A 57,671-nucleotide genomic window follows, 5' to 3' on the forward strand; every position below is an offset into this window, starting at 1 on the left:
CGACAAGACCGAGCCGGACATCAAGCCGGACGACAAGACCGAGCCCGACGGCAAGCCGGACGATAAGACCGAGCCGGACATCAAGCCGGACGACAAGACCGAGCCGGACAACAAGCCGGACGACAGGACCGAGCCCGACAACGAGGCTCGGACCGACGACGAGGCGAAGACCGACACGGACACGGCGCCGGGGGAGGCCACACCGACCAAGCTCGCCCAGGAGGAGGCGAGCCGCCACCTGGCTCGGAGCAGGGAAGCGGTCTTCCAGGCGGTGCTCAACGGGCATCCGAATGCCGTTCTGCTGCCTGACGGCGGCCTCATCGTGCCGCTTCATGGAGCCGACGTCGTCGTCCCGCCCGCCGCCGTGGCACGGGTCATCAACGAAGTCGGGCGGCGTTCGACGCAGGTGGAGGAGGACGAGGCGCTGCAGGCGGAGGCGGCGGCCCTGCTCAACGAGCAGCTCGCCGCCGACACCGCGCCCGAGGACACGTACGCGGCCGACCTCGCCTCCGGGCAGCCCGTCGGCCTGCGCGCGAACGCCGCGCTCGACTACGCGCTGAACCGCCTCGCGCCGGGGGCCGTCCTGCTGGCGGACGGCGGGCATCTCGTGTCCGACGGGTCCGGCCACTACGTGATCACGCCGAGGATGCTGCTCGCGGTCCGTTCGGTCCTTGAGGCCGCCGCCGTCAACGGCCAGGACGCCGCCGCGCTGCGCAGCCGCGCGCTCCTGGTCATGAGCCAGGCCATGGCCGTCAGCCAGGAGACCTCGCCGGCCCCCGAGCCGGTCACCAGCCGCCCCGGCACTGTCACGTCCCGGCCGATCGACGGCACCCGGTTCGTCCCCGACGGCCGCCCGAACCAGCGCCTCACCGCCGACGAGGTCAGCGCCGAGGTCGAGAAGCTCCTGGCGTCCAAGTTCATGATCGACGAGGTGGAGAGCTGGGCCTGGTCCCGCAGCGAGGAGACCCTGGTGGTGCATACCAGGGACCACGGCACGCAGCGCTTCCGGTTCGTGGTCGGCGGCCTCGACTCCCGTCTCATGGCGGAGACCCACGTGAACCGCGAGGGCGGCGACCAGATCATCCACCTGGCGCCGCACATGGCCCCGGACCAGATCGCTCGTGTCACGCTGCACGAGATCACCGACACCGTCCGGGACCTGAGCCGGCCCGAACCGGGTGTCATCCGCAAGACGCTCTTCCGCCGGAGCAGACGGCAGAACAAGCTCGACGGATGTGTGCCGGCCCGGCTCAACGAGCACGCCTGGCTGGTCCACGAGTGGCAGAATGCGACGTCCCCGGGCGAGCGCTTGAGCATCCAGGTCGATCTCGACGGTGTCGCCCGTGACCTCCGGGAGCACGGGCAGACGCCTCCGCCGGCGCCCTGGGGTGTGACACCTCCCGTGCGCCAAGCCCACGCGCCCGCCGTGGCGGACGCGGCGTTGGCCGCGCTGCGGGGGCTGGTCGAGGATCCCGCCGGGGTGAGGACGGAGCTTGCGAAGCTGGCCGAGCCGCACCTGGCGGAGCTGGGTCGCGTCGTCGAGGATCTGACCCGGGCCGAGGAAGAGCTCAAGAAACAGAAAGAGTCGCACGAAGACACCGCGCGCAAGGCGGAGGAGGCGGCGAACGCCGCCAAGGACAAGGCCGGCGAAATCGCCGCGATGCGCGACCGGGGCAAAGAGGCGCGCAAGGCGAATCAGGAGAAGGAGGAGGCGCAGAACCGCGCCAAGCAGGCCAGGCATCTGCGGATCGCCGAGGCGTACGCGAAGGCGAGCGAGAGAGCGGAGGCGGCGCGGAAGGCCTACGTGCAGGTGGCCGGCCTCGTAAGACTGGTCGCGACGTCGTCGAACCCCCAGGAGACGTCCCTGGCCACGTCGCGGCTGAACAGCCTGCTGGCGGACGCCAGTACGCGCCACGATGAGTACCTGAATTCGGTGAAGACGGCCCTCCCGCCGGAGGTGTCGCTGCCCTCGGCGCTGCCGACCGGCAACCTGGCGCACCTGACGCCGCTGACCGACGCGATCAACAAGGTGCTCGCCGAGAACGGCTCCCCGCGCCGGTTCACTCCCCGGAAACTGGAGCACATCCTCCGGGCCGACTTCCGGAAGGTCGTCTCCCCGGACGGCGCGATCCTCCGCATCGGCACCGGCAGGACGGCGGTGGAGCTGAAGATCCGGCTCAGCCTCTCCGACATGGTCCAGATCATCAATCCGGAGATCGTGGCCTCGGAGATCATGCTCGGTGTCATGCCGCAGGGAGGCCGGTCGACCCGGACCAGCGAGGCCGGCAGTGGCGGCCTGACGGTGCCGATCGGCCCCGGGCTGATCGCCCCCGCGCTCCCCGAGGGGAGCATCCGAGCCGCGCTCGAAGCCATGGCCGCTGCAGGGCTCGGGGGCAGCCTCTCCTTCGGGCGCTCGTGGTCGCGCGGCCCCGGTGCCGCCGACTTCGCCCTCGGGGGGGCGGTCGAGGACAACCGGGGAGAGTCTCTGCTGTTCGACGCCGCGGCCACCTGGACGGTGAGCGTGCGCACCCCCCGGCAGAACACCTGGCAGCACGTGGCGACGATCGACTCCGGGGCGCCGGGGGACGCTCCCTCACAGCGGATCTGGGTCTCGCACGCCTACACCGTCGGGCCTCCCGCGAACACGGAAACGATCCACCCGAGCAAGGCGAGCGGCCAGCTGCCCGAGCACTTCGCCAACGGCCTGACCGGGCTGGACCAGCTCGCCGACGACGTCATCGGACGCCTCCACGAGGGGCTGGGAAGGGTCCGCAGCCGGACGGGAGTGGATGCGCTCCACGAGAGGGAGACGAGGATCGGCCGGATCACCCGGCAGCAGATCCTCACGATGATCACCGACGAGCTGCCCGGCAGGCTCAGGGAGGCGACCGATCCCGACCACGGGATGACTCGTGTGATCACGGACCGGCGCGGCCGGCCGGTCGCCACCGTGACGATCAAGACAACGGTGCAAAAGGAAAGCGCCGTCCTGATCGGGCAGGCGAGTCGTGACCACTGGCAGGAACGGCTGCGGGTGGGCAACTCCAACGCCACCGGCAGCGAGTCGTTCAACGGATCCCTCTCCGCATCGCTCAACGCACTTCCCATTCCCGTCCTCAACGACATGATCGGCGGGCTCCCGGTTCCCGACGGTTACAACGATGTCGACGTATCCGCCGGGGGCGGGCGCGGAGTCTCCCGCTCGCAGTCATCGTTCGTGAACGGGAACGCCATCCATCCCAGCGTCCAGCGCTACACGGGACACACCCAGGGATACCAGCTCACGCTGAAGCACGAGGTCACCATCGTTCTGGCCGATGGCAGGGTGCTGAAAACGGAGGGCACGGGCGAGGGACTGTTCCGGATGCCGGAGACCGATGCCTACCGGTACGGCCTGCCGGTCGATGCGGAGGCGCTGCTCAAACTGCCCAACGGCAAGCCACGGCGGGATCGGCAGGGCAACCAGATACTCAGAGGGGACCCGGAAGGATCGCGGCCGCCGGGCCGGAAGAAGGAGCTGCCGACCTGGCTCCGGCCGCCGAAGCTCGGGCACCGTGGGATGGCAGCCACGAACCAGACCGCCACGGACCTGGACCTGATGCGCGGTGCGGGACCGGCGCTGGTCCAGCGGCTGTCCGGCGTGGACGAGGTCAGGAAGCAGGTCCTGGAGAAGCTCGCCGACCTCGGCCTCGTCCCGAAGTTCGAGAACGGCGTCCCGCAGTACTCCCGGCTCCCGCTACAGCGGGCCGGACAGATGGCGAACCTGCGCGAGGTGCTCGAACAGCTCTCGCCGGAGCGCCTGGAGACCGGGTACGACCAGGCGGCCCAGGACGGCATCCCCATCGCCCTGACCCGCGACGGCTTCGGCCGGTCGTCGCGGACGTACACGCTGCTCGTCCGGCTGGAGCAGGACCACGACGCGGCGACCTATCTCGGGCGCACCGACACCGAGGCCGTGGTCAACCTCGACATCGGCTCCGACACCGCCGGCCGCGGCAGCGGCCGGAACTGGTCCGGCAGTGTGGACGTGCCGTACAAGACGTCGGACGGGCCGCACAAGGGGGAGGATGGGGGGACGCGATCGCACGAGCGCGACAAGGGCGGCAACTACGGCCGCTCGACCGGTTCCAGCGTCGGCGGCACCGTCAACCGGGTGACGCTCGTGGAAAGCGGTGGAGAGGTCGCTCTCTTCGACGTGCCCCATAAGCTGGCGGTCGACATCATCGTGGGCGACAGGGTCGTGGATCAGGCGTCGGCGGACGGCAGCGCACGGCTGGTCTTCGCGACCGACCTGCTCCCCGTGGACACGCCCAAGCAGCCGCACAAGGTGGGCCGGCTGTCGGAGGAGGTGCTCAGCCGGGCGACGCTGCTGCACATGGACACGACGGGCATGCTGGAGCGGGTGCGGCAGGTGCTGCCGCGCAGCATGCGTCGCGACTCCGCCGCGTATCACCACTTCGCGGCGTTCAGCAATGTGCGCAACCTCATCGCGCATCCGGAGTGGCGCAACTCGCCGTACTTCACCGGAGTCGGCGTCCGGCCGCAGGGCGCTCTACCGACGGAGGCGTCGCTGACGATTGAGGGCAGCTTCGGTGAGGCGTCCCTGCTCGGAGTCGCCGACCTCGTCGTCGGTGACATCAACTTCACCATGGGCAGCGCCGGTGTGAACTGGGGCCAGAGCTCCGGCCGCTCCGGCGGCTCGACGAACGGTATCTCCAACACGGAGGGTCACGACACCGTCCACCATGGTGGCAGCGGTGGCCACACGGGCTCGCGCGGCCGTTCCCGATCTCACGGCCAGCTCGACATCTGGGGCCGGGAACAGCTCGTCATCGAAACCGGCAAACAGTACATATTCCGCGGCACCGTCGACTTCACCCTGGAGGGCAACGAAAGCGTCCCCGACTTCACCGAACTCGGCGGCAGCGCGAAGGCCACGCCCCACAACGCATCGTTGAACGGCCGTCCCGTCGTCTACTCGCTTCCGGAGTACGACGCGCTGACCTTCTACACCGAGGGCAAGCTCGACCTGCCGCTGAGCCAGGTGGCCGACGCGGTGGAGAGGTTCCGGAACGGCAGCCTGACCCTCGACCGGACCCTCGCGACCTCGCTGCTCCAGAAGTACCTGGTCGAGCTGAAGCAAGCCCGCGACGCGGGGCAGAACGTCTCGTTCGCCGACGAACACACCGCCGACTCCCTGCTGCCGGCGCTGATCAAGGTGAGCGGCCTGGAGCAGGTGGACATCGACCCGAAGGGCCTGGCGGAGCAGGAGCGGCTCGATCGCGCGCTGAGCGAAGCGGCCGACATCACCCGGCAACTGCGTCAGGTCAGGCTGGCCCCGGAGTACGAGGGGACCGTGGGGTTCGGCGCGGTGGAGAGCTTCGCCGTGACGGACGGCACCAAACCTGTCACCGTGCGGGACGCGGTGCACACCGCGATCGACGAGGCGGCGCCCGGCGCGATCGACAGCAGCCCCGTCATGCGCCGGAGCATCGATATCGACTTCGCCGGAGACCGGGTCCGGGGGCACGTCAACGAGATGCTCAGTCCGCGGGGCTACGTCAAGACCTACGAGGCCCTGGCCGACCCGTCGTCCGGCCGGGCCGAGCTGGTGACGGTCCGGGCCAAACTGGTTCCGGTGTCGGACAGCGCCGAACTCGTCGGCCGCACCTACGACGCCGGCCTGATCCAACAGGACTATCTCTACCGGGAGGTCTCCGACTCAGGTTCGTACAGCGGCTCGCAATCCTTCAGAGTGTCGGGCTCGGAGGACGAGTCCGGCGAGGGTGCCGACGGCGGCGTCAGCACCGACCGGGGCCGTTCGTACGAGGCCGCCAGCAAGGAGCAGGTCGCCAGGCTGCAGCGCATCGCGCAGTTCGGCGGGGTGGACCGGGTCCAGCAGCGGTACCAGCTGGTGATCGAGGTGGAACGCACGCCGGTGCGGACGGGACCGGTGCGTAGCCCGGTGCGTCGTGGCCTCGACCGGGCGCATCGCGTCCTGCACCGCATCGGAGGCGACGGCCGGTCCACGACAACGTTCGACGCCACTCTGGTCCGGCGTATACCGACCGGCATGACCAGGCCGGTCAACGACAACACGCCGGAGCCGGACCGGATCACCGACACCAGGCGGACGGAGCTGCCGCCCGCCCACTACGTCAGGTCGGTGCTGAACGCCCAGGACGGCCGCCCCAGCCTGTACGCCGCGATCGAGAAGCAGTTGTCCTCGATGCTGGGCGCCGCCGCGGCCCGGGAACAGAAGGCGCAACTGGAGGCCCGGCTCTCGCCCATGGCGGTGGCCGCCGCCTTCGGGCAGCTGGCCGCCCCCGGCGGGCACGAGCTGGTTTCGACGATCCGTAAGGGAGCCCCGACCCAGGGGGTGGACCGCACGGGGAACATGAGCCAGGGCGTGGACGTCCGCGTCGAGGCCCATCTGTCCGACCTTCAGGTGGTGTCCGGCCCCGTTGAAGCCGAGCTCGGCGTGGTCGATCGCGTCATGCGCACCTCGTCCATCTCGACCTCTCGCGGCCGGCTGGCCCCGATCAGCAGCTCAGTGGGCGGGAAGACGGAGTATGGCCACCTCTCGGCGAGTGTGGGAGACCAGGCATCGGACGGTGTCTCCGACACCAGCGGCCTGCGCAATGAAGCCAGCACGTTCGAGAAGGCGAAGACCGTCACCGTCCGGGTCCGGGTGGACTACGACCTCACGTTCCAGCACAAGATGCGGTTGGCCGACGGCACCGAGGCTCCCTTCAGGGGCCCGGTGAGGTTGCCCTCCGCCGCCTCCGGCGAGGCGTACGTGACCATGTTCGAGGCCGATTTCAAGGAGCTGCAGGCCCGGATGGAGGCCGGGGCCCAGGCGCGACCCGGATGGGATTTCACCGACGAGTCGCAGCCGAGATCCGCGCTCAAACGACCGAACGGCCCCCACCAACAACTGGATCCCACGGATCTGCTCGGGCACGCCGCCAGGGCGAGGCAGCAGGCCAGGGACGAGGGTCACGTCGTCCGGTTCACGGTACGCGACGGGCAGAATGTCAATGCCTATCTGGCGGCCCCGGACGGCTCGCTGCACAGCGTGAAGCCGGACGGCGGGTTCGCCGAGGCGGTCGGCACGCTGCCGCCCCACGTGCTGGACGCGGCCGCGGCGGCAGACCTCGACCTCCAACAGATCTTCACGGAGCCGCAGCAGTCGGGCACGGACCCGCAGAGGTCGGACGACCAGGCCCGCACCTTGACCGACAGGGTGAGGGACGCGCTGGCCGACCAGAACGTCCAGCCGGCGCCGCCGGCGCAGGTCTGGCCGGTGGCGGAGGCCGCCACGCCCGGCGCCGCGACACAGGGCGGCAGCGTAGGACAGAGCGCGGCCGGGGCGCCGTCGCCGGCGCTGCCGGGCACGCCGTTCGACACCCAGGCCCGGCCGGCCGGGGTGCCCGACCTGACCGTGACGGAGGTGGTCGGCCAGAACATCGCGGTCGCCGACTTCGGCGGCGGGGTCACCGCGCTCGACTGGACCACCGACCAGGGCGTTCCGATCGCGCCGGACGCGCCGCCCGCCAACCTGGACGGCGCGGTCGTCGCCGTCACCACGCCGGCGAACGGCGTGCAGCACGCCCGCGTCGTCGTCGGCGACCCCGGGGAGGGCCGGATCGGCTACACGTCGTACCGTTCCGGCACGCCCGAGGACCCGCACATCATCACGATCGCCCCGCGTACGCACCCGGTCGTGGTCTCCTCGGTCCTGGTGCACGAGATCTCGCACGTCGCCGACCAGCACGCGGCGGAGGAGGCGGGCGCGCCGCAGGGGGTGATCCGGCCCTCGCTGCCGGAGCACACGCACGAGGAGGGCACCGACCACTGCCTCACCCCGCGCCTCAACGAGCACGCGCATCTTTCCCGCAAGTGGAGCGAGACCACCGATCCGGCGGCCAGGGCCCGCATCGCCGAGGCGATCGAGGCCATCGCGGACGACATCACGCAGCGCGGGCACACCCCGCCTGCGCCGCCCTGGCAGGCGGCGGATACCTCGACGGAGGCGAGACCCAAGCCGTCGATCGCGGACCTGCTCAACGGTGACGCCTCACCCGTCCCCGCCGCGCCGCAGGCGGCCCAGACCCGGCCGGTCACGTTGCCGGAGCGGGCCACCGCCGACGCGGCGGAGCGGGCCGCCGCCGACATGGGCGCGAGCGTACGGCGGCTGGGCGGCGGCCTGCTGGAGGTCACCGCGCCGGGCGGGGCGACCGTCACGGTGCGGGTGGGGTCCACCCCGGATGCGGACGCGGCGGCGGACGTCGACGTCCAGGTCCGGCCCTACCTCACGATCGGGGCCAATCAGCGGGCCGCGGCGGCGGCCGTGGCCGGAGCGGTGGCCGAGGCGTCCGGCCTGCCCACCAGCCCCACGGTCCTGTCCGGCGACCCCAATGCAGACGCGCTGACCGTCGCCGACGCCCGTGTCCTCGCCGAGCTGGGCGAGGCCGTACGCCAGGTGGACACGGCGACGCCTCAGCAGCGCGCCGCGCGGCAGCGGGTGCTGAGCGAAATCGCCGGGCGGCTGGGGCTGCAAGCGGGCGGGGCCGAGCGGTTCCGGGGGCTCGCGCCCGACCCGCTCCTTGACCGGATCGCCGCCCTGGTGGACGGCCCCCAGCCCTCGCGCGTACGGGAGTTCCTGGAACGGGGACGCCGCATCAGCAACATCACCGGCTGGCAGCCGCCCGAGGAGGACGACGACGAGGACAAGTGGCTTCCGCCGGACGACGGCGAGATCTGGGATCCGCTGAAGAACGACGTCTGCCGGTGCCCGGCTGAGGGGCCCTGCGTCTGCGGCCGGCGGGACGAGGCGGTCCTGGCCGAGGCATGATGGGGATCCCAAGGAGAGGACGGCTATGACGTTCGCGGTCGCGCGGACCAGGGACGAGGCGCATCTCTACCTCGACCTGCATCCGTGCAAGCAGTGCGGTTCCGTGGAGACGACCTGGGACAGGGGCCTGTCCAGCGTGGACGGCGCGCTCGTCGACCGCTACGCCGGCGCGTGCGAGGACTGCGGCGCGGAGCGCGAGTTCCTGTTCGGGCTGCCGGAGCGGCCGGTCGCGTCGGCGGGCTACCCGACGTTCGGCGGACCGGAGCCCTCCCAGCTCCTCGACGCGGGCGAATGGATGTGGGTGGCCGACCTGACCGCCGGGAACGTGCCGGTCGGCGATCGGGCCGAGGCGCGCCGCACGCTGTCGATCGCGACGGCGGCGGTCGAGGAGATCGTCAAGTTCATCCCGCCGGGCGAGGAGGAGGTCCCGGACGACGGGTTCTGGTCCGCGCGCGGACAGCAGGTGCGCGCGGCGGAGCCGGGCCGCTTCCAGCTCGACCGGCTGCTGATCGTCCGCGACACCTACCGCGACCTGGTCGCCCAGCATGGCTGACCACGAGAGCCCCGCCGACCCGGGGGAGCAGGGCGCGGCGGCGCACCCCGACGGACCGGGGCTCCCCGGCGGCGGCCTGGCCCGCTCGCTGGTCGAGGCGTACGTCTACCTGGACCTGGGGGCCGGCCCCGGCGGCGGCCGGGCGGCCGAGCGCGCGGTGCTGTCCGAGGAGGCGGACGGCTGGCGGGTCACGCTCGACGACGCCGAGGTCGTCGTCCCGTACGTCGCGGAGGCGGAGGCGCGGCGCGAGGACCTGACGTTCGGCTCGGGTGTCTCCGAGCTGATCGACCCCGGCCAGTGGGTGCTGATCGCCACCACATACGCGCGCCGGGCGCTGGAGGCGGCGCTCTTCTTCGCCGCCGACCCCTCGTCCGACGAGCGGTACACGCAGATCGTCGCGGACTGGCGGTTCGCGGCCGACGCGGTGGCGGAGGCGCTGAAGTTCGTCCCGGACGACGCCGACGCGCTGCCCGAGGCGTCGTTCTGGACGGAGGCGGGGCGGGAGGCCCACGAGCGCGAGCCCGCCCGCTTCACCCGCATCCGGATGGAGAGCGACCTCGCCTACTATCGGGCCGCCCTCGACGACTTCGTCCGCCTGCACGCCGGGGCCGACGACCGCCCCTGATCCCCGACCTAACGGTCGAGCAGGACCGCGACGGCGGTGGCGGTCTCGGGATGCCGGGCCAGCAACGCGCCCGCCTCCCCGGGGTCGCCGCCGTCGGCGATCTCCTGCCATCCGCCGTCGCATCCGAGCAGGGCGGCGACGGCGTCGCACGCCGCCCGGTGGCCCGCCAGCAGCTCGGCCGCCGGCCCGCCGACCGGCCCGCCGACCGGCGCGGTCCCCGGCCTCGCCTTCGCCGCGCCTGACGGCCGCCCCAGCCACGGCGGCACGAACGTGTCCAGGGACGGCAGGGCCGCCGGGAACGTGCGGCCCGCCTCGCGTACGAGCACGGGCACCAGCTCGCCCGCCTGGTCCCGCAGCGTGGTGATCAGCTTGGGCAGCCACGGGAGCAGGACCGCGTCCGGCAGCCGCGCGAACGCCTTGGACAGCAGCTCGACCACGAACGGCGCCAGCGCGGGAGCGGGTTCGAGCGCCTGCACGAACCCGCTCAGGTACATCGGGAACGACGGGACCACGAGAGGGTTGGCGAGCAGCCCGTCGCACCGCTCCCGCAGCTCGGCCATCGGCAGCAGGCCGAGCTGGGACCGGGCCGCCCACAGCAGCGCCACCTTGGCGGGCGCCTCAGGGTGTGACTGCAGCACCGCGAGTTCGAGCTGGGCGCGGTCGCAGCCCAGGGCCAGCGCGAGGCTCTCCATGCTGAACAGGAAGCCGAGCATCGCGGCCACCTGGCGTACGCCGGTCTCCTCGTCCACGAAGGCGGTCGGCAGCAGGGTGCAGTAATGCGCGTACCCGGCGGTGACGAACGCCTCGCACCACTCCGGCAGCGCCGGCTCCGTGGCGCGATAGTAGGCGAGCAGGCGGCGGATCCGGCGGAGCACCTCGGGGGCGTCGTCCACCGTGCGCTCGGCGGACAGCAGCTCGACCGCACGCGCCCCCAGCTCGGCGGCGAACCGGCCGCCGCCCAGGTACAGGACGGCGTCCTCCACGGCCTCGAGCGCGACGGCCGCGGTCGCCTTGGGATCCCACACCATACGGCGGAGCCGCTGTTCGAGCGCCTGCTCGACGGTGATGGCCTCGTAGCCCAGCTCGATGATCGACCGCTGGTGGCGGCCGATCGCGAGGTCCCAGCTCTCCTGGATGGACCGCTCGCCCAGCCGTCGCTCGCCCATGATGGGACGCACCGCGTCCTCCGGCAGCAGGCGGCGCAGGATCCACAGCAGGTCCGAGCAGCCGGTGAGCTCCGGGTTCGCGGTGAGGTCGAGCAGCGCCCGCTGGATGGTGCGCTTCTCCAGGTCCACGCCGAGGGGCGCGAGGCGGTCGTACACGTCGCGGGCCAGCGGCGGCAGGGCCTCGTACCCCACCTGGCCGATCCGGTCGCCGCCGAGGAGGATCTCGCACAGGTGGCGGACGTCGCGGCGGCCGGGCACCACGTCCTTCTCGATGCAGGTGACGGCCGCGTCCTGGAAGTCGTACGGCGTGGGCCTGGCCCGGTTGCGCATCCCGGCGAGCAGGACGGACGTCTCGAAGACGGCGATGGCGTCCGCGGTGCTGGCGAGGTAGCCGTTGCGGCGGGCCAGCCGGACGATGTCCACGCACCAGCCGAGCAGCTCGGCCTCGTCGAGGCCGTCCAGTGCCGGAGGGCTCGACAGGAAGCCGGACAGCCGATCGGCGACCGGCGCCGCCGGCGTCGAGGGCGGCGGCAGCGCGGGGCGCTTGGCCCGCTTCGCGGCCCCCTTCTGGCCGTCCAGCCGGAACGGCGTGTCACGGAAGCGGGTCACCGCCTTGCTCCAGGTGGCGGCGGCGATCGACACCGAGCCGGAGGCGAGGCCGAACTGCGCCTCGATCGCGGAGTGGCTGGACGGGATCAGCCCGTACAGCCAGCGCGTCCCGGTCCGGGGGCTGATCTCGTACGGCGCGTCCGACGCCAGCCCGAACTGCTCGACCCGGCTCGCGGCGTGGTAGGCGCCGCACACGTACAGGCAGTCGGCCGGGTCGGCGCCGGACGCGGCGAGGTGCTCGCGCATCCGGGTCCACATGTAGCGCTCGCGCTCCTCGTCGCGCGACACCCGCTCGTCCTCCGACGGCCGCAGCCGCCGGAACAGGCTGCCGATCAGCACCATGACCTGGCGATAGGCGTCGTAGTCCGCGCCGGTGAGCGGCTGCTCGACGTACTGGTCCCACCACTCGGACCAGTGCCGCACCTTGCCGTGGTGCAGCAGGTGCGCCTCCAGCTCGGCGAAACGCGGGCGCAGGTCACCGATCTCGATGCCGACGGCGTCGCCGTGCAGAGCCGCCTCCTCGGCGCGTTCCGCGACGTCGGCGTCGGCGTCGCCGTCGGACGGCGCGGGCCGAGCGGACTCGGCGGGCTCGGCCGGCAGCCACTGGAAGACGTGGTCGGTCGAGCGGTCCACCAGCACCAGCTCGACGCCCGGCGTGTCCAGCGCGTACGCGATGGCCTGGTACTCGGCGGACGCCTCCGTGATGGGGGCGACGACGCTCAGCGGCCCCACGCCGGGCGGGAAGCCGTCGAGGTCGGACGCGAAGGCCTGCAACGCCACGGGCAGGCGGCAGTTGCGCAGCTCGTCGAGCAGCGGCCGCAGGTCCTCGCACAGCTCCAGGTAGACGACCTTGGGCTGCTTCTCGCGCAGGCGGCGCACCATGGCCAGGGCCGAGGCCGGCGAGTGGTGGCACACCGGGAAGATCTCCAGCTCCTCGGCCAGCGCCCGGTCGACGTCGTCCACGATGCCCGACAGGATCCCCGCCAGCGCGTCGGACGCGTCCGCGGCGGTCCCGGTTGTGGGGGCGAAGGTCCTGGCGGCGTCGAGGAGCTGCCCGCGGAGCGCGTCGAAGGTGTCCGGAGTCATGGAATCTCCTTGAGCGTGGAGCCCCCCGGCCTCGGCCGTGGGAAGGGGGTCACGAGAGCGTCGCGATGGCCTCGCGGCCGCCTTCGAGGAACTCCTGCCACTCCCCGCCGTCCTGCTTGCCGCGCGGCTCGACGACGCCGTGCCAGTACTTGTTCAGGATGGCCAGGTCCTCGGGGTTGCGGCGGGCGAGCGACCCCACGAGCGAGCCGGCGAGCGTCTGCGCCCGCAGCGTGCGGTCGCCGAAGAAGTGGCTGTGCAGGATGGCGTCCTCCAGCACGCCGATCTGCTCGGCGGTGGACAGCGCCGACTCCAGCCTCTCGTCGTCGCTGGTCGCCGAGGCGGCGGCGGCGCGCAGGTCGGCGAAGCTCTGCAGCAGGATGTCCAGCAGCGTGGGCGGCAGGTCCAGGTCGATGTGGTGCCGGCGGAGCAGCTCGGTGGTGCGGAACCGCACGATCTCCGCCTCGCTGCGCCGGCTGGTCACCACCGGGATGCGGACGAAGTTGAACCGCCGCTTCAGGGCCGAGGAGAGGTCGTTCACGCCGCGGTCCCGGCTGTTGGCCGTGGCGATGATCGAGAAGCCGGGCTTGGCGAACACGATGTTGTCGTCGTCCAGCTCGGGGATCGACACGTACTTCTCGGAGAGGATCGAGATCAGCGCGTCCTGCACGTCGCTGGTCGACCGGGTCAGCTCCTCGAAGCGCCCGACCACGCCCTGCTCCATCGCCGTCATGATCGGCGACGGGATCATCGACTCGCGGGACTGGCCCTTGGCGATCACCATCGAGACGTTCCACGAGTACTTGATGTGGTCCTCGGTGGTGCCCGCGGTGCCCTGCACGACGAGGGTCGAGTTGCGGCAGATCGCCGCGGAGAGCAGCTCGGCGAGCCAGCTCTTCCCGGTGCCCGGGTCGCCGATCAGCAGCAGCCCCCGGTCGGACGCCAGGGTCACGATGCTGCGTTCGACGAAGCTGCGGTCGCCGAACCACTTCTGGGAGATCTCACGGTCGAGCCCGTCCGAGCGCTCGGACCCGAGCACGAACAGCCGCACCATGCGCGGGCTCAGCCGCCACGAGAACGGCTTGGGGCCGTCGTCGATCGACTCCAGCCAGTCGAGCTCTTCTGCGTACTTGACCTCGGCGGGGGCACGCAACATGTCGTCGGTCATCGCGGTCTCCTAGGTGAGGAAGTTCTTGAGCTCGAACACGAGTTTGCGGATGTGGCCCGAGATCACGGGCGTGCCCAGGTCCTTGAACCGCTGGCGGAACCACGGGTCCACGCTCTGGTGGCCGGAGCTGTTCACCGAACCGACCGGGATGAACCGCACGCCCGACTGGTGCACGGCCCGGATGCCGTCGAACAGTGGCTGGGACCGGTCGAACTCGTAGAAATCGGAGATCCACACCATCGCCGTGTTGCGCGGATCGGCGATCTTCTGCCGGGCCAGGGCCATCGCGACGGGGCCGTCGTTGCCGCCGCCGAGGTTCGTCCGCAGCAGCACCTCGAACGGGTCGTGCACCCACGGGGTCAGGTCGAGCGCCCGGGTGTCGAACGCGATCAGGTGCACGTCCACCTTGGGAAGCCCGGCGAAGATGGACGCCAGGATGGTGCAGTTCACCATCGAGTCGACCATCGAGCCCGACTGGTCGACGACCACGATCAGCCGGGCCGGCGTGGTCCGCCTGGCGGTCTGCCGGTAGTACAGCCGGTCCACATAGAGCCGCTGGTCGTCCGCGTTCCAGTTGGTGAGGTTCTTCCAGATCGTGCGCTCGATGTCGAGGTTGCGGAACACCCGCTTCGGCGGCACGGACCTGTCGATGGAGCCGACGGTCGTCTTCTCGACCTGGGTGCGCAGCACCTCGGCGACCTCGTCCACGTACCTGCGGATCAACGCCTTGGCGTTGGCCAGCGCGACACCGGACAGGTTGGCCTTGTCCCGGAGGAGCTGCTCGATGAGCGACATGCTCGGCGTGAGCCGCCGCGCGAGAGCCGGGTCGGCCAGCACCTCGCGCAGCCGCATCCGGCGGACCAGGTCGCCCTCCAGGCCGGCCAGTACGCCGGCCAGCTCCTCGCCGCCCGGCCGGGAGCGCAGTTGTCCCGGCTCGCAGCCGAGCCCGCGCTGGAACCAGGCGGCGTCCTGCTGCCAGTCGGCGAGCTGGGTGGCGGTCACGCTGCCCGTCCCGGTCGAGAACACGTTGAGCAGCAGCTTCGACACCAGGGCGGCCCGGCGGACCTCGTCCGCGCCGACCCGCTCGGGGGCGGGCGCGGCGGTGTCGTCCGGCTCCGCCATCAGGTTCCGCAGCTCATCGCCCAGCTCGGGGAAGCGCTGCACGAGGTTGTCCACCGACACGGAGGGGTCGAGCAGCGCGGGCGGCAGCCCGAGATCTCCGGCGACGGCGACGCTCGCCGCCTCAAGCGCCGGCTGCTCCTCCGGGTCGAACAGCCGGGCCAGCAGCCGCCAGTAGAGCACCTGCCGCCGGTTCTCGTCGGCGTTGACCTCCGGCGAGGCGGGCGTCTGGGCCGGGGGCGTCGTCACGGGGTCGCTCATCGCCGCAGCAGCCGTCCGGCCCGCTCGCGCAGCACGGCGACCGAGTCGCCGGCCTTGGCCTCCGCCTTCATGACCTTCGGATCTGTCGGGCCGAGCGCCCAGTCTCCGTTGTGGGCGGTGACCGGCTTGCGCTTGACCATCGCCTGTACGGCGAGGGGCTGCAGCGCCCACCTGCCGCCGTCCCAGCGGACCAGGCCGACGCACGCCGTGGAGGCGGCCACCAGCTCGGGCGTGAGCGGTCCGCAGGACGGCAGCCGCTCGACGTCGACCGCCAGCGCCTGCCCGCCGAGGTCGAACGTGACCTCGCCGCCGTCGGTCGTCGCCGTGTACCCCTCCACCAGCACGGGTTCGGATATCCGTACCGGATGGCGGTCGAGGGGCGGCACCGCCGGGGCGAGCGCGCCGCCGAGCAGGACGCGTGCGGTGGTGAACGGGTCGGCGGGCTCGCCCGCCTCGGCCCGGTCGTCGTGCCACACCAGGTCGCCGCTGTCGAGGAGCGGCTGGTCCGTGATGTCCAGGCTGCGGTGCTCGGCCAGCGCGCCCAGCAGCACCGGGTGCCACTGGAGCAGCCGCCACAGGGCGGGGCCGACGATGGTGTCCACCTTCGGCGCGGCGACGCTCGCCCGCACCAGCCGGGACGTGCCGCCGCCCGCGGGCTCCAGCACGGCGTGGACCTGGATCTGCACCGCCGTGGCGTGCTCGTGGACGTCCACACCGAGGATCAGCAGCCGTCCCGACACCGTCGCCGCCGGCTGCGGGGCGCCGGCCGGGGCGCCGGGCTGCGACAGCAGCAGGGCGCGGGTCCACAGGTCCGCCCACCGCCGCGCGGGCAGCCGTTCCATCGTCGCGATAGGGCTCGATGCCCGCAGCTCGGCCGCCAGGCCGTCGAGCAGAACCGCCGTCCTGCGCAGCTCGGGTACGGCGAGCAGCGCCTCGATCGTCTGGTCGGCCGCGGAGACGAGGTCGTGGTCGACGCCGCGCCAGCCCGCGATGGCCAGCTCGTGCAGCCAGGACCGGCACCCGGCGAGCAGGTTGTCCGCGCCGGGGGAGGCCGCGGACGGCGACGCCTCCCACGGACCTCTGGCCCGTCCCAGCGCGCCGTCGAGGCGACCGAGCAGGGCGTCGTGCACCGCGCCGAACAGCGCCGCCCGGCCTCCCGCCAGCACGCTCAGGTGCTCGTCGGCGACCGAACCGGCGGCGATCTTCTCGGCCGCCTCGCCCGCCCGTACGCCGAGGGGGCCGGCCGCCAGCGCGCCGGCCAGGGCGGCCAGGGCGGCGGCGCGGTCCTCGCCCAGCCGGGAGAGTCCGTGGACGAGGGCGTCGTCGAAGCCCGCGACCAGGTCGAGGGCCTCCTCGACCCCGGGGAGGGGGCCGTCGAGCAGCTCGGAAAGGTTCACAGCGAGCATCAGCGGGTCGCCCCCAGGGCCGGGAACCAGTGCATCTCGGGGATGGGCGTGGTCGTGTCCGGGATCTCGAGGTAGTTCAGGTGGCGGAGGAACCGGCTGAACACCGTGGCCGCCGGCGCGCGTTCGACCTGGCCGTTCATGCTGTGCACGAGTTCGGCGCCCGTGGCGGCGTCGTCGTCGATGTCGACGCGGAGATAGCGGGCGACGCGGTCGATGCCGTACTGCAGTACCGCCTCGGTGGCGAGCAGGTGCAGGTGCTTGCACGGCGAGCTGCCTGACGGCAGGGCGCCGCACGGCCGGTTGTTGTTGGTGCTGCAGCTGTACGCGTGGGTGCCGGTGGTGAACGACGAGACGTACACCCGCTCGATGTCCGAGCCGCTCGACACGACGCCCTGCAGCCGCCCGTCGGCCAGCTCGACGAAGGGGACCTTCGCCAGCTTGCGCGGCCGGACGGGCGGGACGACCCGCACCGTGCTCCGCCGCTCCCATGCGGAAGTCTCCGCGTTCACGCCCTTCGACCTCCCGCTCGACGGCTCGCGGACGCCGGCCGGTACGGCGGCGCGTGCGGTGGCACGTGCGCGAACGGCCGATTCATGATCGGCCAACCTACCCCATCGTTTCGCCCTGCCTCCGGCATTCACGATATATCCGCATATGCGGCTGGAAGTGCCCCGTGCGGCGGTCTCCGACGCAGGGTCCGGATGGGCGGGGCGTGATGGCGAAAGGGTCCTTAGACGGCTCTCGCGGCCGATCCGGTGCCGCGAGTTCGGTGTGATTTGCACCACATGCTGAATGCTCCCTGACAGGTCGCCGAACGGCGGGTCCGGACAGCCGGAAACCCGCGGTGACCTGGAGGCGCTCGGCGTTCCGGGGTCGCGTCCATGCCTGGTCACGAAATGATAACGGCCATTTACCTGGGAAAACGCTGTGGATCACGACCCTTACGAACCCCCCGGACCCTCTGTAGTTTCTTGATCTGTCCTTTACTGACGGATGGGGCGCAATGACGTCCCACGACAGCGCAAGGAGCATCCCCCTTGAAGCGCACCCTCGCCATCGGCGGAACCCTCGCCGCCGCCGCCGGCCTCCTCGCTACCGCCATGGTGTCCACCCCGGCCCAGGCGGCGAACAACTACAAGGTCAAGGAGACCCTCGCCGGGACCTCCAATGTGGCCCAGCAGGTCGCGTTCTTCTGGTCGTCCAAGACGCTGGAGGAGGCGACGCCGTACAACGTCGAGCCCGTGGTCTCGGCCAAGCACGTCTCCACCGGCGGCTTCGCCGGCAACTCGAAGCCGGGCGTCGTCCCCGCCATCGGCGACGAGAAGAAGACCGTCTCGAAGTCGAAGAACGTCAACCTCCCGCTGAACATCGGCAAGGTGTTCTTCCTCGGAGCCGACGGCAAGCCGCACTGGTGCACCGGCACCTCCGTGCAGTCCAAGTACCGCAACCTGGTCGCCACCGCCGGCCACTGCGCGTACGACACGAAGAGCAGCAAGGCCACGCTCGACAAGTGGATCTTCGTCCCGGGCTACTACAAGGGCAAGGCGCCCTGGGGCATCTACGTCGGCAAGCAGGCGTTCACGCACTACGACTTCGACGTGTACGAGGACGGCGACCGCGACTACGCGTTCGTCACCGTGTACAACGGCATCAACATCGGTGGCGACAAGGCCGTCGACAAGAAGGCCTACGACGCCTACACCGGTGACAAGCAGATCATCTCCCAGGAGGTGACCGCCGCGGAGTTCGCCGAGAAGTACACCGAGGACGGTCCGTACTGGAAGGAGACCGTCCCCGGCGGCACCCAGGTGGACCCGCCGGCCGACGCCGTCGCCAAGCGCTGGGAGTACATCAAGAAGGGCATCGACGGCGTCAAGCTGACCGCCGAAGAGGTCACCGGCGCCCAGTACAAGGCCGCCCCGAACTCCTCCGCCGCCCTGAAGAACGGCGAGAAGTGGGGCTTCCGCGGCGACGACTGGGTCCGCATCTCCCTGCGTGAGTACCACGAGCTGTCCAAGGCCAAGAAGGCCGGCACGTTCAAGGGCGACCTGCAGGTCAAGCGCGGCAAGCGCGTCATGGAGGCGTTCAAGAAGCAGTACTTCGTGAAGAAGTGGGTCAAGGACGCCGCGGAGAAGTACTACAAGGACACCTACATCATCCACGAGATCACCGACGCGGGCCGCCTGGGCGACCGGGTCGGCGGCCAGGGCATGGCCTACAACCAGAAGCTCGGCAAGAACGTGTTCATGTTCGGCTACCCGAGCGGTTCGCACCCCGACGGCACCAAGCCGTTCACCGGCCAGGTGGCGAAGTGGACCTACGGCAAGACCTTCGGCGCCACCGCGCCCTCGATGAAGGCCGAGGAGCTGCAGGGCCTGAAGTCCGCCTTCACCGGTGAGGGCTCCATGGGCTCGGCCTGGCTGCTCAACTACAGCAACGCCCGTCGCCTCGGCTACCTGAACGGCGTGACCATCGCCCTCGCCGACCGCGACAACAACCAGCGCATCGACACCAGCCTCTCGCCGTACTTCGACGGTGAGACCTACGGCGTGTACGCGCAGGCCGCGAACGTCTGGTCCGGCTCGATCCTTTAGCGGGACCAGCGACCGGGGAATGAGGGACTTCGGTCTCTCTGGGGAACACCCTTGGTCGGGGCCCGGCGGTGACGCCGGGCCCCTCTCCTTTTCCCCAACGGTTTTCCCTAACCCTTTTGGCGAGGTTTGAGCCGATCGGTCTTCCGGTACGTCCAAGGAAGTATGAGAATCTGGCGAATCACGCTTCTGGCGGCACTCGTCCTGATCGTGGGTGTCACGACCATCGGCCCTGAGCCGGCAGCGCAGGCGGCGACCGCGCGGAAGAAGGTGCTGGTCCAGCTCAGCGAGCAGGGCGGCTTCGCGGGCATCGACGACCGCGTCACCGTGTACACCGACGGATGCGTGCGGCTGAGCCGCCGCACCGGAACGGTCGTGCGGAAGTGCCTCACCGACGCGGAAATGCGCGGGCTGCGCCGCGACCTCGCCGGCCTGCGGCTCGGCGGCTCCCAGGCCCAGCCGCCGGGCGCCGACTTCATCAAGTACACGCTCACCTACCGCGGCCACCGCACCGTCCGCTACACGCTCCCCTCCTCCTGGACCCCGGTGGTGCGGCGGCTGGAGAAGATCCTCCAGAACTACTGGACGCATTCCTGACGGCGATGCAACAGATCCGGACGGTCGGACGTCCCTGGGATCGTGGACGACACCTTTGACGAATTCGTCCGGGCACGGAGCGGCGCCCTGTTCCGCTACGGCGTCGCGCTGACGGGCAACGCGCACGACGCGGCCGACCTCGTGCAGGAGGCGCTGCTGCGCCTCGGCGACGCCTGGCGGCGCGTCGTCCGTAAGGACGACCCCGAAGGCTACGTCCGGACGGTGATGGCCCGCCAGCACATCAGCTGGTGGCGGCGCAGGCGGCGCGAGCACCTCGTGGCGGACACGCCCGAGGACGGCTACACCGACCCGCTGCTCGACGGCGACACCGGGCTGTGGAAGGAGGTCGCCGGGCTGCCGCCGAAACAGCGGGCGGTGCTCGTGCTGCGCTACTACGAGGACCTCCCGGACGCCGAGATCGCGCGCATCCTCGGCATCTCCCAGGGCACCGTACGCAGCCAGGCCTCGCGCGCCCTCGACAAGTTGCGGATCCAGCGCCGCGCGATCCGGATGGAGGAAGTGTGAGAACGGAACATGAACTCGCCGAGGCGCTGAAGAACGCCGCGAACGGCGTGTCCGTCCCGGCCGACCTCGAACGGGGCATCGCGGATCGCCGCAGGCGCAGGACGCGCCGCCGCCACGGGTCGCTCCTGGCCGCCGCCGCGGTCGTCGCCGTGGTCCTCGGCGGCACGGCCGTCGTACGCGGCGGCCACGTCCCGCCGAGCGCCGACCCGGTGGCCTCGGCCGCCGCCGGCGCGCCCGACGTCGACGACGTCGCCGCCGCCCGCGCGGACCAGGTGCCACGGGCTCGCGAGGTGTGGCCGGAAGCGGTCGCCACGTACCCCAAGAAGGCCGCGGACGGCTTCAAATACCGGCCCGTCACCGCGCTCGGCCCCACGGAGATCCTGCTCATCGCCGAGAGGTCGTTCGAGAAGGCCGGCCGGCTGGAGGTCTACGACACGCGGACGCGGGCGTCCCGGGTGCTCGCCACGATGTCCCCTGGCGGGAAGGGCTACTATCCGCAGGACTTCGAGGTGGGCCGCGACTACATCGCCTGGTACGGCACCACCCCGAACGACGACCGGAAGTGGGCGGACTTCTGGGTCGTCCCCCGGCAGGGCGGAGAGCCGACCCGGGTCGGCGAGGTGACCGGGGATCTGGCCCTGGTGGACCGGATCGGGGCCACCGGCGATCACATCGTCTGGTCGCCCCAGTCCGGTGGGGTGTACCGGATGCCGATCACCGGAGGGGAGCCCGAGAAGGTCGAGGGATCCGACGGGCTGTGGCTGGACTCCTGGCCGTGGGCGCGTGACGTGCCGGGCGACCCCGTCACCGCCGAAAAGTGGCGGAACACCAACCAGGCATTGCTGGTCGATCTGGAGAACGGCACGCGACGGACGATCACCCCGCCTCCCGGCGTGACCGGCCTGCGCTGCTCGACCGAGTGGTGTCTCGGCACGTCGGGCGAGAAGGCGCTCTCCATGCGGATCGACGGCACGGACGTCCGCCGCCCGACCGGGTTCTCGCACATGGGGGAGGAGATCTACGGGGGCCGCTTCGCCGAGTCCGAGGACGGGCCCGCCATCTACGACCTCGCCACGGGGAAGGCGGGTGCCATCGGCGCCGCCAGTGCGGACGGGGTCCGCGGAGGATGGGGGCGGGGCGTCTCGTCCTCGTCCACCCGAGTCTTCTACTGGAACGCCCATGGGGTCGAGACCAAGGAGACCTGCGGCCCTATGCCGGAACGGCAGCGCAAGGCCCTGGCCGCGGAAGGGGCCGCCCCCTCGCCGGGCGCCACGGTGTGTATGACGGAGACAGTCGAGCCGGGGGACGAGAACGAGATCCTCAACCTGGCCGCCGTCCCGCCCGCCGGCTGACACGGCGGCTGACACGGCGGGCTCCGCTCAGCCGGGCACGCGGTGGGCGGCGAGATGGGCGAGGACCGCCTGGTTGGCCTCCCAGCCGTCCGGGAACTTGACCGGCTCGTTCAGCCGCACCCGCCCGGTGCTCGGGTGGGCGTCCAGAAGCTCGGGGATCCCGGCGCGGGCCACGACGACGCAGGCGTGCCGGTGGCGCGAGGTCAGCACGCACAGGCGGCCCGACTCCAGGTGGAAGGCGGTGGCGTCGCGCCGCCCGGACAGCGGGTGCAGGACGATCGTCACGTCGTACTCGCGGCCCTGCAGCCGGTTCGCGGTGTCCACGGTGACGCCGTCCGGGACCCCGGCGGCCCGGATGGCGGCCACCTGGTCGTTGTGCGCGGCGCCGATGGCGATGCGCGCGGCGTTCACGCGATGGGAGCCGTGCTCATCGTGGGCGACCGCGCCGCGCTCCACCAGCCGGGTCGCCAGCCCGGCGCACGCCCGCACCGCGTCGGCGTCGGTCCGGATCGTGTGGCGGCTGGGCAGCTCGTGCAGCGCCCAGCCGGTCGCCGCGGCCTCCTCAAGCGCGCGGTCCCAGGCGGCGGGGGTCCCGGTGACGGGCGATCCGGGGCCGGCGAGTTCGAGGACCCGCTCACCCGGCCCGGTGCCCGACCGGAACGGTGTAAACGGATAGAACGCCTCCGAGACGAGCGGTGCGGCCGAGGCCGGAAGCCGCCAGGAGACGGGCAGCCGGTGGACCGGCAGGTCGTTGAGCCGCGCGGTGACGGCCACCGCGCTCTGCAGGGGATCCCAGGCGAGGCCCGCCCAGCGCTCGGTGTCCACCACGGAGAACGGGTCGAGCTGGCCGGGGTCGCCGACGAAGAGCGCCCGCTCGAACAGCGCGGCGATGGCCAGCAGCTTGTCCGAGCGCATCTGGTACGCCTCGTCGATGATCGCCCACTGCCAGGTATGGCCGGACACGTAGGCCCACTTGTCCGCGGTGGCGAGGACCACCGAGCAGGAGGCCACGTCGTCGATCTTCTTGGACGCCCGGACACCGGGGTGCCGGATCACCCGCTCGGGCACCTGGAAGCCGTCCTTGTGCAGGCGGCCGATCGTGAGCGACGGGTCGCGCGTGGCGATCTTGTCGGCCAGGTCGTCCACCTGCTCGTTGGTCTGCGCCACGATCATCAGCCGCTCGCCGGCCCCGGCCAGCTCCAACGTGGTGGCCACGACCAGGGTGGACTTGCCCGCCCCCGGCGGAGAGTCGACGATGACGCCCCGGTGCGCGCCGCCGGTGAAGTCGGCGAGGATCGCGGCGGTGGCGCGGGCCGCCGCCTCCGCCGGGCCGTCCTCCGGCCAGGGGCCGGCGGGCGCGGGGCCGAGCGGATCGGGGAAGGGGGCGACGGTCACGACCAGTCCTCCTTGGCGTCCTCGTCGGTCGGCACGTACGCGGCGGGCGGCCCGCCGTGGGTCCAGGGCGTCTCCTCCGCGGCGGGGAAGCCGGGCCGGATCCGCCCGCCGAGGTCCAGCTCGGTGAAGCAGACCGCGTCGCCGACGCCCGGCACGCCCGCGCCCTTGGCCAGCTGGTCGTTCAGCTGCACCACGACGAGGTCGCCGTCCAGCTCGATGACCTCGCCCGACTGCCTGCGGCGGTGCGCGGAGAACACCTTCTTGCCCGGCGCGAGCCGTACCGGGTCGGCGGTGCGGACGGTGACCAGCGGTCGCGACACCGGCTTCTTCCCCCCGGGCAGCAGGATCGTCCGCTCCCGGTCCACGTGGACCACCTCGCCGGCGAACGCCTTGCCGGTCGCGCGATGCTCGGCCATCACCAGCGGGTCGTCGTAGGCGCGCTGCGCGTCGTACGACTGCCGCGCCGACTCCATGTCCCACAGCCGGGCCGCGGCGGATCCGGCCTGGTCGCGGCGGCCCCGGGGAGGGCCGCCCTCGGCCACGCGGGCGACCTCGCGGGTGTACCGGTCCCGGTCGGCGGCCCACCGATCGCCGACGCTCGCCGCCTCGGGCCGGCCGCGCAACAGCTCGACGGCCTGCCACATGAGCCGCCAGGTCGGCTCCAACTGGCCGCGCAGGGCTTCGCGGACCGGCTCCGGCGAACCGGACGCGTCGTACGCGTCGATCGCCGGCCGCAGCACCCGCGCGTCGAAGCCCGGATCGGTGTCCGGACCGGCCGGAGGCCACCGGACGGGGTCCTCCGCGGCGGCCGCCGCCTCCTGCCCGGTGTGGCCGGGCGGCGGGCAGATCCACGCCAGCAGCGTGGCCAGGTTCGCGTCCTCCATCGGGCTCTGCCCGGTCGCCCAGTGCAGGGAGAGCGCCTCGGTCATCGGGACCAGCGCCGACGACCCGGCGAACTCGGTCCGCTCATACAGGAAGGTCAGCCACTGGCCGAGGACGGGAACGGCCGGATCGACGGGGTAGGGGCCGTCGGCGCTGCGGAACCGGGTGGAGCGGCCCAGCAGCCGGACGAACTCGACCGCGCCCCGTCCGGGCACGATGACCTGCGGCGCGTCCAGATAGCGCTCGCGCTCGTTCTTCCCCGGGACCGTCTCGGTCGCCGCGGCCCGGCCCTCGATGTACGGAAGCATGATCCGGGCCAGCTCGGCCATGAAGGCGAACCGCAGGTCGCGGTTGCGCGGTTGCGGGACGACCAGCAGGTGGGGGCGGGCCGGGTGGCTGCCCACCATCGCGCCCAGCGGCGCGGCGGCCTCACCCGCGAGCCTGAGCGGGATGAAGACCAGGGGGTCGGCCGCCAGGTGCAGGTGCCGGACGGTCGCGACCGGCTGCGCCCGGCCTTCGCGGACGGCCAGCGCCCGGGCGTACGACGTCACGACACTCACGCGACCACCGCCTCGGCCGCGGTGTGCGCGCGATAGATCGCGTGGACGTGGCGGAGCTGCTCGGCTATCTCGTCGTGTTCCGACGCGGTGCGGCGGTCGTCCGCGGCGAGATCGAGCACCGCGTCCACCGAGTCGAGGCCGCCGAGATCGTCGCGGGTGACCCGGCCGAGCACCTCCAGCGAGCCGCACTCGCGGGCGTCGGAGCGGCAGAAGTACGCCATCTCGCAGGTGGACAGGCACTCGGGCGCGTACCTGGCCTCGGCCGCGCGGACCGCCCGGGCCAGCTCGGCGGGCGACTGCTCCAGGCTGAACGTGAGGTCGGGCGGCAGCCGGTCGAGGATCCGGTCGATGCGGGTGAGCCGTGACAGCTGCCGCCTGAGCGCGGCGAGCTGCAGGCGCACGTCGAGCAGGGTCGCGGTGGGGTGGTTGGCGAAGTCTTTGGGGCAGACCAGCACGACCTCGTGCGACACCAGCCCGGGGTCGATGCCCTCGGCCGCGAACATCGCCTTCAACGCGTACACGTAGACCGCGGAGAGCCGGGAGGCGGCGGCGACCTGCGCCGAGTCGGCGGCGCCGTCGATGACCGCGAACGACTTGATCTCGACGATGTGGAACCGGCTCCCGGCCTGGACGGCGAGGACGGCCGGATCCAGGTAGACCTCGTGGCCCGCGACCGGCAGCGTGAACAGCGGGTGGTCGACCAGCGTGCCGTCGCCGGAGCCGTCTCGGACCGCGCTTTCGGCGGCCTGACGCAGCTCCTTGCGGGTGCGGGCGTGCCGCAGCTCGCGGGTGGCCTGGCCGCCCGCCTGCGGGATGTCGAGGTACGCGATCGCGGGGATCGGCAGGCCGAGCGCCTCGCGCAGCAGCCGCAGCAGGTGCGCGCAGCGGTCGGCCTTCACCAGCTCCTCGAAGGACCTCGCCCGGGCCAGGGCGAACGGCGACTGCCCGAAGGGAGCGGGGTGGCCGAGGTGGACGGCGGTGTCCCGCTTGCTGATCCCGGCCGCGTCGAGCACCGCTCGCCGGTCGCACCCGGGGTTGCCGGCCAGGGCGGCGACGGTGCGGGCGTTGTGGTCGACGGGCGCGGCGCCGCCTCGCAGGGCGTCGAGCCGCTCGGTGGACGTGCTCACTCGGTCCTCGCGGTCGTTTCTCGAGTCGGTCGTACGGCCGGGTCGGGGCTCGTGGGGAAGCCCATATGGAGGCCGTCCGGGGTGGTCGTTGGGGCGGCAGCCTAACAGCGAGGGCCGTCAAAACCGCGTGCTCGCCGTTTCCCCTCGCGCCCGTTTCCCCCTCGCGCCCGTCTCCTCCTGTGTCCGCCGCACGCGTGAGGCCGCCGCACCCCGCGGGGTACGGCGGCCTCGACGTAGGACCGGCCGGGAGATGTGGACCGGCCGGGAGATGTGGACCGGCCGGGAAACGGTCAGGTGATGGAGAAGTCGTCCGCGTAGACGTCGCCCTGGCCGTACCAGCCGTTGACGTAGACGGTCACCGTGCCGGACGCGCCGGTGGTGAAGGGCACGGACAGCTCCTTCCAGCCGCTCGACGACGTCCAGGTGCTCCCGGTGGCGCCGCCGGAGACGCCGACGAAGGCGTAGTTCCCCTGCACCCAGGCCTTGAGCGTGTAGCTGTGGTTGGGCGTGAGCGTCACCGACTGCGTGCACTGCCCGTTCTGGCTCCCGCTGGGCGAGACCCGCAGCGCGTACGCGCCGGAGTGGACCGGGGAGCCGGCGACCGCACTGCCGTTCTGGCAGGTCCACGGATTGAGCGCGCCCGACTCGAAGCCGGGGTTGCCCATCGTTTCGCCGCCCGGTCCGTTGATCTTCAAGGTGTAGGTCGCGATGTGGCTGCCCGCGGGCGAGGTGCCGGTGACAGTGATCGGATAGCTGCCGGGTTGCGCCGCCGAGGTGGTGGCCAGCGTCAGCGTCGAGCTGCCGCCGGTCGTGACCGAGGCCGGGCTGAGGGTCGCGGTCACCCCGGAGGGCGCGCCGGTCGCGGTCAGCGTGACCGTCTGCGCGTTCCCGCCGGTCAGCGTGGTGCTGACGGTCGCGGTAGCGGTGGCGCCGGGATCGACGGAGCCGGACGCCGGTGAGACGGCGAGCGAGAAGTCGTCACCCGGTGGCTGGCCGTCGCCGGAGAACGGCGCGAACGTCTGGCTGAAGTACCAGGTGCTCTGCGCGATGCCCGAGCAACTGTCGGAGCCGCCGACGCCGGGGCAGCCTCCGTTGTCCCGCTGGAGTGCCCAGAACGAGATCATGGCGAGGCCCTTGGACGTCGCCCAGTTGAGTACGGGCGCCGCGTCCGCGGTGGTGAACGTCTCGGCGGGGCCGTAGTCGTCGATGCCGATCATCTCGATGACGCCGATCATGTTCCAGATCTGCGCCGACGTCTTGTCCGGATACAGCGTCGCGAGCTGGTCGTGCAGCCCGGTCGTCGCGGTCTGGGTGTCGTTCGCCATGTTGTGGTTCGCGCCGTCGTAGTAGTCGAACGTCATGATGTTGACGATGTCGACCTTGGCGTTGTTGGTCTTGGCGTTCCGCAGCACGGCCAGGCCGCTGTCGGCGAGGCCGTGCGTGGTCGTCGGCAGCGTGTAGGAGAACTCGATCGTCTTCCCGTTGGCCGCGGCCCAGTCCTGGGTCAGCTTGATCGCCTTGTTGCGGCGGTCTATCCCGGCGCTGTTGGTCAGCGAATTGTCCTCGATGTCGAGATCGATCCGGGTGGCGCCGTAGGTGTTGATCACGCTCTGGAAGACGGCGGCGATCGAGTCGACGTTCGTGCAGCTGTCGGCGATCTCGGTGCCGGTGTTGGTGGCGGTGTAGCCGCCGAAGGACGGGATGACGTCGCCGCCCGCGTTCCGGATCTTGGTGATGGACGCGCCGAAGGTCGAGGCCGCGATCGGCATGTCGGTGTCGCCGTTCCAGTAGGCCGTGCACGACCCGCGGGTCGCGGCCTGGAGGAACGCCATGGTCAGGTGCTTGGCCCCGGACTGCTGGGAGAGCGTGGCCGGGTCCTCGCCCGTCCACGCCTCGAAGTATGGGGCGAACACGTGCGGGGGCAGGGCGGCCGTTGCCTGCGCGGTGGCGGGCTGGGTCGCGGTGAGGGTGAGCGTCGCGGCGGCGGTGGCGAACAGCGCCAGCGTCGCGCGCAGCAGTGTGCGTGGTCGCATGAAAGTCTCCTGCACCAGGAGCGATCGGAGCCGTCGGCGCCGATCGTGGGGGGTGGTGGTGCACCGGCTTCGTCGCCGGTGGGCTTCCTCAGCAGCGAACTGCTGGACGAGCACACGGATCCGCGTCCCTCTATCGTCGAGATCGGTAACCTATCTGTCAAGTTTCTTAACAAATAACCTCGCCAGCAGCACCGATGGCCCGGCCTGTCTGGCGGATCGGCGGCGGAGCCCGGTGTCCACCGGGCCCCTCGCCCTCGTACGGCGGAGGCCGGGCCGGGCGGCGGCGCGAGATCACATCCGGTCCAGCACGAACATGATGTGCTCGTTCTCGTCGTGCATGATCGTGCCGGACGACCAGAAGCCGCACTTCTCCAGCAGGCGCACCGAGCCCGTGTTCCCCTTGTAGGGGTCCGCGTACAGCGGGCGGACCTGCTCCAGCTCCAGGAAGAGCGTCAGGGCCGCGGTACCGATGCCGCGGCCCCAGAACGGGCGGCCGAAGACGTACCCGATGAAGCGCCGGTCCCCCTCCCACCAGGCCCCGAGGTTGCCCGCCGTCTCGCCGTTCACGGTGACCGTGCGGGTCAGGTTGGTGGGGTCGCCCAGGACCCTGGTGCGCCAGTGGGTCATGAACCTCTCCCGCTCGCGGGGCGGGAACTTCGACCGCCGCACCGTCTCGGGGTCGTGCTCGTGCTCGAAGAACAGCTCCAGGTCGGCTTCTTCGACGGCTCTCAGCCGCACGTCGTCGGTCATTGGGCGAGTCTGGCAGTAGGCACCGACAATTCCGCGCCGGGCCCGGAGGCGGGGCCTGTCATGCTCGCCCCGTCCCTGGGTAGGGGCCGACCACGCGCCGTAAACCGCGTCGGCAATGGGGGGCTCCGGCATGACCAGGGACGACGGCCTCGACGGCGGGCTCGGCGACGTGCCCGCGGCCGTCGCGCGCGTCGTTGTGATCGCGACCGGCGGGACCATCGCCTCAAGCAGCGACCCCGGAGGCGCGGCGGTGGCGCGCCGGACCGTGGCGCAGCTCCTCGGCGCCGCCGGCTACGGAGACGTCGAGGTCGAAGGGCGCGATCTGCTCAACCTCGGCTCCTACCTCCTCGGCCATCGGGAGCTGCGCGTCATCGCCGAGGCCGTGATGGCCGAGCTGGCCCGCGACGAGGTGACCGGCGTCGTGGTGAGCCACGGCACCGACACCATGGAGGAGACCGCGTTCCTCCTGGACCTCGTTCACGACAGCGGCAAACCCGTCGTCCTCACCGGCGCGCAGCGGGCGGCGGACCAGCCCGACAGCGACGGGCCGCGCAACCTCCGGGAGGCGGTCGCCGTCGCCGCGTCCCCCGAGACGCGCGGGTGCGGCGCGCTCATCTCGTTCGCCGGGCGGATCTTCTCCCCCCGGCGTACCCGCAAGCATCACACTGTCGCGGCCGAGCCGTACCGGACCGCGGACGGCGGGCCCATCGGGCGGATCGGCGCGTCCGGGGTCGTGATCACGGCGCTGCCGGTACGCCCGGCGCCGCTCATCCGGCCAGGTCCGCGCTTCGACGGCACCCGGGTGGACATCGTGACCGTCCACCCCGGGGCCGACGCGGCGCTCGCGCGAGCCGCCGTCCGCGCCGGCGCCCAGGCGGTCGTGCTCGCCGGGACCGGCGTCGGCAACGCCAACCACGCCCTGCTGGAGTGGGTGTCCGAGGCGGTGGCGGCGGGAACCGTCGTCGGGCTGTCCACCCGGGTGGCCGAGGGGCCGGTCGTGCCCGTGTACGGCAACGCCGGAGGGGCGGACCTGGTGCGCGCCGGCGCGCTCAGCATGGGCGCGCTGCCCCTCTACCACGCGAGGCTGCTGCTGGCGCTGCTCATCTCCGAGGGCGTCGCCGTCACCGGGCGGACCCTCGCGCCCTACGTCTGACCCCTGTCACATCACGTCCGTGAACGAAGCCGGGAGAGAGGACGCGCCGTGGCCAAGGAGATCTTCGTGGCGTTCGGGATCGACGTCGACGCCGTCGGCGGCTGGCTCGGCTCCTACGGGGGCGAGGACTCGCCGGACGACATCTCGCGCGGCGTCTTCGCCGGGGAGGTGGGCGTTCCCCGGCTCAACGCCCTGCTGGAGAAGTACGGCCTGCCGGCGACCTGGTTCTGGCCCGGCCACTCCATCGAGACCTTTCCCGAGCAGTTCGACCAGGTCGTGGCCGCCGGGCACGAGATCGGCCTGCACGGATACAGCCACGAGAACCCGATCGCGATGAACCGCGAGCAGGAGTCCGCGGTCCTCGACCACTGCGTCGAGCTCATCGAGAGGCGCGCCGGCCGGCGCCCCACCGGATATGTCGCCCCATGGTGGGAGTTCTCGCCGATCACCAACGAGCTGCTCATCGAACGCGGCATCACGTACGACCACTCGCTCATGCACCGCGACTTCGAGCCCTACTACGTCCGGGTCGGGGACACCTGGACGAAGATCGACTACGCCGAGGACGCCCGCGCGTGGATGAAACCGCTCGTGCGCGGGCAGGAGACCGACCTCGTCGAGATCCCGGCGAGCTGGCACCTCGACGACCTGCCGCCGATGATGTTCATCAAGGCCAGCCCGAACAGCCACGGGTTCGTCAACCCTCGCGACATCGAGCAGATGTGGCGGGACCAGTTCGACTGGGTCCACCGCGAGTCGGAGTACGCCGTCTTCCCGCTGACGATCCACCCGGACGTCTCGGGCCGCCCGCATGTCCTGCTCATGCTGGAGCGCCTCATCGAGCACATCAGCGGGCACGAGGGCGTCCGGTGGGCCACATTCGACGCGATCGCGGACGACTTCCGGGCGCGCCGCCCCCGTGCGAGCTGATCGAGCACGCGCTCGCCTGTCCACGGCCCTTCGCCGAGTGCGAGCACGCCCGCGGTCAGATCGCGGCCCGGATTCCCCCCGCGAAGGGCGCGGACACCGGCGAAGCGGACGGGGCCGAGACCCTCCAGGGGTGAATGCGCGCACCCGCGACGGGGACCGCTCCCGGGCGGACGGGAGCGGCCCCCGCGTACAGGTCAGCGACCCTGCAGCGCCTTGACGTTGTCGCCGAAGGTCCAGCCCTTCGACCCGTCCCAGTTGATGGACCAGGTCATCAGGCCCTTGAGGTTGCCGCTGAAGGCGTTCCAGCTCTGGCTCACCAGCGAGGGCGCCATGTAGCCGCCACCGGCTCCGGGCTGGGCGGGCAGGCCGGGGACCTGCTTGTCGTACGGGACCCGGATGGTGGTGCCCTGAATGATGAGACCCTTGTCCAGGCAGGTGGTCTGGGCGGTGAAGCCCTGCACGGTGCCCGCGGAGTAGGAGTCGCCGGAGCAGCCGTACATGCTGCCGTTGTAGTACTGCATGTTCAGCCACCAGAGGCGGCCGTTGTCGGCGTACTTCTTGATGATCGGCAGGTACGCGCCCCAGATGGAGCCGTAGGTGACGCTGCCGCCGGTCACGTACGCCGTCTCGGGGGCCATGGTGAGGCCGAAGTTCGAGGGCATCTGGGCGAGCACGCCGTCGATGATCCGGATGAGGTTGGCCTGCGACGGCGAGAGCTGGTTGATGCTGCCGCTGCCGCTCAGACCGGTCTCGATGTCGATGTCGATGCCGTCGAAGTTGTACTGCTTGAGGATCGGCACGACGGTTGCGACGAAGCGGTCGGCGACCGTGCTGGAGCTGAGGTCGATGCCCGCGGCGGCCCCGCCGATGGACATCAGGATCGTCGCGCCGGCGGCCTTGGCCTGGCACATCTCGGCGGGGGTGGCGACCTTGACGGTGGAGTCCATGCCGTCCTCCCACAGGACGGTGCCGTCGGAGCGGATGACCGGGAACGCCGCGTTGATGACGTTGTAGCCGTGCGCCTGGATGCGTGAGTCGGTGATCGGGATCCAGCCGAGCGGCGGGTGCACGCCGTTCGACGCGCCGTCCCAGTTCTCCCAGTACCCCTGCACGACCTTGCCGGCCGGCCGGGACTTCACCGGGCACGTCGTGCCCGTGGGCGACGTCGAGGGTGAGGGCGACGGAGACGGAGACGGGGAGGCGGACGGTGAGGCCGACGGAGACGGCGACGCCGAGGGCGAGGCGGAGGGGGACGCCGAAGGAGACGCCGATGGGGACGGGCCGCCGGGGCCGTCGAAGCTCACGTCGTCGGCGTAGTAGGTGCCCTGGCCGTACCAGCCGTGCAGGTAGATGACGGCGGAGGTCTGCCCGGCCGCGGTGGTGAAGGAGACGGTGAGCTGCGTGTACGCCGACGGCGACGAGGTCCAGGTGGAGCCGCCGCCGTTCACGCCTAGGTAGACATAGCCGCCGCGGACCCAGGCGGACAGGGTGTACGCGGTGCTCGGCCGGACGGACACGGACTGGCTGCACTCGGCGGTGTCGGACGCGCTCGCCGCGCCGGCCAGCGCCTTGGCGCCGGAGTGGACCGGGGTGTCGACCACCGACCCGAGCCCGCCGGTGCAGGACCAGGGGGAGAGGGTTCCGGTCTCGAAGTCCGGATTCACGAGCAGGTTGGCCGCGCTGGCCGAGGTTTGGGTGACGAGGGCGCCCAGGGCGGCGAGCAGGAGTGCCACCGCCAGCGTCAGCAGGCGCGGTGTTCGGTTTCGCATGGGGGTCTCCCGAACCAGGAGCGATCGGAGTCGTCGCGCCGATCGAGGGGGGTGAGGGCACGGGTGAGTGGCGCGCGGCGACGTCGTCGGCGCGCTGCTGGATGGGTGAACGGATCCGCGCCTACATCGTCGGGAGCGCGTCCATCATCTGTCAAGTTTCTTAACTAATAACTCTCCTGCCAGCCAGGAAACCCGCCGAAGGTCTGCGATGGGCGCGGCGGTGTCTGGACTGAAGGCGCCCCGAGCCCGCGCGAGCGAAGCGAGCGCAAATAGACGCAGTGACGAGGGCACGAGCAGACTTCAGGCGCCCCGAGCCCGCGCGAGCGAAGCGAGCGCAAATAGAGCCGCGGCCTCGTCGATCGCCCGGGTCAGGGCCTCCGGCTCCGGCCGCAATGCCGCGACGATCGTGTCGACGTCACGCAGTCCGGCTCGGTGCAGCAGCCGCTTCTCGTTGGTCACCCACTCGCCGCGTGCGGCGAGGATCGCGTGGGCGGTCTGCGTCGCCGCGACGGCGATGGCCCCCGCGATCTCGGTGACCTGGCCGCGCTCGGCGTAGGCGGACCTGGCGTACTGGAGCGTCAGGTCCGCCCGGCCCCGCCACATCGGCGGGGCCGCCGCGCGCAGCGGCTCAGGGTAGCCGGGACGGGGCAGCGAGCCGCGGAGCACCCGGTTGACGGCCAGCTCGGCCACCACCAGATAGCTGGGGATGCCGGCCAGGTGGAACATGAGCGGCTCCCAGTGGAAGCGTCCCTGCTCCGCCTCGGTGAGCTCGTGCTCGACGACGTCGAGGTCGCGGTAGTGGACGTCCACGCGGCGGCCGTCGATGTCGAGCCACGCGCCGCCGTTGAAGACGCCCCCGCCCCAGCCGCCGATCTCGGAGACCGTGCCCTCCCAGCCGACGGCGCGCAGGTCGGCCGGGTCGAAGCCGCCGCGGTAGTAGAGGGCGAAATCCCAGTCGCTGGACGGGGTGTGGGTGCCTTGGGCGCGGGAGCCGCCCAGCGTGACGGCGCGTACGGCGGGCAGGGCGGCGAGGTGGTCGGCGACGTGGTCGAGGAATGTCTGGTCAGTCAACGAAGGCGCTCTTTCGGAAGTGGATGACAGGGACACGGTCAGACCGACGCCGGAGCATGGCTCGTACGGCGTCGGGGCGCGGGGGTGGCGCGTCGTCACTTCACGGGACCAGAGCCTACCTCCGGCCTTCGATCACGGAAATGGCCGGGCTTGCTCACCTGGGTGGTGCGGGCGTTCGCGGACGCGGTGGAAACGTCGGTCGGCATGGCTACGATCTGTGCTTGCTTGATCTCTCTTTGTGATTTCCGCTGGCCTTCCTGGAGGGGCTGATGGTGCTGTCATCCCGGGCGTCGTCCGGCGGGGCGCCGCCCGCGTCGCACGCGGACGCCCGATCGGGGCGCCGCACGGTCTGGCGGTGGCTGGGGGAGGCGGTGGCCCGCCGTCACCGGGCGGTGCTGGCCGTGTGGCTGGTGCTGCTGGCCGCCTCGGCCCTGATGGCGCCCGGTCTGCTCCAGCGGGCCGTCGCGCCCGCCGTGCGGGTGAACGGCTCGCCCTCGGTGACGGGGGCGAGCCTTCTGGAGAACGGCTTCGCCGGGCTGGGCACCGAGCAGATGCTGCTCATCTTCGCCTCGGCGACGCTGTCGAGCGGCGACGAGACATACCAGCGCGCGCTCCAGGCCGGGGTGCGCGCGGTGTCGGCCCAGCCACAGGTCGGCGGGGTGCAGCTGCTGCCTCCGGTGCGCGGCCAGGACCGGCGGCGGGCGTACGCGATCGTCGGCCTGAACGGGGACCAGGCGGCCCGCCAGGCGGCTCTGCCGCCGCTGCGCGACGCCGCCCAGCGCGCCGTACAGGAGGCGTCCGGCCCTCTCGTGGACGCGCACATCGTGAGTGAGACCGCCATGCTCGCGGAGGCCAAGCACGCCGACCTGGCCGACCTGCAACGAGCCGAGCTGGTGGCGGTCCCGGTCGCGCTGCTGGCGCTGCTGATCGGCCTGGGGGCGGCCGGCGCCGCCCTGGTGGTGCTGGCGACGGCCCTGACGGTCATGGTGACGGCCCTGGGAGTGCTCGCGGCGGCGAGCCTGCTCGGCACCGAGACGGACACTTTCATGCTGGCGGTGGCGGCGACCGTCGGGATGGGCCTCGGGCTGGACTACGCGCTGCTGATCCTCCTGCGCTACCGCCGCGCCCGTGGCATGGGGCACGAGCGAGTGCACGCCGCCGGGGTCGCCACGAGCACCGCGGGGCGGACGGCGGGCTGGTGCGCCCTGGCGGTCGCGCTGACGGCGGCGGCGCTGCTCGTGGTGCGCATGTCGATGATCCGCACGATGGCGGCGGCGGTGGGCATCGCGGCCGTGGTCGCCGCGACGGCGGCCCTGACGTTGCTGCCCGCCGCGCTGGTGGCCGCCGACCGGTGGCTGGGCTGTGTCTCGGTTCGCCGGGGGCGGCTGAGACGGTCACGTCCACGGCGCACCGCCGGGCGTCGGCGGCGCGTTCACCCCGGCCGGCCGGAACGCGACGGAGACGGCGCCGGCGGGTGGAGCCGGTGGGCGCGCCACCTGATGCGCCACCCCATCGCGTACACGCTGGCCTGCGTCGGCGTGCTCGCGGTCGCGGCGGCGCCGGCGGCCGGCCTGCGCCTGGGCTTCGACCTGGACCGCGCCTCGATCGCCCAGACTGATCTCGGGCGCGGGCTGGCGTACATGGAGGCCGACGGGGTCTCGTCCGCGCTGGCCGTGGTGCTGCCCCACCCGGCGGGAGCGCCGCCGGTCGACACCGGCGCGCTGGTCGCCGCGCTCGGCGCGGACCCGCGGGTCGCTCTGGCGGCCCCCTTGGACAACGGCCGCGACCTGACGGTCATCCTCGTCGTGGGGCGCACGCCGATCGACGATCCGGCGATCACGGCCCTGGCGCGGCGGCTCACGGATCACGACGCTCCGGCCCTGCTGCCGCCCGGCCAGCGCGTCCTGGTGACCGGGCCCAACGCGATCTTCTCCGAGCTGGTCGAGGAGAGCACCGCCCAGCTCGGCACGGTGATCGCGCTCGTGCTCGGCTGCTCGCTGGTCTTCCTGCTGGTGACCTTCCGCAGCGTCCTGCTGCCGATCAAGGCCGTCGTGATGAATCTGCTCGCCGTCACCGCGGCGTTCGGCCTGCTGACCCTGGCCACCCGCCATTTCCCGCAGATCGTCGGCCACCAGGTCAACACGCTGATCCCGCTGCTGGCCTTCACGCTGGTGTTCGGCCTCTCGATCGACTACGAGATGTTCCTCATCCACCGCATCGCCGAGCACTACCAGGTCAGCGGGGACAACACCGATGCCGTGGTCCACGGCCTGCGCCACACCGCCCGCCCCATCACCGTCGCCGCGGCCGTCATGGTCACCACGTTCGGCGCGCTGCTCACCGCGCACCGCCATGAGCTGGCCCAGCTCGGCCTGGCCATCGCCACCGCGATCACCCTGGACGCCACCGTGATCAGGTTGGCCCTGGTCCCGGCCCTGATGCGCATCCTCGGCGCGCGCAACTGGTGGCTGCCCGGCGGGCTGGCGCGGCTGCTGCCCGCGCCACGCGGCGGCCCCGGCGCCGCGCCCCGCGAGACCGCCGCCATCCCCGACCCCTCGGACGTCACGTGACAGGGAGGCGGTGGACGGTCATTCGTCGAGGTAGCGCTGGGCGGCGTAGATGCCGAGGGCGCGGATCATGACCGTGTGCCGGTTGAGGGGCAGCAGGTCCTGCAGCGGCTTCCACGCCTGGTCGATCACCTGGCGGGCGTCGGCGAGCGCCGCCGCGACGGCGCCGCAGTCCCGCAGGGCCTCGGCGACGCGGACCGCGGCGACCGGGTCGGCGCCGCCCGCGCGGACGACCTCCCAGACCTCGCGCAGCCGGGGCTGGGGCAGGCGGGCGACGGCGTGGGCCAGGGGCAGGGTGACCTTGGCCTCGCGGATGTCCTCGCCGGCGACCCGGGCGACCCGGGCGGTGGCGTCGCCGGGGGAGGCGAGCAGGCCGAGCAGGTCCGCGATGTCGTCGTTGATCTGGTAGGCGAGCCCCACGGCCTCGTAATACGCGCTGATCGCGGCGAACCGTTCGTCGTCCGCGCCGCCCAGGACCGCCCCGAACTCTCCCACTCCGCGCACCACTCCGCCGGTCTTCAGCCGGTGCGTGGTCCGCACCCTCTGCAGCACCGTGCCGGCGTCCCCCGTGGCGACGGCGGCGTCCATGGCGTCGTGGTGTCCGATGATGTCCAGCGCCTGCCCGGCGTGGCTGCGGCGCAGTCCGCCCAGGTAGGCCTCATACAGGCGCAGCCGCTGTCGCGGGTCGTCGGGCAGCAGCCTCCGGACGACCTGGTCGAAGACGAAGTAGGCGTGCGTCCCCGCGTTGATCGCGATTGCCGGGCCGAACACGGTGTGAACCGCGGGCCGTCCCCGGCGGGTCGGGGCGCTGTCCTCCACATCGTCCACGATGAGACTGGCCGTGTGCAGCAGCTCGACCAGCGCCGTCAGCTCCTGGTACGGCCGGCTGTCCACGCCCAGCATCTCCATCGCGGCGAGCGCGGCGTAGCTGCGCCAGCCCTTGCCCATGGCGTCGGCCATGTGCCGGACCGGCACGACCAGCGAGCGGTGCAGCGGGTCGGCGACGAGGTCGACGGGCCACCCCTCGTCCGGGTCCATCCCGGTCAACGCCGCGATCGCCGCAGGTTCCGGAGTGTCCGGATATACGCGGACAAGCTCGGCGTGGGTGATCTCGCGCAGCCGCTCCATGTGGCGTTCGAAGTCGCGGATGCGGGTAACCGGCAGCACCTCCAGCCATCCGCTGCCGCGGACCGGCCGGCCGTGCAGCGTGCCCTCCGCCGTGGCGCCTCCGTCCAGCTGAGAGCCCAGGCCGAAGACGACATGCCGTTCCTGCTCGGGGAAGCGGGCGCGTGCCCGCAGCGAGAGGCCCGCCTGGGGTGATTCGATCCGCCACTCGGTGGGATAGAAGTTCAGCGTCGTCATCGAGCCCCAGGACGCGGAACCTGTGAGCCGCGCCGGAGCCTCGTGGCGGGTGCCGTCCGGCGCCACGAGCACCACCGACGCGGGCCGGTCGGCCACGCCGCCGACGAGGTCCGCCGTCCGGGAGTGGACGGCCACCACCTCCCAGCCGTTGTCCAGGTGCAGTCCGGCCCACGTCCGGCTGTGGTCGATCGGCGGGTGGGCGTCGGCCTGGGGAAGCTCGGCGGCGCCGAAGGCGTGCCGGTACATCGCCTCGCCGAACATCGCTGCGTCCCGCCGTCCCGGCCGGCTCCGCGTCGCCTCGACCGCCAGACGGGGCACGACGTACGTGTAGCACGCCTCGTCCACGCTGAGCGGCGCCCCCAGCCGCACCGATTCCGTCACGGCGGGCTTGAGGGGGCGCAGCCGCAGGAGCCAGCTCTCCCGGTCGCCGCGCAGGACGATCCGGTAGGTGCCGTCGGCGTCTCCGGACAGCTCGGCGATCCCGCCGAAATCGAGACGCAGCGCACCGGCGGCGAGCCGGACCGGGCCGGGGAACACCTGGTCGGGGGCGATCGGCTGCCCGCCGGAGCAGGCCTCCCACACCGCCTCGGCCACGCTGGGGTCGCAACTTCTGGACGCGTCCAGACAGGTCAGCTCGACCGCGCCGACGTCACGCCAGGTCTCGGCGCGGTAGGTGGCGCCGTCCGCGGTGCTCCAGGAACACCCGTACGAGGTCAACGGGCTGCCGTCCGGCCTGGTGGTCCGGTGGCTCAGGAAGGTGACCAGGAGCTGGAGCTCCTCCCCGTCGTCGTCGCGCAGGTCGGCGGCGAACCGCCACGACTCCGTCCCGCAGTCGAGGTGCGGCCGGTCCTGCACCGGCGCATCGACCGGCTCGCCCGGTCCGGGCCAGCTCGCCATCCACTCCGCCGGGACCTCCCGCTCGGCCACCACAGCATGCCCCCCTTTGTCGTCACCGTTAGCGATTGATTGATCGCGAACTGTAATGATGGGGGATCTGAGACCCGTCGGCTACCTGATCGGGAGGACTAGGGGCGGGCCGGCTTCCCGTGGGCGACGGCAGTGGGCACCTCACTACTCGGGGAGCTCGGCTCTGACGCCCAGCAGCCGCACCGGCCGCCGTTCGGCGAAGCGGTCGAGCGCGGCGATCGCCGCCTCCTCGATCGCCGCCGGCTCGGCGGTCGGCGTCTCCAGGGCGTGGCCGTGGGTGTGGGTGACGAACGGCGCGTAGCGCACCTTGACCACGACGCGGACGGCGGGTCGTCGCTCGGCGGCCACGTCGCCGGCCACCCGCCGGGCCAGCCGTACCACCTCGTGCCGCACCTCGTCCCAATCGTCGAGGTCGTGCTGGAAGGTGGTCTCACGGCTGCGCGAACGCGGCACGTACGGCGTGCCGACCACCGGCGACGTGTCCTGGCCGCGCGCGAGCCGGACCAGCCACGGCCCGATCGTGGGGCCGAACCGTTCGGCGAGGACGCGCGGATCGGTGCCCGCCAGCTCGGACACGGTGCCGATCCCCAGGGCGGCGAGCCGCCGGGCGGTCTTCGGCCCCACTCCCCACAGGGCGTCCGTCGGCCGGTCGCCGAGCACGTCGAACCATGTCTCGCCGGTCAGCCGGAAGACGCCCGCGGGCTTGCCGAAGCCGGTCGCCAGTTTGGCCTGCAGCTTGTTCCGCCCGATGCCGACCGTGCAGTCGAGGTCCGTGGACTCCCGTACCCGCCGCTGAATCAGCCGGGCGGTCTCCTCGGGATCGTCGTCGACGACGCCGAGGAACGCCTCGTCCCAGCCGACCACCTCGACCACGGCCTCGAACTCCCGCAGCGTCGCCATCACCTGGGCCGACGCCGCCTCGTACGCCTCCCGGTCCACGGGCAGGAACACCGCGTCCGGGCATCGCCGCGCCGCCGTGCGCAGCGGGAGGCCGGAGTGCACGCCGTACGGACGCGCCTCGTACGAGGCCGTGCTCACCACGCCGCGCTTGGTCGGGTCCCCGTCCCCTCCGACGACCACCGGACGGCCGCGCAGCTCGGGACGGCGCAGCAACTCGACGGCGGCGACGAACTGGTCGAGGTCGACGTGCAGCACCCATCGGGCCACATTTCATTGTGTGCCCCGGCGTCCCGCCGAGCATGAGTCAGGGGCCGCGGCGACGCCGAAGGCCGAGTACGGAAAGCCGGTCGGCCGCCCCCGGTTTGGAGTAGCGTGGCCCGCCGTGACCGACTTCATCTCCCTCCCCTTCTATGACCTTTTCCATGAAAAAGGGCATGTGCCGGAGATTCAGGAGAAGCTCCCCCCGCTCCTCACGGACGTACGGCGCAGCATCCTGGAGATCGGCGCGGGGACCGGCCTGATCACCACGTCGCTGGCCGACTGGACGCCCGCCGAGATCTTCGCGCTGGAGCCCTCGACCGGCATGCGCGCGGTGCTGCTGTCCCGGCTGTGCGCGCGCCCGGAGCTGTTCGACCGGGTGACCGTGCTCCCCTGCGACGCGCTGAGCGTGGCCCTGGACGAGCCGGTCGAGGCCATGGTGATGATCAACGTGATGTACGCCCTGGAGCCGGACTACCGCAAGCGGCTCTGGCCGGTGCTGGCGGACCGGCTGGAACCCGGCGGGCTGCTGGTCTTCACCTGGCGCGACGGCGGCGCCCCGTCGGAGCGCCCCCTCAAGGAGCTGGCGTCGCGTCAGGTCGGCCGGCACACCTACACGGTCTTCTCCGAGATCCTCGAGTCGGACGGGCCGGAGGGGGAGGCGTGTAAGGCCCGCTACCTCTACCAGATCACCCAGGACGGCAGGCTGATCAGCGAGGAGGAGATCGTCGGCCACTCCTACCGTCCGGTGTGGGAGACGCTCGAAGGCGAGCTGGTCGGCGCCGGGTTCGTGCAGACCGAGGCGCCCGAGGGGCTGCTCGCCTGGCGGCTCGCCTGAAGGACCCCGCCGTGATCCGCCGCCTAGCCGTTTTCCTTCGCGATCGCTTCGCGTACGGCCGGGACGATCTCTGTGGCCCAGCGGCTGAGGGAGACGAGGTCCGGAGTCCCGCCTTCGGGTGAGAAGAGCGTGAACCCGGACGCGCGATGCTCCAGTACGGCCCCGGTCAGTTCCTCGATCCACTGGTCCACCGAACCGCCGATCCAGCGGCCTTCGCGGTTGCGGGTGGCGGACAGCGACCGGTCGGTGATGCGCCCGGGGAAATTGAAGACTGTGCGGATCTCGTGCGGATCGCGGCCCACGGCCTCCGCCGCCCGGTCGATGATCGGTCGCGAGGTCCGGTATCGGTCGCTGAGCCAATCCGCCGCGTGGCCGGGGATCCAGCCGTCGGCCACCCGGCCGGCGGCGGCCAGGGATTTCGGGCCGACCGATCCGGTCCACACGGGGGGCGCGGCCACGGGAGCGGGCTCGATCTGGTCAACCTGGTAGTGGCGGCCCTGGTAGGTGACCGGTGGTCCGCCACCCGACAGCTTCTTGACCAGGGTGATCGCTTCTTCGAAGGCGTCCACGGCATCGGCCGGCGACAGCCGTGGCACTCCCATGTCGGAGATCCGATCCCACAACCCGCCCGCGCCCATGCCCAGCACGACGCGACCGCCGGACAGCGCCGACAGCGACGTCACCATCCGCGCCAACATCGGAGCGGGCCGGGTCGGCAGGTTGGTCACGTTGGCGAAGCCCGAGATCTGCCGCGTGCGTCCAAGGATGAATCCAATGGAGGCGTAGGCGTCCAGCCGCCCGCCAATGTAGGGATGGTCCGACTGCGAGAAGAGGTCGAGCCCGTCACGGTCGGCCTGTTCGACCATGCGCAGCAGCTCCGGCCCGTCGTCGATCCTGCTGTGCGCCCCGAATCCGAAGACGACTTTCTGTACAGACAATGCTCTGCCTTTCGTTAGATGGGCCACGGTGCCAGTTAGTCCCGCTGTAGCCGGTGTGTCGGCCTTCGGCGGGCTCGTCAGGCGAGCTCTTCAGGCGGTGGGGCCGAACTGTCCGATGAAACGGCCGGTGAACAGGTCAGCGCCCTTGAACTCGGAGACCATCGACGCCGGGGCGACGAACGGGCCCTCGGGAGAGGGCAGCTGTCCGACACCGCCGTTCGGGCCGAGCGGGAGCAGGATCATGGGGTAGGGCAGGGGCTGGTAGGTGGCCGTGGGCGGCTCACCGTTCAGCTGGGCGGTGATGTTCTTGGCGACCACCTCGGCGTGCTGCATCGCGTAGCCGGCCATCTTGGCCTCCGCGACGTCGGTGATGTCGCCGACCGCGTAGACGTGGTCGTACCCCTCGACGTTGAGGAACTCGGTCACGGGCACCTGGCCCCGCGAGTTGAGAGTCGTGAGCCTGCCGTCGGCGAGGTAGCCGCTGTTGGTGCTCACCCCGTAGGCGCGGAACCAGATGTCGGCGGTGATCTCCTCGCCGTCGGTGGTGGTGACGGTGAACGCGTCGGCCTGGCCGGGTTCGGTGCTCGGCAGCGCCGCCAGGCTGGTGCCCGGGCGCACCTCGATGCCCCGGGCGTCGAGCTGGCCGTGCAGATCCTCGACCACCTCCGGCTGGAAGCCGGAGAGCAGCTTCTCGGCCGGGTCGACGATGGTCACGTGCTTGTCCGGCCAGACCTCCTTGATCTCCCCGGCTGTGCGACTCATGATTTCGCGCTCCTCAGAGAAAGTAGAGTTCGTGCCACGAACCGTTTGGGTTCGTGCCACGAACCATATTAGTTCGTTGCACGAACCACAACTCTTCTCGGGAACGCGATGTCGCGCGTCAGTGCTCGCGAGCGGCGGGACCCCCCTCGTCCGGCTCCAGGAAGACCACGGGAACCTCGTTGTCCAGCACGACGCGGCCCAGCAGGTCGGCGAGCGTGCCGCGGTCGGCCGGGCTGAGACTCCCCGGCAACTCCTCGATCCGCCGGCACGTCTCGGTGTAGAACTCCCTCGCTACCTTGCTGCCCTGCGCGGTAAGCGCGACCTGCACCGCGCGCGCGTCATGCGGATCCGGTTCGCGCCGAACCAGGCCGTTGCGCTCGGTGCGGTCCACCAGGCCGGTGAGGCTCGACTTGGCCAGCTTCAGCATCGCCCCCAGCTCACTCATGCCATGCGGCCGCGCCATCAGCACGCACAGCAACTGCCCCTGCTGCGGAGTCAGTCCGTGCTCCCGCCCCGATTCGGCGTACACGGCATTCACCAAGAACGAGGAGCGCACCAGCGCGGCCACAACTCCGATCTGGCCATCATCAGGTTTATCCATTCGTCCAGGATAACAGCGGACACCCTCTTAATTCGTGCGACGAACTATGCGCGTAACGGGCGTGGAGAGGTGACCGGGTGCGGCACGCCGGTCGAGATCGGCGTCGATCTTGGGCGTGCTTGGGAGTGTTTGGGCGGAACCCCGATCGCCGTCCTGTCCCCGTCACCGAGTTGAGAGACGGGCGTAGAGGATGACGTTGTCGGTGTAGTGGCCGCGCCGGCGGTCGAACACGCCGCCGCAGGTCACCAGGCGCAGGCCCGCGTGGTCCAGCGGGCCGTACACGCGGCGGGTGGGGAACCGGCTCTTCGGCACCAACTCCACCGACTCGACCACGAAGGTGGCCACCGAGCCGTCGGCGCGGCCGACCTCGACGGTGTCCCCGGTCCGCATGCGGCCGAGGTCGTAGAAGACGCCCTTGCGGCCCGCGCCGTCGACGTGGCCGAGGATGACCGCCGCCCCGCGCTCGCCCGGGGTCGCCCCGTGCGCGTACCAGCCGGCCTCCTCGGGGTGGTCCACCGGCGGGATCTGCACGGTGCCGTCGGGGTTGAGCCCGAGCCGGCCGAGCGCCACGTGGACGCCGATCTTCGCGATGTCCAGGCGGCGCGGCTCGGACGGCCGGAGCGCGGGCGCCGCGGTGGAGGAGATCCGCTCCGCCGCGGCGGCCGTTCCCTCGGCGGTCGCCGCGGTCGCCGCGGTCACGGGCGGCGGGGCCGGAGGGGTGTCCGCCGGGAGAACCCCGCAGCCCACGAACACGGCGCCGGTCACAACGACGGCGGCGGCCGCCACGCCCAGGGCGCGACGACCGCCGTCCGTCCTCGCGCCCGGCATGTCAGGCGCTGAATCAGGCACCGGCACGCGACCTGCGGCGCAGCGCCAGCACGCCCATCCCGGCCCCCGCGGCGAGAAGTGCGGCGCCCGTCGGAACCAGCACGCTCGCGGTGTCCGAGGGGCCGCCGCCGGTCTCCGGGGCGCCGCGCGGCACGACCCGAGGGCGCGGAGTCGGGGCGGCCTTCTTCTCGCCCGGGGACTCCGGCGCGGCCGACGGCACGGGCGAGGGGAAGAGCGAGGGCTTGGCGGCCGCCGGCTGGGCGTCCGCCATGGCGGTGGAAGCCATGGGCGCGGCCAGTACGGCGATGCCGAGCGCCGAGGCGGCCAGCGCGGTACGGATGAATCGCATGTGTCCTCCTTGCGCGGCGGCGTGGCGGGAGGATCCCCGCAGCGCGCGCCGGTCGTTGATCAGGAACGACGTCGATGCTGGCAGGGGAATGTCCGCCGACCATGACCGGAATGTCATGAGCATGTAATGGATGTCGGCATTCGCAGGGAGAAGAACCGGCGTACCGGATACTTGACGAGTGGCCCGGGTAATGCTGATCGAGGACGACCACTCCGTACGGGAGAGCCTGCGTCTGTCGTTGGGCCGGAACGGGCACGACGTCGAGGCCGCGCGGACCGGCGAGGAAGGACTTCGCCGCCTGTCCGCCGCCCCCGCCGACATCGTGGTGCTCGATCTCATGCTTCCCGGGCTCGACGGATTCGAGGTGTGCCGCCGCATCCGCGCCGGGGGTTCCACGCCGATCGTCATGCTCACCGCCCGCGGCGACGACCTCGACGTGGTCAGCGGCCTGGAGGCGGGCGCCGACGACTACGTGGTGAAGCCGGTCCGGCCGCGCGTGCTGGAGGCGCGGATCCGCGCGGTGCTGCGGCGCGGAGGGCCCGCCGCGGCGGAGGCCGCCGCCTCGGCCGGGCCGGAGACCCACGGTGACCTGACCATCGACCGGGGCGCCCTCACCGTGTTCAGGGCCGGGGTCCCGATCGCTCTGCCTCCGACGGAGCTGCGGCTGCTGCTGGAGCTGTCGGCGGCCTACAACCAGGTGTTCAGCCGCCAGCAACTTCTGGAGTCGGTCTGGGAACTCGACTTCCTCGGCGACTCCCGGCTGGTGGACGCGTGCGTGCAGCGGCTGCGCGCGAAGATCGAGGACGTCCCCTCCAAGCCCCGGTACATCCAGACGGTGCGCGGGTTCGGATACCGGTTCGGCCCCCTGTGAGGCGAGATCGCGGGAACGGCCGGCTCCCCGTCTGGGTGCGCGGGCTGCGCCCCCGGCTGATGATCGTCTGCGTGCTCCTCGCGGTGCTCAGCGCCGTGACCGCCGCCGGGCTGGTGTATCGCCAGGCGCGCGACCTCATGCTGGCCCGTACGGAATGGTCGCTCGTCAACGAGTTCCGGCTGCGTGTCGCGACGCTCACCGAGAACATGCAGCACCCGCCGGACCGGCCGGCGCTACAACGGCTGGCCAACGGCGTCGCGCCCTCGTTCCTGGAGGCGACCGGGGCCGCCGCCTACCGGGGCGGGGGACTGGTCGCCTCGGGCGACGACACGGGCGCGATCACGTCCGAGCTGCGCCGGACCGTCCTCGACCGCGACCGTCTCTTCTACCAGCGCGTCGTCAGGTCCGGCACGCCGTACCTGGTGGTCGGCACGCCGGTGATGCTCGGCAAGCAGGCCACCTCGTCGGGCGTCGAGGTGTACCTCGTGGTCTCCCTCGCCAAGGAACAGAGAGAGGAGGAGCTCCTGGTCACGGCCGCGAGGAACGGGGCGATCCCTGTCGCGCTGCTCGCCGTGGCGCTCGCCCTGGTGGCGGCGCGCGGGGTCCTGCGCCCGGTCCGCGACCTCGACCGGGCGGCGCGCAGGCTCGGCGCCGGCGAACTGGACACGCGCCTGAAGGCGACCGGCGGCGACGAGCTGGCGCGGCTGGTCAAAACGTTCAACGCCACGGCCGCCGCCCTGGAGGCGAACGTCTCGGAACTGCGGACCATGGAGGTCCAGGCCCGCCGGTTCGTCGCCGACGTGTCGCACGAGCTGCGCACCCCGCTGGCGTCCATCCTCGCGATGGCCGACGTGTTCGAGGAGGAGGCCGGCCACCTGGAGGGCGACCTGGAGCAGGCGGCCCGCCTGATGAACCTCGAAGTCGGCAGGCTGGTCCGGCTCGTCGAGGACCTCATGGAGATCTCCCGGTTCGACGCCGGCGCGGCGAAGCTGGTCCTGGACGACGTCGACACGGCGGACGCGATCCGCGCCTGCCTGCGGACCCGCGGCTGGACCGGACAGGTGGGCCTCGATCTGCCCGCGGGTGTACGGATCCGGCTGGATCCGCGCCGGTTCGATGTGATCATGGCGAACCTCGTGGGCAACGCCCTCCGCCACGGCGCGCCCCCGGTCACCGTACGGCTCCGCGCCGAGGGCGAGACCGTCGTCATCGAGGTGCGGGACGCGGGCGACGGGGTGGACCCGCGCATCCTTCCGCACGTCTTCGACCGTTTCTCCAAGGCCGACGAGGCGCGGACCAGGTCGGACGGAAGCGGCCTCGGGCTCGCCATCGCCCGCGAGAACGCCCGCCTGCACGGCGGCACGATCGAGGTGGCCAACCCGCCGGAAGGAGGAGCCGTGTTCACCCTCACGCTGCCCCGCCACCCGCGGCCGCCCCAGAGCGACCCCGGCGACGCCTCACCGATCGGGAGGGGCGAACGGTGATCTTCCGTACCCGCCGCGCGGCGGCGGCCCTCGCGGTGGTCGTCGTGTCGTCGATGGCGGCGGCCGGCTGCGGCATCGCCCCGACCGGCGTCAGGGACGGAGGCGAGCCCGCGGTGGGGTTCCGCCCGAGCGTCCGGCTGTACTTCGTGGCGGGCGCGCGGCTCCGGGCCGTGACCCGCCCCATCCCGTCGCTAACACTGAAGGAGACCCTCGACCTGCTGCTCGACGGGCCGAGCGCCGACGAGCGCAAACGAGGGCTGCGCACCGACCTGATCGCCGATGTACAGGGGCCGCTGAAGGCCAGCGCGGGCCGCGCGAGGGTCGTGATCACGCTCCCGTCGCCCAAGCCGCCGTATCCGACGCCACGGCCGGAACTCCTCTCCACCGACCTGTCGATGGGGCAGCTCACCTGCACCGCCGCGGGCGCCGTCGCCGCGCGCGAGAACATCGACCTTGACGCGGTCACCGTCGTCTTCCGGCGCGGGAAGATCGGCCGGCCCGAGTCGTTCCACTGCTCGGAATTCCCCCGAGGCTAGCCCCCGCCCTTTTCTCATTCACCCGGAACGGACCGGCGCGAGAGCCTTCCCGAGGATGTTCAGGAACGGGAGGATGAGGGTCACGCCAAAAGAGCATTCGGGAGGACAGCCCCGTGTCTATCGCTCCACCGGACGAAGCCCCTGAAACGACGGAAGGGGGGAACGGAAGGCGGCGACGGGTACGCGTGGCGGCAGCGGTCGTGCTTTTCCTCCCCCTGCTCTTCGGCGTCGGCAAGATGCCGGAGTGGATTCACAATCGTCAGATGGACGAACTCGCCGACCGATTCCTGAGTTATCCCCTGCCCCCGGAGACAGGAATCGACTCGGCGGATTTCCACGGCTCGGTGGCGGCGTACGGCATGAAGGACATGTGCACCTACCGGCTCCGTTTCGACCTGAACACCGAGTTGTCGGTAGAGGAGATCGCCCGGTACTACGAGACGGCGAACATCGCGCCGAACGACGGAGGGAGCGGAATCCTTGAGATCAGGGTGTGGACGACTCCCCAATCGCCGTCCTCTTCCGACGCGTCCGGGAGGATTCCGGTCATCGTCGAGATCCAGGACCGCGACCACGGCTCACTCTGGGATCTCCGCTGCATGTGACCGCCCTGCCCGTCGGCTGGAAATCACGCGGACGACCGTGGCGGGGTCACGCCGCTTCGGTTAAGCGGCGTGCCTACGGCGGTCACTCGCAGCAGGTGCAGCAGTTACAGCAGGTGCAACACTCGCAGCAGCTGCCGTCGCGCAGGTAGCAGCGCTCCTCGCAGGGGCGGCCCTTGCGCTTGCTCCACCGCGGCCGCCACAGACCGCAGGTGAAGAAAGTGCCCACGCCGGCCGATGACTTGCGCACCCAGCCCGGCTGCTCGTAGGAGGCCGTCGCGGCATGGTCGCCGAAGGTCCGCTCGATCGCCCGCCGTACCTCGGTGTCGAGCAGCACGTCCACCAGGTGCCGGTCGGCCAGGCCCACCTCGCGCAGCGCCAGGGCCAGGCCGTGCGCGGCGTCGTCGCACAGCCGCCGCGCCTCGGCGCGACCGGTGCCGGTGGCGGTCAGCGGGTTGAACGCGCCCCGGGCGTCGTCCTCGTCCTGGTCGGCGACCGCGTCCAGCAGGTGGGCGATGCGGCCGAAGAAACCGCCCGCCTCGGCCAGCGCCGCGGCGTTGCCCGGCCGTTCGGCCAGCACCGCCGTGTGGGCGAACGCCGCCGCGACGGCCTGCTCGGTGGGGGCGGTCAGCTCCAGCAGCCCGATCGGCCGCCCGTCGAGCGGGAAAGCCGACCCCGCCTGGCGCTCCAGCTCCAACTGGCGGTCCACGGTCGAGGTCAGCACGCCGACGTCGAACCCGACCCCGGCGGCCAGCCGGGCGCCGCCCTTCTGCCACCGGGCCGCCAGTCTCGTACGCGCCGCGACCGTGGCGGCGGCGACGTCTCCGTCGGCCACCTGGTCGCGCATCCGGCTCGCGGCCAGCACCAGCGAAACCCCGGCGGCGAGCCGGGCGCCCCGCGCTCGCGCGTCCACCACGTCAGCCGTACGGAATCCCCGCAGCGCGCACGGACCGGCGGTCCGATGCGGCGAGGCCGAAGGAAGCTGCGCCTCGGCGAGCACCGAGATGATCAGCGTGTCGTAGTTGGTGGCCAGCCGGGCCGCGTGACTCTGGCCATCCCGCAAGGTGAGGCACAGCCCGCAGAGGTGTGCCCGCCACGCCTCGTGCAGCGAAGGACAGGAGTGCGTGCTGCACGGGCGAATGATTCCGAACAAGGGGCCTCGCCGGGTTTGGAATGCTATAACCGCGTAACCGCAGGAATATACACCCGTGCCGATCGTTCACGGCGGGTTCCGGCGCGAACGATTACCGCCTTCGGACATGGTGAACCCATGAGCGTTTTGGCCCGTCTCAGGGGCATGAGAGGCATCTGGCTCGCCGCCGTGCTCGTGGCACTCGCCACCTGCGGGACGGCCTCGGCCGCGATCGTGCCCAAATTGCGGTACCAGGCCGACGGGATGGTGCTCTCCAACCCGAAGCACGGCCCCCAGCTCTGCGCGGCGTTCAATGCATCCATGCCGCCCCAGTGCGGCGGCCCCGACGTCATCGGGTGGGACTGGGACGCGGTCGAGCACTCCGCCCAGCGCGGTGTGCGCTGGGGCGAATACGACGTGGTCGGCACCTGGGACGGGACGAGCCTGACGCTCACTGAGCCTCCGCGCCCCGCCAAGCCGCGCCCGGCCCGGAGCGATCGGCCCGACTTCACCACACCGTGTCCGACGCCCGAGGGCGGCTGGCGTCCGGTCGCACCGGAGAAGGCCACCGACAAGGCGTTGCACGCGGCGATCGACAGAGCCCACAAGCTCCCCGGATACGCGGCCGGCTGGCTGGACCAGGGCTACCTGGACGAGATCGACGGCTATGACTCCAACGACCCGCGTTATGTGGAGCGATACGCCAACGACCCCAGACGGCTCGTGCTGAACCTGCGGTTCACCGGCGACGCGACCGCCCGCGAGTCCGCGATCCGCGAGGTTTGGGGTGGCCCGCTGTGCCTGAGCCGGGCTCCGCACAGCGAGAAGGAACTCCAAGTCGTTGAAGGAAGGGCGTTGAAGGAGATCAAGGGCGTGTTCTCCGCCGGGGTGGACGGGCAGGCGGGCCACGTCTCGATCGGGGTCTGGGCGGTCACGCCCGAGCTCCAGCGTGAGATCGACGAGAAGTACGGCAAGGGCCTGGTGGTTCTCCACGCCTACCTGAAGCCGGTGCGCTCCTGAACCCCGCAGCGAGACTCGGCGGTCTCGACCGGCGCTGTTGGATCGTGGGGCAGCCGGGGAGGGCGCCTGGTCAGGACGTTTGCTGCTCCTCGAACACGGCGACCATGGCGCGCAGCCGGCCAAGCGCGCCGTACGTGCCGAAGACGTCCATGTAATCCCGCATGTCGATGATCTTTCCGTCCCTGACCCGGCCCAGCAGCAGTCCTGTGGCGCGGAACGGCCGGCCGTCCGGGTTCAGGGAGCCCACGCCGACCCATTCCCCGACGATCACCTCGGGGTCGGCTGCGGGGTGGACGACCACGTCCTCGATCTTCGTCAATCGCACCGGGCTGTCGCCCCAGGCGGCCCGGTAGAACGCGCGTACCTCTTCACGCCCGTCAAGGCGTTCCGGCGCTCCGGGGACGCGGAACGGGAACGCGTGAGCGGCGTCGTCGGCGTACAGGTCGGCGAGGTCGTCGGCCGATCTGTCGATCATCGCCTGGTGGTAGCGGGCCAGAACCTCGCGCGGGGTAAGGCAGGTCGACGGCATGGTCGTGCTCCATTCGCTCAACACTTGTTGACTCAACGAGCGTAGAGCGAAATGGCGCAGCGGGTCAACGTAAAGTCGGTGACCGTGAAGGACGAGCCGACGGCACGTGCCCAGCGCAGGCGTCAGACGGAGGAGCGCATCCTGTCCAGCGCTCGGCGCGCGTTCGCGCAACGAGGGTTCGAGCGCGCCACGATCAGGGCGATCGCGGCCGAGGCCGAGGTCGACCCGGCCCTGGTCATCCAGTACTTCGGGTCGAAACAGGAGCTCTTCCAGCGATCCGTGCAGTTGGGGTCGGTCCCGCCGCTGTCGGGAGACGTGGACGAGCTCGTCGAGGCCGTGCTCGCCAGGATCGGCATGAAGATCGGATCACTCCCGCAGGCGACGCTGGCGATGATGCGGTCGATGCTCACCCACCCCGAGGCCGCCGATCAGGCTCGGGCCACGCTCGACGGCCAGGTGGTGGAGCTCGGTTCGGCGATCGAGGCCGAGGACGCGGATCTCCGTGCCGCCTTGATGGTCAGCACGATGCTCGGTGTGACGATCGCCCATCAGCTGCTCGACCTGACCGCGCTGCGCGGAGCGTCCCCGCAGAAGATCGCCGAGCTGCTCCGTCCGGGGCTGCGCGCGGTGGCCGGAGTCGATCCGCAGTAGTCCGCGCCGCGGCGGCGTCCGGCCGGTGGAGTCGTGCGCCGGGTCAAACCAGGGGCGAAGCGCGGGCGGGTGCCACTTTCGGCGGCGAAAGCCGCAAATTACGGACTATTTCCCGAAGCCACGAAGCGTGTCACGATAAGTGGTCAACATCGGTTAGCCGATGGAGAAGGGTGCAGCCCATGCCGCCTGCGATCGTCGGGCATGAAGGTCCTCTCGCCGGACAGCGGTTCCCGATCAGCGACAAACCGATCACCTTCGGTCGCAGGGGCGACAACAGTGTGGTGATCACGAGCGAAAGGGCGTCGCGCTTTCATGCCGAAGTGCGGCGCGAGGCCGACGACTATGTCGTGCACGACCGCGGAAGCCGCAACGGCACGCTGGTCAACGGACAACGTGTCACCTCCCACGTGCTCCGCCCCGGCGACACGATCACCATCGGCGGGGAGACGTTCCGGTTCGAGGCGTTCGACGAATCGGAGACGGTCATGGACGCCTCGCTGCTCCAGACGGTCGTCGGGTCCGTGCCGAGCGTCGAACCGGGCCAGGTCCTGCGCGTCACCGTTTCGGGTGGCGGCCCCGTCGGCTTGGGCCTCGCCCTGCTGCTCGACCACCTCATGGGGCAGCGGGTGGCCATCACGATGTACGACGGCCGCTGGATCCAGGACGGATCACGTGTCGTCTGGAAGAACGCGGCACAGGGCAACAACCGGCGGCAGCAGGTCGTGACGGTCCAGAGCCGCCAGTACCTGAACCTTCCGGAGGAGGTCCAGGCGCGGCTGTTCACCGCCGGCTCCTACACGGAGATGTGGCCGGCCGGTCCCGATTCGATTCGCGGCTACAGCCCGCGGAACATCCGGATCGCGTACGTCGAGGACACGCTGCTCGAGATGGCGAACGAGAAAGCCGGCCGCATCCGCCTGATCCCCGCCAACTTCGATCCGGAGAAACACCACGAGGCCGTGGCGGGGGACCACGTGCTGGCCATCTGCGAGGGAGGGCGCTCGCGTACCCGCGAGCATTTCACCGACAAGTTCGGCAAGGCCGACAAATCGATCTACTCGCTGGACGGCACGCACGTACAGGACGTCGTGCTGGGGCTACGGGTGAAGTCCGGCCTGTCGGACCCCATGACCGTCCTGCTGACCGTGGCCCAGAATCGTTTCCTCCTGAACGCGCTGCGCGGCGAGGGATTCCTGAACATGCGCCTCACCGACGAGGAGGCCAAGGAAGTCGTCGGCATCGACCCCGTCCGGCACGTGTTCGAAGAATGCATCGCCTCCAGCCCGTGCCTGATGGCGCGCAACGAAGACGGCGACTTCCACTGCTCGACGCACCGGACGCTTTTCCTGCCCGCCCTGATCAGGGGATCGGCGTTGTGGAAGCGGGCGAAGGAAGGGCTGGTGCTCTTCGGCATCACGGAAGACGACGTGAGCGCGGTCACCGCGTTCCGGCTGGACATGGTGCAGCGGCCGCGTTTCACGGCGCAGTTGTACTCCCCGACGTCGACCACGCCCGGAACGTACGGGTTCCTTCTTGGGGACGCGGCCAACGCGATCCACTTCTGGCCGGGGCGCGGACTCAACAGCGGGTTGGCGTCGGCCATCTCGCTGGCGCGGTCGCTCAACCGCAACTGGCGCGGCCGGCCGCTCCGCGACGCGGACTTCATCCGGCACGAAGCGGCGATGTCGATGCTGCAGTACCGGCACAAGAGCCGCGCGTGGAACGCGATGGTGACGACCGACGAGAACGGGGTCACCCGGGCGATCAAAGACACGATCGTCCAGGGCATCGACGAGGGCGACGCCGGTTCGGACAAGGACGCGGACATCGACGCCCTGACAGAGCGACTGCACCGGATCCGCGCTCGCCTGTCGCCGCGGATCCCCGGCATGCCGGACGACGCGACCCTCGTCGAGCACCTGCGCAAGCTGAAGAGCGAGACCATGCGGACCCTGCTGGTCAGCGGCGCCTGGGACACGTTGGTCGTCGGAGGCGAAGAGGTCGACATCGACATCTTCGACCGGCCGGTCTCGCCGGACCCGCCCCCGCCCGACAAGCGCCTGGTCTCGTCGCGCGGCGAGGGGCCGCACAGGCGGACCACGGCGGTCTCGGGCGGATCCGGCGACGCGGTGCCGCCCGGATGACCCTCAGAAGGGCACGGGCTGGGTGAGCAGCCCGGTTCCTTCGCCTCGGCCGGAGAGGATCCGGCAGAACTCGACGGCGTCCAGCGTGATCTCCTCGCCGTCGCCGTCGCCGCCGATGAAAGCGCCTCCCGCCGGACCGTGCAGATGGAGCCGGAACGGCCGGCCGTGCCGCCGCGCCCACTCGGCCACCACGTCCGCCACGATCCGGCCGTCATGGTCCGGCGTGAGCACCGACGGACGACCCGTCGCCCGGGCGATGTCGACGCGGTGCATCCACGTGTCGCGGGTGTAGATGACGTCGTACAGGAAGCCCAGCGCCCAGGTCTCCGTCACTCCCGCGACGTCCGACTTGAACGGCAACCGGCGCAGCGGCGCCGGCAGTCTGCGCCGGGCCCGGGCGGCGCGCGGCGCGGTGGCGACGAGCCGTTCGACCAGCAGGGACGTGCTCAGGTGGGCCCGCTCGGCGACCTGCACCTCGGTCATGCCGTCGATGAGCGGACGGCCGCCCGCCGCCCGGCCGCCCGCCCGGATCTGGTGGACCAGCTCACGCGGGGAGACGATCGACTCCATCGCGCCCAGGACGTGCGCGACCATGGCCCGCACGTCCCAGGCCGGGCAGTCGGTCGGCCTGGTCCAGTCATCGGCGTCCAGCGACCGGACCAGGTCGACGAAACGCTCGTTCTCGGCCGCCGCCAGCGAGGCGGCCTGTGGGCGATCGAGTAACGACACCGACTCGATCGTCGTCGCGCTGTCGGGCATCAGCGGACCTTTCTCCTCGTACGGGTGTTCATGTGGGCGAGGAACATCTCCATGGCCTCGTCGACGAGCTTGAGCCAGCGATCGCCGCCCGGGTCGTTGGAGATCTGCTGGTCGGCCAGGCCGGTGGTGAGCGCGGTGAGCATGTCCAGCGCTCCGGGGGCGGTGATGCCGATCTTCACCAGCGCCGCCCGCAGTGACTCGAGCGCCTCGACGGCCAGGGCGTACGACTCGGCGGACGGCTCGAACCCGGGGACCGTCCGCTGGAACATCAGCTGGTAGCGGGCCGGGTCCTCGACGCAGAAGTCGATGAACATCCGGGCGCCGGCCCGTAGATCGGTCAAGGCGTCGCCGGTGAGGTCGAGCCGCGACACCCGCCCGAGGAACTCCCGGCAGCCCTGGGCGTACATGGCGTCGTAGACGGCGTGCTTGGACGCGAAGTAGGAGTACACCGACGGCGGGCGCATCCCCACCTTGCGCGCCACGTCCCGCAGCGTCAGCCCGGCCAGGCCGTCGGCGCGGGCGACCTCCCAGGCGGCGTCCAAGATCTCGGTCTTCGTCCGCTCATGCCGTTCGGCTCTTCTATCGCGAGTCGGTTCTCCTAACACGATTAGGACTATCACACGGCGTTAGGAGATGGTCAAGAGTCGCCGGTGGCGCCGCGGTCGGTTTTCCACGTCAGGTCAACGCGCCCACCGGCATGACCTGATGTGCCGACCCCAAGGCCGGTCAGAGGATCGGCGACGCGGTGCGGAACGACGGCGCCTTCACCTGCCGCTGAGATGCCTCGCGCGGGCGAGGGTCACGTCGTGGCGCGGACCACCAGACGGGTGGGGAGCACGACGGAAGTGGTGTGCCGGCCGTCGAGGCGGGACAGGAGCAGGCGGGCCAGGGCCAGCGCCTGCTCCGTGGTGGGCACCCGGACGGTGGTGAGCGGCGGGGTCGTGCAGGAGGCGGCGTGGACGTCGTCGAAGCCCACGATCGCCAGGTCCCGGGGCACCTGGAGCCCCGCCTCGCGCGCCGCCTCCAGCGCGCCGATCGCCAGCTCGTCGGAGGTGGCGAACACCGCGTTCAGGTCGGGATGGCCGGACAGGAGCTCGCGGGCCGCCGCGCCGCCCGACTGTCTGTCCAGACCGGCGAGCGCGATCGCCGGCCGCAGCCCGTCCTCGTGGAGCGCGGCCAGGTGTCCGGCGAGGCGGTCCTGCACGGCGACGAGATCCATCGGCCCGCAGATCACGCCGATGCGGCGGCGTCCCCGGTCGAGGAGGTGCCGGGTCGCGGCCTTCGCGCCGCCCGCGTTGTCCACGTCCACGTACGGCACGAGGGAGGCGATGGCGGGTCGGCCGAGCAGCACGACCGGCACACCGGTACGCGCGAGCCGCTCGGCCAGCGGGTCGGGACCGTCCGGGGGGACGAGGACGACTCCGTCCACCTGCCCCGCCTCCACGTGCCTGATGATGCGCCGATGGCTCTCGGCAGTGTCGGCGAGCATCAGCGTGATCTGCTTGCCCGCCCCCTCCAGGACGCCGGTGACGTACTGGACGACGGCGGAGATCAGCGCGTCGCCGCCGTTCCTGGGGACGGACAGGACGAGCGCGACCGAGTCCGTCCGCTGGGTGACGAGGCTCCTGGCGGCGGCGTTCGGCACGTAGCCCAGCTCCTGGACCGCGCGCAACACGACGGCGCGTGCCTCGGGGCTGACCGACGCCTCGCCGTTGACGACCCGCGAGACCGTGGCCCGGGAGACGCCCGCGCGGGCGGCGACGGTCTCCAGCGTGGGCCGTTTCGGCCGCTCCGCGCCGAGGCCGTTGCGCTTGATGACGTCGCGGTACCACAGGGCGCTGTCCTTGAGCAGCCGCCGCTGGGTGGCGAAGTCGACGTGGACGATGCCGAACTTGCGCCGGTAGCCGTCCGCCCATTCGACGCAGTCGAGCAGTGACCACAACAGGTAGCCGCGGACTCGGGCGCCCTCGTCGAGCGAGGCGCGAAGCGCGCGCAGATGCTCCTCCAGGAAGCTCATCCGCTCGATGTCGTGGACGCCGTCGCCGGCCACGACGTCGACGAAGTCGGCGCCGTTCTCGGTGATCATCACGTCGGTCTCGGGGTACTCCTCCGACAGGCGCCGCAGGACCAGGGAAAGGCCGCTCGGCATGATGGGCCAGCCCATCGCGGTGACGGCCGTGGGCACGCTGCAGAAGAGGACGCCCTCGCTGCCCGGGAAGGCCGGGTCGGCCGGAGCGCCGGGCTGGGCCCGCACCACGATGGGCGTGTAGTAGTTGACGCCCAGCAGGTCGATGGGCCCGCCGATGACGTCGAGGTCCCCGTCGTGGATGTGGTCGAGCCCCGCGACCTTCTCGACCAGAGGCAGCAGATCGGCAGGGTAACGGCCCCGCAGCACCGGCTCCAGGAACTGCCGATTGTTCAGGGCGTCGATCCGCGCCACCGCCTCGGCGTCCTCCTCCGGAAGATCGAGGGACACGTCGCCGAGCTGCGCGGGAGTAAGGACGGGCGAGAGGTTCAGCACGACACCGGCCCTGGCGGCGCCCCGCGCGCGCAGCGCCTCCAGGCCCAGCCCGTGCGCGAGCAGCATGTGGTGGGCGCTGACGAAGGCGTCCGCCGCCGACCGCCGGCCCGGGGCGTGCACGCCCGAGGCGTGGCCGAGGAAGGCGGCCACCTGCGGCTCGTTGAACGTGAACCACGTGTCCACGCGGTCGCCGATCCTGTCGTACACGACGCCGGCGTAGTCGGCGAAGTGGCGGGCCGTGTCACGCGAGGTCCACCCCCCGCCGTCGTGGAGCGCCTGCGGCAGGTCCCAGTGGTACAGGGTGGCGTACGGGGCGATGCCCGCCCGCAGCAACTCGTCCACGAGCCTGTCGTAGAAGTCGAGCCCCGGGCCGTTGACCCGGCCGTGCCCCTCCGGAAGCACCCGTGACCAGCTCACCGAGAACCGGTAGGCGGCGACGCCCAGGTCCTGCATGAGCCGGACGTCGTCGGCGTAGCGCCGGTAGTGATCGCAGGCCGGGTCGCCGTACGCCCCGCCCGCGAAGGTGTCCCAGATGGAGGGGCCCCGGCCGTCCTGGTCGGTGGCGCCCTCGATCTGGAACGCGGACGTGGACACTCCCCAGACGAAACCCTCCGGGAACGAAGCGGTGCGCATCTACGCGAAACCCCCAGGCGACTCGGTGCGCCTAGTCTGCCACCGGGCGTCGCCCGCGGATACGGCGACCGACCGGGGGCGACGGCCCGACAGTTCGCACCGCACCCCTTTCGGGTCGACGGGTCGCGTCTGTACCGGTCCGGTGACCGTGTGCGGTGGCGGCCGGATGGTGAAGCGCCCCGGGTTGGCTGGAGGCTCCCAAGGTTGGAAAGCCGGGAGGCATGGTGGCCCCGAGGACATACACCCCTGAGATGCGTGAGCGCGCTGTGAAGATGGTGTTCGAGCTGCGCAAGAGCGCCACCACCCACCCCTAGGGTGGATCAGATGCCCCCCGTTTTCCGTCGTTACGTCACCGCCGACGGCCTCAGCCAGTTCGGCACCCAGGTCACGCGCGTGGCCCTCCCGCTGGTCGCGCTGCTGGTGCTCGGCGCGGGCCCGTTCCAGCTCGGCCTGCTCAGCGCCGCCGAGATGATCGGCTTCCTCCTCTTCGGGCTGCCCGCCGGCGTGTGGGTCGACCGGTTGCGCAGGAAGCCCATCCTGGTGACGGCCGACGTGCTGCGCGCGGTCGCCCTGGCCTCCATCCCGATCGCCGCGCTGTTCGAGGCGCTCACGCTGGTGCAGCTCTACGTGGTCGCCGTGATCGTCAGCATCGGCACGGCCTTCTTCGACGTCGCCCACCTGAGCTTCCTGCCCTCCATCGTGACCAAGGAGCAGCTGCCCAAGGGCATGGGGACCCTGGAGTCCGTGCGCAGCCTCGCCGTGCTCTTCGGCCCCGGGCTCGGCGGCTGGCTCGTGCAAGCGCTCACGGCGCCCATCGCCATCGTGGCCGACGCGGTCAGCTACATGATCTCCGCCACCCTGCTGGCGACCGTCAAGG

General features: G+C 71.5%; 43 protein-coding genes (1 of these 43 cut by a window edge). 19 read left to right on the top strand and 24 right to left on the bottom strand.

Annotated elements, in window-relative coordinates; all coding sequences use genetic code 11:
* The 3 genes from AWQ71_RS21765 to AWQ71_RS21775 form a co-directional block, all read left to right on the top strand.
* A partial coding sequence (locus AWQ71_RS21765; protein ID WP_169806602.1) for a hypothetical protein occupies positions 1-8,857 on the top strand: 8,857 nt, incomplete at its 5' end.
* A 25-nt stretch (positions 8,858-8,882) separates the two neighbouring features.
* Positions 8,883-9,410, top strand: coding sequence for a hypothetical protein (locus AWQ71_RS21770; protein ID WP_067136062.1), 528 nt, complete (start codon positions 8,883-8,885; stop codon positions 9,408-9,410).
* Positions 9,403-10,035, top strand: coding sequence for a hypothetical protein (locus AWQ71_RS21775; RefSeq protein ID WP_084259139.1), 633 nt, complete (start codon positions 9,403-9,405; stop codon positions 10,033-10,035). Before AWQ71_RS21770 ends, AWQ71_RS21775 begins: the two co-directional genes overlap by 8 nt.
* An 8-nt stretch (positions 10,036-10,043) precedes the next feature.
* Here the strand turns inward: AWQ71_RS21775 and AWQ71_RS21780 are convergent, their stop codons facing one another.
* From AWQ71_RS21780 to AWQ71_RS21800, 5 genes are read right to left on the bottom strand one after another with little or no spacing between them, the layout of a single operon-like run.
* The gene (locus tag AWQ71_RS21780; protein WP_067136063.1) at positions 10,044-12,896 is read right to left on the bottom strand and encodes a DUF5682 family protein; all 2,853 of its coding nucleotides are present in this window, start codon (positions 12,894-12,896) and stop codon (positions 10,044-10,046) included.
* A gap of 49 nt (positions 12,897-12,945) precedes the next feature.
* The gene (locus tag AWQ71_RS21785) at positions 12,946-14,061 is read right to left on the bottom strand and encodes an ATP-binding protein (protein WP_067136065.1); all 1,116 of its coding nucleotides are present in this window, start codon (positions 14,059-14,061) and stop codon (positions 12,946-12,948) included.
* Positions 14,062-14,070: 9 nt separating this feature from the next.
* Complete coding sequence (locus AWQ71_RS21790; RefSeq protein ID WP_067136067.1) at positions 14,071-15,441, bottom strand: VWA domain-containing protein; 1,371 nt, start codon at positions 15,439-15,441, stop codon at positions 14,071-14,073.
* The gene (locus tag AWQ71_RS21795) at positions 15,438-16,847 is read right to left on the bottom strand and encodes a hypothetical protein (protein ID WP_067136069.1); all 1,410 of its coding nucleotides are present in this window, start codon (positions 16,845-16,847) and stop codon (positions 15,438-15,440) included. Before AWQ71_RS21795 ends, AWQ71_RS21790 begins: the two co-directional genes overlap by 4 nt.
* Positions 16,847-17,356 carry a hypothetical protein gene (locus AWQ71_RS21800; protein WP_067136071.1) on the bottom strand — a complete coding sequence of 170 codons (510 nt, stop codon included), beginning with the start codon at positions 17,354-17,356 and terminating at the stop codon, positions 16,847-16,849. The genes AWQ71_RS21795 and AWQ71_RS21800 overlap by 1 nt, the downstream gene beginning before the upstream one ends.
* Positions 17,357-17,884: 528 nt before the next feature.
* Here AWQ71_RS21800 and AWQ71_RS21805 point away from each other — a divergent pair.
* The 4 genes from AWQ71_RS21805 to AWQ71_RS21820 all read left to right on the top strand — a co-directional run bounded on the left by AWQ71_RS21805 (position 17,885) and on the right by AWQ71_RS21820 (position 21,912).
* Positions 17,885-19,441, top strand: a complete 1,557-nt coding sequence (locus tag AWQ71_RS21805) for a trypsin-like serine peptidase (protein WP_067136073.1) — start codon at positions 17,885-17,887, stop codon at positions 19,439-19,441.
* Positions 19,442-19,603: 162 nt separating this feature from the next.
* Positions 19,604-20,035, top strand: a complete 432-nt coding sequence (locus AWQ71_RS21810) for a hypothetical protein (protein ID WP_067136075.1) — start codon at positions 19,604-19,606, stop codon at positions 20,033-20,035.
* 42 nt (positions 20,036-20,077) lie between these two features.
* On the top strand, positions 20,078-20,560 hold the full coding sequence (locus tag AWQ71_RS21815) for a SigE family RNA polymerase sigma factor (RefSeq protein WP_084259140.1): 483 nt from the start codon (positions 20,078-20,080) through the stop codon (positions 20,558-20,560).
* The gene (locus AWQ71_RS21820; protein ID WP_067136079.1) at positions 20,557-21,912 is read left to right on the top strand and encodes a TolB-like translocation protein; all 1,356 of its coding nucleotides are present in this window, start codon (positions 20,557-20,559) and stop codon (positions 21,910-21,912) included. Before AWQ71_RS21815 ends, AWQ71_RS21820 begins: the two co-directional genes overlap by 4 nt.
* Positions 21,913-21,939: 27 nt before the next feature.
* On the opposite strand, the gene AWQ71_RS21825 is transcribed toward AWQ71_RS21820, so the two are convergent.
* From AWQ71_RS21825 to AWQ71_RS21845, 5 genes are all read right to left on the bottom strand, one after another.
* Positions 21,940-23,307 carry an AAA family ATPase gene (locus tag AWQ71_RS21825; RefSeq protein ID WP_084259141.1) on the bottom strand — a complete coding sequence of 456 codons (1,368 nt, stop codon included), beginning with the start codon at positions 23,305-23,307 and terminating at the stop codon, positions 21,940-21,942.
* A complete protein-coding gene (locus AWQ71_RS21830; protein ID WP_067136081.1) occupies positions 23,304-24,749 on the bottom strand; it encodes a hypothetical protein in 1,446 nt (481 codons plus the stop codon). The genes AWQ71_RS21825 and AWQ71_RS21830 overlap by 4 nt, the downstream gene beginning before the upstream one ends.
* Complete coding sequence (locus AWQ71_RS21835) at positions 24,746-25,876, bottom strand: hypothetical protein (protein WP_067136083.1); 1,131 nt, start codon at positions 25,874-25,876, stop codon at positions 24,746-24,748. The genes AWQ71_RS21830 and AWQ71_RS21835 overlap by 4 nt, the downstream gene beginning before the upstream one ends.
* Positions 25,877-26,166: 290 nt before the next feature.
* Positions 26,167-27,909, bottom strand: a complete 1,743-nt coding sequence (locus AWQ71_RS21840) for a glycosyl hydrolase family 18 protein (RefSeq protein WP_067136084.1) — start codon at positions 27,907-27,909, stop codon at positions 26,167-26,169.
* 291 nt (positions 27,910-28,200) lie between these two features.
* Positions 28,201-28,659, bottom strand: coding sequence for a GNAT family N-acetyltransferase (locus AWQ71_RS21845; RefSeq protein WP_174550746.1), 459 nt, complete (start codon positions 28,657-28,659; stop codon positions 28,201-28,203).
* A 130-nt stretch (positions 28,660-28,789) separates the two neighbouring features.
* On the opposite strand from AWQ71_RS21845, the gene AWQ71_RS21850 reads away from it, so the two are divergent.
* Both AWQ71_RS21850 and AWQ71_RS21855 read left to right on the top strand, forming a co-directional pair.
* Entirely contained in the window at positions 28,790-29,812 is a 1,023-nt protein-coding gene (locus AWQ71_RS21850) for an asparaginase (RefSeq protein ID WP_067136786.1), read from the top strand.
* Between the two features lie 48 nt (positions 29,813-29,860).
* The gene (locus tag AWQ71_RS21855; RefSeq protein WP_067136085.1) at positions 29,861-30,742 is read left to right on the top strand and encodes a polysaccharide deacetylase family protein; all 882 of its coding nucleotides are present in this window, start codon (positions 29,861-29,863) and stop codon (positions 30,740-30,742) included.
* Positions 30,743-30,936: 194 nt separating this feature from the next.
* Here the strand turns inward: AWQ71_RS21855 and AWQ71_RS21860 are convergent, their stop codons facing one another.
* Complete coding sequence (locus tag AWQ71_RS21860) at positions 30,937-32,511, bottom strand: glycosyl hydrolase family 18 protein (protein ID WP_067136086.1); 1,575 nt, start codon at positions 32,509-32,511, stop codon at positions 30,937-30,939.
* A 300-nt stretch (positions 32,512-32,811) separates the two neighbouring features.
* On the bottom strand, positions 32,812-33,582 hold the full coding sequence (locus tag AWQ71_RS21865; protein ID WP_067136087.1) for a nucleotidyltransferase domain-containing protein: 771 nt from the start codon (positions 33,580-33,582) through the stop codon (positions 32,812-32,814).
* A gap of 269 nt (positions 33,583-33,851) precedes the next feature.
* On the opposite strand from AWQ71_RS21865, the gene AWQ71_RS21870 reads away from it, so the two are divergent.
* Positions 33,852-36,152: an MMPL family transporter gene (locus tag AWQ71_RS21870; RefSeq protein ID WP_067136088.1), complete on the top strand. Its 2,301-nt coding sequence runs from the start codon at positions 33,852-33,854 to the stop codon at positions 36,150-36,152.
* An 18-nt stretch (positions 36,153-36,170) separates the two neighbouring features.
* Here AWQ71_RS21870 and AWQ71_RS21875 read toward each other — a convergent pair whose 3' ends face one another.
* Together AWQ71_RS21875 and AWQ71_RS21880 are read right to left on the bottom strand one after the other, a co-directional pair.
* A complete protein-coding gene (locus tag AWQ71_RS21875) occupies positions 36,171-38,438 on the bottom strand; it encodes a polyprenyl synthetase family protein (protein ID WP_218001899.1) in 2,268 nt (755 codons plus the stop codon).
* A 144-nt stretch (positions 38,439-38,582) separates the two neighbouring features.
* Positions 38,583-39,605 carry a DNA polymerase IV gene (locus tag AWQ71_RS21880; RefSeq protein WP_067136090.1) on the bottom strand — a complete coding sequence of 341 codons (1,023 nt, stop codon included), beginning with the start codon at positions 39,603-39,605 and terminating at the stop codon, positions 38,583-38,585.
* A gap of 169 nt (positions 39,606-39,774) precedes the next feature.
* On the opposite strand from AWQ71_RS21880, the gene AWQ71_RS21885 reads away from it, so the two are divergent.
* The gene (locus tag AWQ71_RS21885; RefSeq protein ID WP_245658406.1) at positions 39,775-40,434 is read left to right on the top strand and encodes a class I SAM-dependent methyltransferase; all 660 of its coding nucleotides are present in this window, start codon (positions 39,775-39,777) and stop codon (positions 40,432-40,434) included.
* Between the two features lie 23 nt (positions 40,435-40,457).
* On the opposite strand, the gene AWQ71_RS21890 is transcribed toward AWQ71_RS21885, so the two are convergent.
* The 5 genes from AWQ71_RS21890 to AWQ71_RS21910 form a co-directional block, all read right to left on the bottom strand.
* Positions 40,458-41,372: an LLM class flavin-dependent oxidoreductase gene (locus tag AWQ71_RS21890; protein WP_067136093.1), complete on the bottom strand. Its 915-nt coding sequence runs from the start codon at positions 41,370-41,372 to the stop codon at positions 40,458-40,460.
* A gap of 90 nt (positions 41,373-41,462) precedes the next feature.
* Positions 41,463-42,134, bottom strand: coding sequence for an FAD-dependent oxidoreductase (locus AWQ71_RS21895; protein ID WP_218001900.1), 672 nt, complete (start codon positions 42,132-42,134; stop codon positions 41,463-41,465).
* A gap of 118 nt (positions 42,135-42,252) precedes the next feature.
* Positions 42,253-42,735 (bottom strand): MarR family winged helix-turn-helix transcriptional regulator, encoded by a 483-nt coding sequence (locus tag AWQ71_RS21900; RefSeq protein ID WP_174550747.1) that lies wholly within the window; start codon positions 42,733-42,735, stop codon positions 42,253-42,255.
* A 162-nt stretch (positions 42,736-42,897) separates the two neighbouring features.
* Positions 42,898-43,584: a class F sortase gene (locus tag AWQ71_RS21905; RefSeq protein ID WP_157570480.1), complete on the bottom strand. Its 687-nt coding sequence runs from the start codon at positions 43,582-43,584 to the stop codon at positions 42,898-42,900.
* Positions 43,577-43,912: a hypothetical protein gene (locus tag AWQ71_RS21910; protein ID WP_067136097.1), complete on the bottom strand. Its 336-nt coding sequence runs from the start codon at positions 43,910-43,912 to the stop codon at positions 43,577-43,579. Before AWQ71_RS21910 ends, AWQ71_RS21905 begins: the two co-directional genes overlap by 8 nt.
* Positions 43,913-44,090: 178 nt before the next feature.
* Between AWQ71_RS21910 and AWQ71_RS21915 the strand changes: the two genes are divergently transcribed.
* From AWQ71_RS21915 to AWQ71_RS21930, 4 genes are all read left to right on the top strand, one after another.
* Positions 44,091-44,783 (top strand): response regulator, encoded by a 693-nt coding sequence (locus tag AWQ71_RS21915; RefSeq protein WP_174550748.1) that lies wholly within the window; start codon positions 44,091-44,093, stop codon positions 44,781-44,783.
* Positions 44,780-46,267 carry an ATP-binding protein gene (locus AWQ71_RS21920; RefSeq protein ID WP_245658407.1) on the top strand — a complete coding sequence of 496 codons (1,488 nt, stop codon included), beginning with the start codon at positions 44,780-44,782 and terminating at the stop codon, positions 46,265-46,267. The genes AWQ71_RS21915 and AWQ71_RS21920 overlap by 4 nt, the downstream gene beginning before the upstream one ends.
* The gene (locus AWQ71_RS21925; RefSeq protein ID WP_067136101.1) at positions 46,264-46,803 is read left to right on the top strand and encodes a hypothetical protein; all 540 of its coding nucleotides are present in this window, start codon (positions 46,264-46,266) and stop codon (positions 46,801-46,803) included. Before AWQ71_RS21920 ends, AWQ71_RS21925 begins: the two co-directional genes overlap by 4 nt.
* Before the next feature lie 263 nt (positions 46,804-47,066).
* On the top strand, positions 47,067-47,408 hold the full coding sequence (locus AWQ71_RS21930) for a hypothetical protein (RefSeq protein WP_157570481.1): 342 nt from the start codon (positions 47,067-47,069) through the stop codon (positions 47,406-47,408).
* A gap of 82 nt (positions 47,409-47,490) precedes the next feature.
* Here the strand turns inward: AWQ71_RS21930 and AWQ71_RS42715 are convergent, their stop codons facing one another.
* Positions 47,491-48,558, bottom strand: coding sequence for a DUF5685 family protein (locus AWQ71_RS42715; protein ID WP_067136105.1), 1,068 nt, complete (start codon positions 48,556-48,558; stop codon positions 47,491-47,493).
* A 144-nt stretch (positions 48,559-48,702) separates the two neighbouring features.
* On the opposite strand from AWQ71_RS42715, the gene AWQ71_RS21940 reads away from it, so the two are divergent.
* Complete coding sequence (locus AWQ71_RS21940; RefSeq protein WP_067136107.1) at positions 48,703-49,557, top strand: hypothetical protein; 855 nt, start codon at positions 48,703-48,705, stop codon at positions 49,555-49,557.
* A 70-nt stretch (positions 49,558-49,627) separates the two neighbouring features.
* Here AWQ71_RS21940 and AWQ71_RS21945 read toward each other — a convergent pair whose 3' ends face one another.
* On the bottom strand, positions 49,628-50,086 hold the full coding sequence (locus tag AWQ71_RS21945) for a nuclear transport factor 2 family protein (RefSeq protein WP_084259143.1): 459 nt from the start codon (positions 50,084-50,086) through the stop codon (positions 49,628-49,630).
* Between the two features lie 78 nt (positions 50,087-50,164).
* On the opposite strand from AWQ71_RS21945, the gene AWQ71_RS21950 reads away from it, so the two are divergent.
* Complete coding sequence (locus AWQ71_RS21950) at positions 50,165-50,737, top strand: TetR/AcrR family transcriptional regulator (protein WP_218001901.1); 573 nt, start codon at positions 50,165-50,167, stop codon at positions 50,735-50,737.
* 179 nt (positions 50,738-50,916) lie between these two features.
* The gene (locus tag AWQ71_RS21955; protein ID WP_084259144.1) at positions 50,917-52,881 is read left to right on the top strand and encodes an FHA domain-containing protein; all 1,965 of its coding nucleotides are present in this window, start codon (positions 50,917-50,919) and stop codon (positions 52,879-52,881) included.
* Positions 52,882-52,884: 3 nt separating this feature from the next.
* On the opposite strand, the gene AWQ71_RS21960 is transcribed toward AWQ71_RS21955, so the two are convergent.
* From AWQ71_RS21960 to AWQ71_RS44660, 3 genes are all read right to left on the bottom strand, one after another.
* A complete protein-coding gene (locus AWQ71_RS21960) occupies positions 52,885-53,640 on the bottom strand; it encodes a maleylpyruvate isomerase family mycothiol-dependent enzyme (RefSeq protein ID WP_067136111.1) in 756 nt (251 codons plus the stop codon).
* Positions 53,640-54,182 (bottom strand): TetR/AcrR family transcriptional regulator, encoded by a 543-nt coding sequence (locus AWQ71_RS21965; RefSeq protein WP_245658408.1) that lies wholly within the window; start codon positions 54,180-54,182, stop codon positions 53,640-53,642. The genes AWQ71_RS21960 and AWQ71_RS21965 overlap by 1 nt, the downstream gene beginning before the upstream one ends.
* A gap of 257 nt (positions 54,183-54,439) precedes the next feature.
* Positions 54,440-56,794 carry a GH1 family beta-glucosidase gene (locus AWQ71_RS44660; protein ID WP_067136113.1) on the bottom strand — a complete coding sequence of 785 codons (2,355 nt, stop codon included), beginning with the start codon at positions 56,792-56,794 and terminating at the stop codon, positions 54,440-54,442.
* Between the two features lie 324 nt (positions 56,795-57,118).
* On the opposite strand from AWQ71_RS44660, the gene AWQ71_RS43030 reads away from it, so the two are divergent.
* On the top strand, positions 57,119-57,671 hold the 5' end (the start) of the coding sequence (locus AWQ71_RS43030) for an MFS transporter (RefSeq protein WP_067136793.1). The gene runs 680 nt beyond the window's last position; 553 of the gene's 1,233 nt are visible here — the first part of the coding sequence; the start codon lies at positions 57,119-57,121; its stop codon lies beyond the right edge, outside the window.

Origin of the sequence: Microtetraspora malaysiensis (genome assembly GCF_001528665.1) — a bacterium.
In the GTDB taxonomy this organism is placed as follows: domain Bacteria; phylum Actinomycetota; class Actinomycetes; order Streptosporangiales; family Streptosporangiaceae; genus Microtetraspora_A; species Microtetraspora_A malaysiensis.

Coding starts and splice junctions, on each gene's coding strand:
- AWQ71_RS21770 (WP_067136062.1), top strand. CDS start 8,883: ATGACGTTCGCGGTCGCGCGGACCAGGGACGAGGCGCATCTCTACCTC.
- AWQ71_RS21775 (WP_084259139.1), top strand. CDS start 9,403: ATGGCTGACCACGAGAGCCCCGCCGACCCGGGGGAGCAGGGCGCGGCG.
- AWQ71_RS21780 (WP_067136063.1), bottom strand. CDS start 12,896: ATGACTCCGGACACCTTCGACGCGCTCCGCGGGCAGCTCCTCGACGCC.
- AWQ71_RS21785 (WP_067136065.1), bottom strand. CDS start 14,061: ATGACCGACGACATGTTGCGTGCCCCCGCCGAGGTCAAGTACGCAGAA.
- AWQ71_RS21790 (WP_067136067.1), bottom strand. CDS start 15,441: ATGAGCGACCCCGTGACGACGCCCCCGGCCCAGACGCCCGCCTCGCCG.
- AWQ71_RS21795 (WP_067136069.1), bottom strand. CDS start 16,847: ATGCTCGCTGTGAACCTTTCCGAGCTGCTCGACGGCCCCCTCCCCGGG.
- AWQ71_RS21810 (WP_067136075.1), top strand. CDS start 19,604: ATGAGAATCTGGCGAATCACGCTTCTGGCGGCACTCGTCCTGATCGTG.
- AWQ71_RS21840 (WP_067136084.1), bottom strand. CDS start 27,909: ATGCGACCACGCACACTGCTGCGCGCGACGCTGGCGCTGTTCGCCACC.
- AWQ71_RS21845 (WP_174550746.1), bottom strand. CDS start 28,659: ATGACCGACGACGTGCGGCTGAGAGCCGTCGAAGAAGCCGACCTGGAG.
- AWQ71_RS21850 (WP_067136786.1), top strand. CDS start 28,790: ATGACCAGGGACGACGGCCTCGACGGCGGGCTCGGCGACGTGCCCGCG.
- AWQ71_RS21860 (WP_067136086.1), bottom strand. CDS start 32,511: ATGCGAAACCGAACACCGCGCCTGCTGACGCTGGCGGTGGCACTCCTG.
- AWQ71_RS21870 (WP_067136088.1), top strand. CDS start 33,852: ATGGTGCTGTCATCCCGGGCGTCGTCCGGCGGGGCGCCGCCCGCGTCG.
- AWQ71_RS21895 (WP_218001900.1), bottom strand. CDS start 42,134: ATGAGTCGCACAGCCGGGGAGATCAAGGAGGTCTGGCCGGACAAGCAC.
- AWQ71_RS21900 (WP_174550747.1), bottom strand. CDS start 42,735: ATGGATAAACCTGATGATGGCCAGATCGGAGTTGTGGCCGCGCTGGTG.
- AWQ71_RS21910 (WP_067136097.1), bottom strand. CDS start 43,912: ATGCGATTCATCCGTACCGCGCTGGCCGCCTCGGCGCTCGGCATCGCC.
- AWQ71_RS21930 (WP_157570481.1), top strand. CDS start 47,067: ATGGACGAACTCGCCGACCGATTCCTGAGTTATCCCCTGCCCCCGGAG.
- AWQ71_RS21940 (WP_067136107.1), top strand. CDS start 48,703: ATGAGAGGCATCTGGCTCGCCGCCGTGCTCGTGGCACTCGCCACCTGC.
- AWQ71_RS21945 (WP_084259143.1), bottom strand. CDS start 50,086: ATGCCGTCGACCTGCCTTACCCCGCGCGAGGTTCTGGCCCGCTACCAC.
- AWQ71_RS21955 (WP_084259144.1), top strand. CDS start 50,917: ATGCCGCCTGCGATCGTCGGGCATGAAGGTCCTCTCGCCGGACAGCGG.
- AWQ71_RS21960 (WP_067136111.1), bottom strand. CDS start 53,640: ATGCCCGACAGCGCGACGACGATCGAGTCGGTGTCGTTACTCGATCGC.
- AWQ71_RS44660 (WP_067136113.1), bottom strand. CDS start 56,794: ATGCGCACCGCTTCGTTCCCGGAGGGTTTCGTCTGGGGAGTGTCCACG.